Source organism: Vibrio sp. 10N.261.51.A4, from assembly GCF_041471945.1.
In the GTDB taxonomy this organism is placed as follows: Bacteria; Pseudomonadota; Gammaproteobacteria; order Enterobacterales; family Vibrionaceae; genus Vibrio; species Vibrio crassostreae_C.
In genome coordinates this window covers 1-56896 of the sequence record NZ_JBFRPJ010000007.1, presented here as the reverse complement: position 1 = coordinate 56896, position 56896 = coordinate 1, and the positions used below count along the sequence as shown (strand labels likewise).

The 56896-nt window shown below is 45.9% G+C and carries 37 protein-coding genes and 1 pseudogene; 16 read left to right on the top strand and 22 right to left on the bottom strand.

The window, feature by feature from the left end; genetic code table 11:
* Positions 1-504: 504 nt before the first annotated feature.
* Entirely contained in the window at positions 505-1413 is a 909-nt protein-coding gene (locus tag AB4384_RS02840; RefSeq protein WP_372128851.1) for a Tim44 domain-containing protein, read from the bottom strand.
* Positions 1414-1609: 196 nt separating this feature from the next.
* Here AB4384_RS02840 and AB4384_RS02835 point away from each other — a divergent pair, with 196 nt between their 5' ends.
* The 3 genes from AB4384_RS02835 to AB4384_RS02825 all read left to right on the top strand — a co-directional run bounded on the left by AB4384_RS02835 (position 1610) and on the right by AB4384_RS02825 (position 5159).
* A complete protein-coding gene (locus AB4384_RS02835) occupies positions 1610-2200 on the top strand; it encodes a TetR/AcrR family transcriptional regulator (protein WP_048613073.1) in 591 nt (196 codons plus the stop codon).
* A gap of 17 nt (positions 2201-2217) precedes the next feature.
* Positions 2218-4092: an MFS transporter gene (locus tag AB4384_RS02830; RefSeq protein WP_372128850.1), complete on the top strand. Its 1875-nt coding sequence runs from the start codon at positions 2218-2220 to the stop codon at positions 4090-4092.
* A 146-nt stretch (positions 4093-4238) separates the two neighbouring features.
* Complete coding sequence (locus AB4384_RS02825; protein WP_372128849.1) at positions 4239-5159, top strand: YeiH family protein; 921 nt, start codon at positions 4239-4241, stop codon at positions 5157-5159.
* Positions 5160-5292: 133 nt separating this feature from the next.
* Here the strand turns inward: AB4384_RS02825 and AB4384_RS02820 are convergent, their stop codons facing one another.
* Together AB4384_RS02820 and AB4384_RS02815 are read right to left on the bottom strand one after the other, a co-directional pair.
* On the bottom strand, positions 5293-5460 hold the full coding sequence (locus AB4384_RS02820) for a hypothetical protein (protein ID WP_017060175.1): 168 nt from the start codon (positions 5458-5460) through the stop codon (positions 5293-5295).
* Positions 5461-5566: 106 nt separating this feature from the next.
* Positions 5567-6445, bottom strand: a complete 879-nt coding sequence (locus AB4384_RS02815) for a LysR substrate-binding domain-containing protein (RefSeq protein WP_017064076.1) — start codon at positions 6443-6445, stop codon at positions 5567-5569.
* Positions 6446-6638: 193 nt separating this feature from the next.
* Here AB4384_RS02815 and nagE point away from each other — a divergent pair, with 193 nt between their 5' ends.
* Positions 6639-8084 carry an N-acetylglucosamine-specific PTS transporter subunit IIBC gene (gene nagE, locus AB4384_RS02810; RefSeq protein ID WP_017064077.1) on the top strand — a complete coding sequence of 482 codons (1446 nt, stop codon included), beginning with the start codon at positions 6639-6641 and terminating at the stop codon, positions 8082-8084.
* Between the two features lie 124 nt (positions 8085-8208).
* Here nagE and menE read toward each other — a convergent pair whose 3' ends face one another.
* The 6 genes from menE to AB4384_RS02780 all read right to left on the bottom strand — a co-directional run bounded on the left by menE (position 8209) and on the right by AB4384_RS02780 (position 15600).
* Positions 8209-9645, bottom strand: a complete 1437-nt coding sequence (menE, locus tag AB4384_RS02805; RefSeq protein WP_017060172.1) for an o-succinylbenzoate--CoA ligase — start codon at positions 9643-9645, stop codon at positions 8209-8211.
* Positions 9646-9709: 64 nt separating this feature from the next.
* Entirely contained in the window at positions 9710-10717 is a 1008-nt protein-coding gene (menC, locus tag AB4384_RS02800; RefSeq protein WP_017060171.1) for an o-succinylbenzoate synthase, read from the bottom strand.
* A gap of 75 nt (positions 10718-10792) precedes the next feature.
* Complete coding sequence (gene menB, locus AB4384_RS02795) at positions 10793-11659, bottom strand: 1,4-dihydroxy-2-naphthoyl-CoA synthase (RefSeq protein ID WP_017064079.1); 867 nt, start codon at positions 11657-11659, stop codon at positions 10793-10795.
* 105 nt (positions 11660-11764) lie between these two features.
* Positions 11765-12562: a 2-succinyl-6-hydroxy-2,4-cyclohexadiene-1-carboxylate synthase gene (menH, locus tag AB4384_RS02790; protein ID WP_017065885.1), complete on the bottom strand. Its 798-nt coding sequence runs from the start codon at positions 12560-12562 to the stop codon at positions 11765-11767.
* 9 nt (positions 12563-12571) lie between these two features.
* Positions 12572-14296 carry a 2-succinyl-5-enolpyruvyl-6-hydroxy-3-cyclohexene-1-carboxylic-acid synthase gene (gene menD, locus AB4384_RS02785; protein WP_102320181.1) on the bottom strand — a complete coding sequence of 575 codons (1725 nt, stop codon included), beginning with the start codon at positions 14294-14296 and terminating at the stop codon, positions 12572-12574.
* Entirely contained in the window at positions 14293-15600 is a 1308-nt protein-coding gene (locus AB4384_RS02780; protein WP_065583685.1) for an isochorismate synthase MenF, read from the bottom strand. Before AB4384_RS02780 ends, menD begins: the two co-directional genes overlap by 4 nt.
* 296 nt (positions 15601-15896) lie before the next feature.
* Between AB4384_RS02780 and AB4384_RS02775 the strand changes: the two genes are divergently transcribed.
* The 3 genes from AB4384_RS02775 (at position 15897) to AB4384_RS02765 (ending at position 19444) form a co-directional block, all read left to right on the top strand.
* Positions 15897-17129: a pyridoxal phosphate-dependent aminotransferase gene (locus AB4384_RS02775; RefSeq protein WP_017060166.1), complete on the top strand. Its 1233-nt coding sequence runs from the start codon at positions 15897-15899 to the stop codon at positions 17127-17129.
* 331 nt (positions 17130-17460) lie between these two features.
* On the top strand, positions 17461-18045 hold the full coding sequence (gene yfbR, locus AB4384_RS02770; protein ID WP_017060613.1) for a 5'-deoxynucleotidase: 585 nt from the start codon (positions 17461-17463) through the stop codon (positions 18043-18045).
* Positions 18046-18100: 55 nt separating this feature from the next.
* Positions 18101-19444, top strand: a complete 1344-nt coding sequence (locus tag AB4384_RS02765; protein ID WP_017060614.1) for an anti-phage deoxyguanosine triphosphatase — start codon at positions 18101-18103, stop codon at positions 19442-19444.
* A 26-nt stretch (positions 19445-19470) separates the two neighbouring features.
* On the opposite strand, the gene AB4384_RS02760 is transcribed toward AB4384_RS02765, so the two are convergent.
* Complete coding sequence (locus tag AB4384_RS02760; RefSeq protein ID WP_017060615.1) at positions 19471-20070, bottom strand: tRNA-uridine aminocarboxypropyltransferase; 600 nt, start codon at positions 20068-20070, stop codon at positions 19471-19473.
* A gap of 9 nt (positions 20071-20079) precedes the next feature.
* Here AB4384_RS02760 and rrtA point away from each other — a divergent pair, with 9 nt between their 5' ends.
* Positions 20080-20628, top strand: coding sequence for a rhombosortase (gene rrtA, locus AB4384_RS02755; RefSeq protein ID WP_372128847.1), 549 nt, complete (start codon positions 20080-20082; stop codon positions 20626-20628).
* Here the strand turns inward: rrtA and AB4384_RS02750 are convergent.
* From AB4384_RS02750 to AB4384_RS02715, 8 genes and pseudogenes are all read right to left on the bottom strand, one after another.
* Complete coding sequence (locus tag AB4384_RS02750) at positions 20619-20918, bottom strand: ComEA family DNA-binding protein (protein ID WP_372128846.1); 300 nt, start codon at positions 20916-20918, stop codon at positions 20619-20621. The genes rrtA and AB4384_RS02750 overlap by 10 nt on opposite strands.
* 224 nt (positions 20919-21142) lie before the next feature.
* A complete protein-coding gene (gene ppiD / locus AB4384_RS02745; protein ID WP_372128845.1) occupies positions 21143-23008 on the bottom strand; it encodes a peptidylprolyl isomerase in 1866 nt (621 codons plus the stop codon).
* 218 nt (positions 23009-23226) lie between these two features.
* The gene (locus tag AB4384_RS02740; protein WP_012604504.1) at positions 23227-23520 is read right to left on the bottom strand and encodes an HU family DNA-binding protein; all 294 of its coding nucleotides are present in this window, start codon (positions 23518-23520) and stop codon (positions 23227-23229) included.
* Positions 23521-23688: 168 nt separating this feature from the next.
* Entirely contained in the window at positions 23689-26040 is a 2352-nt protein-coding gene (lon, locus tag AB4384_RS02735; protein ID WP_017060619.1) for an endopeptidase La, read from the bottom strand.
* Positions 26041-26172: 132 nt separating this feature from the next.
* A complete protein-coding gene (clpX, locus tag AB4384_RS02730; RefSeq protein WP_009847283.1) occupies positions 26173-27453 on the bottom strand; it encodes an ATP-dependent protease ATP-binding subunit ClpX in 1281 nt (426 codons plus the stop codon).
* A gap of 81 nt (positions 27454-27534) precedes the next feature.
* Positions 27535-28161, bottom strand: coding sequence for an ATP-dependent Clp endopeptidase proteolytic subunit ClpP (gene clpP, locus AB4384_RS02725; protein ID WP_004736080.1), 627 nt, complete (start codon positions 28159-28161; stop codon positions 27535-27537).
* 105 nt (positions 28162-28266) lie between these two features.
* Positions 28267-29565: a trigger factor gene (gene tig / locus AB4384_RS02720; protein WP_017106221.1), complete on the bottom strand. Its 1299-nt coding sequence runs from the start codon at positions 29563-29565 to the stop codon at positions 28267-28269.
* 294 nt (positions 29566-29859) lie between these two features.
* A pseudogene (locus AB4384_RS02715) lies at positions 29860-30042 on the bottom strand (hypothetical protein); the annotation flags it as partial.
* A 163-nt stretch (positions 30043-30205) separates the two neighbouring features.
* Here AB4384_RS02715 and AB4384_RS02710 point away from each other — a divergent pair.
* The 3 genes from AB4384_RS02710 (at position 30206) to AB4384_RS02700 (ending at position 33657) form a co-directional block, all read left to right on the top strand.
* Positions 30206-32026, top strand: a complete 1821-nt coding sequence (locus tag AB4384_RS02710; RefSeq protein ID WP_017060622.1) for an ATP-binding protein — start codon at positions 30206-30208, stop codon at positions 32024-32026.
* Positions 32027-32055: 29 nt separating this feature from the next.
* The gene (locus tag AB4384_RS02705; RefSeq protein ID WP_102429104.1) at positions 32056-33405 is read left to right on the top strand and encodes a sigma-54 dependent transcriptional regulator; all 1350 of its coding nucleotides are present in this window, start codon (positions 32056-32058) and stop codon (positions 33403-33405) included.
* Between the two features lie 78 nt (positions 33406-33483).
* Positions 33484-33657, top strand: coding sequence for a hypothetical protein (locus AB4384_RS02700; protein WP_017060624.1), 174 nt, complete (start codon positions 33484-33486; stop codon positions 33655-33657).
* Positions 33658-33711: 54 nt separating this feature from the next.
* On the opposite strand, the gene AB4384_RS02695 is transcribed toward AB4384_RS02700, so the two are convergent.
* The 3 genes from AB4384_RS02695 to AB4384_RS02685 all read right to left on the bottom strand — a co-directional run bounded on the left by AB4384_RS02695 (position 33712) and on the right by AB4384_RS02685 (position 36891).
* Positions 33712-35073 carry a TRAP transporter large permease gene (locus AB4384_RS02695; protein ID WP_017060625.1) on the bottom strand — a complete coding sequence of 454 codons (1362 nt, stop codon included), beginning with the start codon at positions 35071-35073 and terminating at the stop codon, positions 33712-33714.
* A gap of 2 nt (positions 35074-35075) precedes the next feature.
* A complete protein-coding gene (locus AB4384_RS02690; RefSeq protein ID WP_029235189.1) occupies positions 35076-35831 on the bottom strand; it encodes a TRAP transporter small permease in 756 nt (251 codons plus the stop codon).
* A gap of 64 nt (positions 35832-35895) precedes the next feature.
* Positions 35896-36891: a TRAP transporter substrate-binding protein gene (locus AB4384_RS02685; protein ID WP_016788636.1), complete on the bottom strand. Its 996-nt coding sequence runs from the start codon at positions 36889-36891 to the stop codon at positions 35896-35898.
* A 346-nt stretch (positions 36892-37237) separates the two neighbouring features.
* Between AB4384_RS02685 and AB4384_RS02680 the strand changes: the two genes are divergently transcribed.
* On the top strand, positions 37238-37645 hold the full coding sequence (locus tag AB4384_RS02680) for a thioesterase family protein (RefSeq protein ID WP_004736070.1): 408 nt from the start codon (positions 37238-37240) through the stop codon (positions 37643-37645).
* 75 nt (positions 37646-37720) lie between these two features.
* Here the strand turns inward: AB4384_RS02680 and AB4384_RS02675 are convergent, their stop codons facing one another.
* Positions 37721-38533 carry a 4'-phosphopantetheinyl transferase superfamily protein gene (locus tag AB4384_RS02675; protein ID WP_017060627.1) on the bottom strand — a complete coding sequence of 271 codons (813 nt, stop codon included), beginning with the start codon at positions 38531-38533 and terminating at the stop codon, positions 37721-37723.
* 721 nt (positions 38534-39254) lie between these two features.
* On the opposite strand from AB4384_RS02675, the gene AB4384_RS02670 reads away from it, so the two are divergent.
* Genes AB4384_RS02670 through pfaD form a run of 4 tightly spaced genes read left to right on the top strand, consistent with a single transcriptional unit; the run spans position 39255 to position 56804 of the window.
* Positions 39255-47114 carry a phosphopantetheine-binding protein gene (locus tag AB4384_RS02670; protein WP_372128844.1) on the top strand — a complete coding sequence of 2620 codons (7860 nt, stop codon included), beginning with the start codon at positions 39255-39257 and terminating at the stop codon, positions 47112-47114.
* A complete protein-coding gene (locus AB4384_RS02665) occupies positions 47114-49171 on the top strand; it encodes a PfaB family protein (RefSeq protein WP_372128843.1) in 2058 nt (685 codons plus the stop codon). The genes AB4384_RS02670 and AB4384_RS02665 overlap by 1 nt, the downstream gene beginning before the upstream one ends.
* Positions 49168-55128 carry a beta-ketoacyl synthase N-terminal-like domain-containing protein gene (locus tag AB4384_RS02660; RefSeq protein WP_372128841.1) on the top strand — a complete coding sequence of 1987 codons (5961 nt, stop codon included), beginning with the start codon at positions 49168-49170 and terminating at the stop codon, positions 55126-55128. Before AB4384_RS02665 ends, AB4384_RS02660 begins: the two co-directional genes overlap by 4 nt.
* Before the next feature lie 38 nt (positions 55129-55166).
* Positions 55167-56804 (top strand): eicosapentaenoate synthase subunit PfaD, encoded by a 1638-nt coding sequence (pfaD, locus tag AB4384_RS02655; protein ID WP_372128839.1) that lies wholly within the window; start codon positions 55167-55169, stop codon positions 56802-56804.
* Positions 56805-56896: the final 92 nt, after the last annotated feature.

Sequence of the window (56896 nt, the reverse complement as noted above, 5' to 3'; positions counted from 1 at the left end):
GTCTCCCTCCACCATATTCTCCTTAATTGGAAAATCGAAAAGCCAACTCATTGAGTTGGCTTTTTTCGTTTCTGAGCTTTATCTCTTACTAAACGTGTCTTCTAAAACAACCCTCAACTTCCTAAACACTAACCCGCTCCTACAAATAACTAAGCGATCTAGCCCATTCAAACATCAGTGATCCCATACTTCTGCATGACGCTCACAAGCCAGATAAGCAGCGCAGCCTAAACAATGGGTCGATATATGTTCTTCGCATTCGTTCGCAATTATCTGTTTCTGCTGCAAAGTAACCTCAGGCTCCAATACGGGTTCAAAGAACTTTGTCATTACTCATTACATCCAAATAAAATCAGTTAGTTAGTCTCAGGTTAATCCAATCTTTAACTAAGATACATATCATTAGACGCAAAAAAGCCCCTGCTGATTCTCAGCAGGGGCTTTCTATTATTTGGTGTTATTCCGAATAACTACATCCTATTGATGTTGAGTTAAATCCTGGAATTAACCTTGAATACCAACAATTAACCAAGGTGCATTGTTAGTTGTTAGGTCACGCTCTAGATGCCAGATATCAGTGATATCTTCTTCAACGCCATCCGCTGTGTCACGGTAACGACCGCTAAACTGAAGGCTTAGCTGTGCTTTGCTACCATCGTGGTCTGCGCGAACGATTTCAGCATCAACGAACATTACGTCTGTGTGCTGATCACCGTCTAGCTTATTACGCTCAGCTTTTAGGTCTTCAAATAGGCTTGGAGATACGTATTCTTCAATCGTGTTTAGCTCGTTGTGATTCCATGCACCTTGCAGTGTACGGTAGTGCTCACGAGAACCATTGATGAATGCCGCTTGATCAAAGCCCGGTGGGTAGTTATGTGGAACATCGCTTTGTGCACCAAAACCGAAACCACCAGCAGCGCCTTGTGATTGAGGTTGTGTTTGCTCGAAGTTATGAACATTTGGTTGTTGCTTAGGTTGTTCAAACTTGTTCTGACCCATGCCGCCGAATGCTGGCTGTTGGCCACGTGCATTCTGCTGATTCATTGAGCCCTGCTTCGCGCCCAACATTCCGCGTAGGAATTTAAACGCTAGGAAAGCAATCAGACCCATAATCAGAATATCCATGAACTGGATACCTTCAAATGCGCCACCAAAGAATGCAGCTAAAAGACCGCCAGCAAGTAAGCCACCTAGCAGACCGCCCATAAGGCCTTTCTTGCTAGAGTTAGCTGCTGTGTTCTTACCTGTTTGATCTTGACGGATCGAATTCGTGTTTTGTTGTTTTGGTGCTGGAGCCGTTTTAAAGCTTTTGCCAAATGACTTACCACCACCAAACTTTTTCGCTTCCGCGATTGGCGTCACCGCGACTGTTACCAACAGGATCGCGACTAGTGAGAAAAATCGTTTCATTATTATCCTTTATAGGTTTTTTATCTTTCGACACCTTAATCATACTCGTTAACAAAGAACAATGAAATATTCACCGTGTTTACACATGTATCATAATATTGCGGCTATTAATTGATTACTAAACTAGCGAAGGGATTGACGGCACTCTGGGGCAGCATTAAAATATTGAACGATGTTCATTTAATAGAAAGTACCCATGGCAAGACGAAACGATCATACTCGCGAACAATTAGTGCAATTAACCTTAAAAACGGTGACCGACTTCTTAGAAGAGCACTCTTATCACGAGCTAAGTCTACGTAAAATCGCCAATATGATTGGTTACGTTCCAAGTACCTTAGTAAATGTATTTGGTAATTACAACCTACTGCTTTTGCATGTGGTCGCTCAAACATTAGATGAACTGGCGTCAGAATCCGCTGCAACTGTTGAACAATCGAGCAACCCTCAACAAGCTCTATTCAACCTTGCCTACTGCTACCACGATTTTGCACAGAGACACCCTCACCGTTGGCAGCTTATCTTTGAGCACAACATGAACGGTGAAAACCTTCCTGAATGGCAATCGAACCGCATCGATAGAATGACAGGCATGCTAGAACAGTTGCTAGTAGCGATTGCTCCTGAACATACGAAAAGCGAAGTTGTTAAAGCCAGCCGTGTATTATGGTCTGGAGTACACGGAATTACTCTACTTAGCGTTGATGATAAATTTTTCGCCTCTGAGCCTATTGATGGTAAAGAGCTGATCAATAACCTAGTCTCAAACTACTTAACCAACTGGTAATCATCCAAGGAAAGACAATGAACAACAGCAGCCAATCTTCGCTGTTAACGCAAAAAAGGTTCCTACCCTACTTTATTACCCAATTTCTAGGAGCCTTTAACGACAACATATTCAAAAATGTCCTGTTACTGTTTGTTGCTTTCGCAAGCGTAGACACGCTGCCTATTTCCAGCAATCTATTCATTAATTTGGCCGCAGGCCTTTTTATTCTGCCCTTCTTCCTATTTTCAGCTTTAGCAGGTGTACTGGCCGACAAATACGAAAAATCGTGGTTTATCCGTAAAGTTAAGCTCCTCGAAGTAGTGATCATGTCACTGGGTGCGATCGGATTCATCTACGAAAGCTACGGGATATTACTTCTGCTCCTGTTCCTTATGGGAACGCAGAGTGCTTTCTTTGGTCCGGTGAAATACGCCCTGCTTCCACAACAATTAGAAACAAAAGAACTGGTATCTGGTAACGCTCTCGTCGAGACAGGTACATTCTTAGCGATCCTGATTGGTACTCTCGGCGCAGGCATCATTGCATCTGAAGAAGGCGCGAAGCTCATTGCTGCGGTGTGTATTGTTTCGTTCGCCGTGCTTGGCTATGTATCAAGCTGGTTTATCCCACAAGCGCCAAGTAATGCACCAGACCTTAAAGTAAAGTGGCAACCTGTAAAACTGACCCGCGCGACACTGGCGATTGCAAAAAAAGATCGCCCGACCTTTCAAGCTCTGATGTCTATCAGCTGGTTCTGGTTCCTTGGTGCGGCTTACCTAACTCAGTTTCCCAACTTCACTAAACTGCATCTAAACGGCACTGAAAGCTCCGTCGCCTTTTTACTGGCACTATTCTCGGTAGGCATTGCAATCGGCTCTTTAGCTTGTGATAAGTTATCTAATCACCGAATTGAAATCGGCATCGTGCCAATGGGCAGCTTAGGTATCTCGATCTTCGGTCTTCTGATAGCGATATCCATCCCGGAGTCTTTGCCTGACTTTAGTTCTTTCCATCAATTCGTAACCTACTCAGAGCTGTGGCCACTGTTTGCTTACCTTCTGCTTCTGGGTATCTCTGGCGGTGTCTTTATTGTTCCTCTGTATTCACTGATGCAGTTACGTGCCAAGCCCGACGAGCGTGCCCAAGTGATTGCCGGGCTCAATATCTACAACTCACTGTTCATGGTGGGAAGTGCGGTATTAGGTATTGTTTGCCTTAGTGTTCTAGATCTTTCAATTCCGCAGCTGTTTATCTTGCTCGCAGTGGGCAACACTTTGGTGATGCTGTACCTGTTTTATCAGGTGCCTATCTACGCTTTCCGCTTCTTTACGTGGGTGGTCACTCACACCATGTACAGAGTTAAACATAAGAACTTACATCACCTGCCAGAAAAGGGCGGTGCGTTGATTGTCTGCAACCATGTGAGTTATATGGATGCACTGCTGCTGAGTGCGGTTTGCCCTCGCTTGATCCGTTTTGTGATGGAAGAGGATTACACCAAGTTGCCGCCAATTCGACGCTTCTTGAAAAGAGCTGGGGTGATTCCAATCTCCGCGACCAACCGCAACTCGATTCGAAACGCTTTCAAAGAAGTAGAGCGTGCCCTGCATGAAGATCACATCGTGTGTATTTTCCCAGAAGGAAAGCTCACCTCTGATGGCGAAATGGCTGAGTTCATGCGTGGTATGGAGCTGATCATCAAACGTTCCCCTGTCCCAGTGATTCCTATGGCTCTTAAAGGATTATGGGGTAGCTACTTTAGTCGTTACAAAGGCCGTGCCTGCAAAGGGTTACCCACTCGCTTCTGGACTAAGCTAGAGATAGAAGCTGGCGAGCCGATTTCACCTAAACAAGCCTCTTGTGAAACGCTTCGACAGTCAGTCTCTGACCTTCGCGGATCATTACGCTAGTTAACCAGCCCTTTATTCATATCAGTTGAACAAGCGTTAAGTTTTCCTTAACGTTTGTTCAATTCATTTAGACTTACTTATCATTTTATTGAACGTATAGTGGTCTCATCACAATAACGCCACAACAAAACAAGACTCTAAATACAATGAACCTAAAAAAGTCCGTTCCATTTTATCTTGCTGCACTGTTTTGCTTAACGCCTTGGGTTAGCTCACCGACAGCCCTGGTTATCGGTTTCCTGCTTGCTAGTTTAGGATTAGTCCCTGAACACTTGGAAGTCGGCAAACTTACCAAAAAGCTACTGGCCTACTCTATTGTTGGCTTGGGTTTTGGTATTCAGTTTGAAAAAGCATTAGCAGTAACAGGCGATGGTATTGGGCTCATTGTAACGACGATTATCGGTACATTAGTCATTGGTTGGTTCTTGGCGAAACAAATGGGGCTAGACCGCACTACGGGCTATCTTATATCTTCTGGTACCGCGATTTGTGGTGGTAGCGCGATAGCAGCAGTGGCACCCGCGATCAAAGCAGACGATGAACAGATTGGCTTGGCATTAGCCACCGTATTCGTGTTGAACTCGGTTGCTCTATTCTTATTCCCGATGATTGGTCACGCGCTTGAGGTCAGCCAACAAACATTTGGTACTTGGGCAGCGATAGCGATTCACGATACGTCTTCTGTAGTAGGTGCAGCTTCAGCGTATGGCGAAGAAGCACTGACGACAGCGACAACATTGAAGCTCGCTCGCGCACTTTGGATCATCCCAATCGCTTTAATTAGTGCGATGATCTTCAAGAACGATCAAAAGAAGATTACGGTTCCCTACTTCATTTTCTTCTATTGCGCCGCTATCGCGGTGAGTGACTTACTGCCACAATTTGAGATGGTCTATCAAGGAATCTTTGATGTGTCTAAGCGAGCACTGGTCGTGTGTTTGTTCTTAATTGGCTGTGGTATTTCAGTTGAGAAGTTAAAAGCGGCAGGGCCGAAACCACTGATGTTTGGTATTACAATGTGGGTCATGATCTCAACGGGTTCATTGGCGTGGTTAACTCTCGCTTAGCCTGCATAGAAACGCTTTAGATGACTGTCTGGTTACCTAGACACTCGGGTTAGCGAGCAGAAAAACAAAAAGGCAAAGCTCCAATGGGCTTTGCCTTTATCGTTTGTGGTAAGGGTATTCTTTGTTGTAACAATCACGAATCAAACAGGGGCTTATCACTCTTCTTGCTCTCTCTTTTCATTAAAACAAGTACCACAACCAACACAAATGCGGTGAGCTCAGCCAACGAACGAGTCAACCCTGACGAGATGATTGCTTGGCCTATCTGCAGTAAAACCGCAATGGTGAGGGCAATTTTCATAATAAGACCTTATTCTATAATCCGTTATTTATATGGCTTATTATGATGGATGGTTATAAAGATAATAAATTCTGTTTTGAACTATCTAATTGCTAAATTAACTAACCTAGCGCAACTGCCCTTCTAACCACTTAATAAAGGTTCTTACCTTAGGGCGTTTTTCCGTGCCTAGCGGGCAGATTAAGTCATACCCTTGGTCTGTATCCATGCTCGGATAAGGTGTTATCAGCTCACCAGTCTGAACATACTGCTTAACAAAATGATAGCGCCCCATCGCGACACCGATATTGCTGAGGGCACTTCTTACGCCCATATCCCGGTGGCTCACACAGTAAAATTGCTCAAACAAGTTCACATCTAAGCCGTGGTGTTTAATCCAACGCTGCCATACATCTGACCCTAGTGCATGAATGAAATTAATCCGGTGCAGCGATTCTAAGCCATCATCAAAGATGTCGTGTTCAGCCGCGTAACTCGGTGTACATACCGGAATATACTTTTCACCAAACAGGCGCTGTCGATGCATGTCTTTGAGATTTTCAGCACCATAGTAAATAGCGACATCGAGATGATTTTGATGAAAATCCTGCTCTTCTTGCGAGAAAATATTGAGATTAAACTTTGGGTATCGCTGTTTAAAATCAGCCAACCTCGGCAGTAACCAACTGTTGGCAAATGCAGGACTGGTACCGATATTGATCTGTCCATACAAGTCTGTGTTGGTAATGTCTTCGATCTCACCAAAAATAGAGCTTAACGACTTGGATAACGTTCGTTGAAAGCGCTGACCTTCTTCCGTTAGTTCCAATTTACGAGTCCCTCGCACAAACAAGTTAAATCCGAGTTCACCTTCTAACACTTTGATTCGATGGCTAACGGCTCCCTGAGTCAAATGCAACTTTCTAGCCGCTAGCGTAAAGCTCATTTTCTCTGCAGCAACATTAAAAGTATGAAGATTTCTAAGTAAAGATTGATGGTTAGCCATACGAACTCATGCATTAAAAATTTTAATTCATACTACTACCCGTTTCGTTTGTTTGCATCAAGAAATAAGTTTTTAATAACCGCAGTTACTTAAAATCCTGCCTCGATCAATATTTGACTCCATACGTTGACGAGCAGAAACATTAAAAAAATTAATTACAAACTTAGGGGCACATATGAATATACTCGGGTATATGCAAAAAGTAGGTAAGGCATTGATGGTTCCCGTAGCCACACTGCCAGCTGCAGCAATCCTTATGGGGATCGGCTATTGGTTGGATCCTGTTGGTTGGGGTTCTGAAAGTATCTTAGCCGCATTCTTGATCAAATCTGGTGGCGCGATCATCGACAACATGGCGGTTCTATTCGCGGTGGGTGTCGCATTTGGTTTGAGCCGTGATAAGAATGGTTCTGCGGCACTGTCTGGCTTTGTGATGTTCCTCGTCGTCACCACGCTACTTGCTCCGGGCTCTGTTGCTCAGTTAATGGATGTTGAACTCAGTGAAGTGCCTGCGGCATTTGGCAAAATCAGCAACCAATTCGTAGGTATCATTGTGGGTATCATCTCTGCTGAGATCTACAACCGCTACTCAACGGTTGAACTTCCTCAAGCTCTAGCGTTCTTCAGCGGTAAGCGTTTGGTTCCTATCCTGACCTCAATCGCAGGTATGGCTCTCTCTTTTGCTCTACTTTACATCTGGCCAGCTGTTTACGACGCTCTGATCGTTCTGGGTATTAAACTAGAAAGCATGGGTGCGGTGGGTGCTGGTCTGTTTGGTTTCTTCAACCGTTTGTTCCTATCAGTAGGTATGCACCACGCTCTTTACCCTGTGTTCTGGTTCGACGTTGTTGGTATTAACGACATTCCAAACTTCTTAGGCGGCGCGCAATCTATCGCTAACGGTACGGGTATTCCAGGTAAAACTGGCATGTACCAAGCGGGCTTCTTCCCTATCATGATGTTTGGCCTACCAGCAGCAGCATTGGCGATGTATCACTGTTCTGATGCGAAAAACAAAAACCAAGTATTCGCAATCATGCTTGCGGCAGCTATGGCTTCATTCTTCACGGGTATCACAGAGCCACTAGAATTCAGCTTCATGTTCCTAGCACCCGTGTTGTTCCTACTGCACGCAGTATTAACAGGCCTATCGCTTTACATTGCAGCAAGCATGGAATGGATGGCAGGCTTCGGCTTCTCTGCTGGTTTCGTTGACCTAGTACTATCAAGCCAAAACCCACTCGCGGTTAACTGGTACATGCTACTGGTTCAAGGTGTGGTGTTCTTCGCGCTTTACTACGGTATTTTCCGCTTCGCTATCATCAAGTTCAACCTACGTACTCCAGGTCGTGGTGAAGAGATGGAAGCAGAAAAAGAAACTGAAACGCCAGAAGCATTGGCTAACCTAACCAACAGCTACATTGAAGCGGTTGGCGGTGCAGACAACATTCTAGAAGTCGATAACTGTATTACTCGTCTACGCTTAACTGTGAAAGACTCAGGTGCAGCAGACAGCGAGAAACTGAAGAAACTCGGTGCGGCAGGTGTGGTACCGGTTGGGAAAGGTGGTCTACAAGTTATCATTGGTCTAGGTAAGGTAGATAAAGTCGCTGAACAAATGAAGAAGGCACTCGCTTAACGCCAAATCTTGAATGACACGATAAATAATTAGAATTTGTGACGGCTTCACCACCGTCACAACCCCCTGAAGCGCAATTACGACTAGTCACCGTGTATTGCGCTTCATTTTATTGCTCTTCGCTCTATTTAGAACGGGTCTGCTGTAACCACTGCGCCAATCCAGCGCGCGAAACCTTAATACCATGTTGTTCCTGCTGAGGCATTCGATAATACTCAATAGGAAATTTGAACCGTTCAAGACGACCAGTTAACTGCTCGATAAACCACTCTTTGGTTGGCAACTCAGCACAATCGACAATCGCTGCAGGTCGAAATCCGAACTCATCATCTTCAATGGGAACAATAAAAGCCTGATTAACCTCAGACAATTGATTGAGTACTCGCTCAATTTCTTCGCAATGAATGTTCTCACCACCAGAAATAAACTGGTTGTCGGCACGGCCAATAATCGACACTTGTTCGCCAAGCCACTCACCAAGATCTTTGCTATCAAACCAACCGCTCTTATCAACTAATGGCGTTAAGTTACCTTGATAGTAATACCCGGACGCGAGCGTCTCGCCACCAATAAAGATACGTTGTTCTTCAATTTTTAGCTGGCGATGGTTAAGGACAAAACCGGCGGTGCTGCCGGCATCAACGGGCTTCGCGGTCACGGTTGAAGCCGCTTCAGTCATGCCGTATCCAAGCCATGTTTCGATGCCCATTTGTTGAGCTTCGAGCCCAAGTGCTTCTGGTATATGACTACCACCCAAAAGTACATGCGTTAAAGTAAGTGCTTGCTTACTCTTTAACAATCGATGTAGTTGAGTAGCGACCAATGAAGCATGACTGCATTCTTCTATATCGGTTTCAAGCTGACCTGTGCCTATTTTGATGCAACCACCAGCCGCCAACCAACGATGAACTATCGCCAGCCCCGACACATGGTACATAGGTAAACTCAGTAACCACGTGTCACCTTGTTGATAACGAAACACCTCAAGCAGCCCTGACGCAGAGCATAGGTGCTGCTCAAGTGTATGAGCGACCGCTTTTGGGTTTCCGGTAGAACCTGAAGTGAATACGATGCTCGCTAGATTTTGCGGATTGAAATTGGATTCTTGAGGTGTCGTTATCTGCTCATCATCACCATCAAACTTCAGTTCACTTAGGCAAGGCAAGGTCACCAACTGAGTATTCAAATCGGCAGTCTCTGATTGCTCTATTCCGCTATTGCCCAAGAGCCAAAGGTAGCTCTGTTGATCTGCTTGATATAAGGAATCGAGCTTTTGCTTCAGGCGTAAACTAGGCTGAGGCATCGTAAACGCACAAACCACACCCAAATTGAGTGCGGCAAGATAAACAGGGATCACTTCAGCTTGATTCTTACCAACAATCGTCAGTACATCACCTTCAGATAGGCCTTGATGAGATAGCTGTTGTTGGTACTCACTAACCAACACAAACACTTGCTGCCAAGTATAAGTGCGGTGAGTGGTCACTAACGCTGGTTGAAGTGGGTTTTGCTGCGCCCACTTTACCCAGAGCGGGGGATGATTAGATTGTGGGCGCATCATATGATAACCAAAAATAGATTAAGAACTTGTTAAGCTAACTAAATAGCCATTCAAATAGCTCGGTCTAAGAAGACCAAATCAATTGTTGCTTTTCAAGCGTAGAGACAGGCAACTGACAGCCCGGCCAAGAAACCTCTAGCTGCTGCTTGAACAAGCCAATCGTATCCAACCCCGGCACTTCATTTGGCAAATATTGCTGCGCCAGACGAGCAATCTGAGTCAGACCTAGGCTCGACTCAATGCTTGAGCTCAATACAGGTTTCATTCCAAGCTTCTGTGCTCGCTCAATGATTGCCACGCAACGCTCGACAGAACCAATAAGAGTTGGCTTGATCACGACTGCTTTAACACCAGTAAGGTCGCTAAGATCAAATTCCGGGCTGCGCACCGCTTCTTGCAGTGTCTCGTCCCACGCAATCGCCACACCATGGTCAATGGCAAAGGCCAAACTGTCTTCTGGCTTTTGGCAAGGCTCTTCGATAAAGCTTATACGCTGGCGCATTGACGGCGAAATGTATTTAATGAATTGCTTCGCTTTCTCTGGCTTCCACGCACGGTTGGCATCAAGTCTTAGAGTCAAATCAGGGATCGACTCAAGGAATAAGCTAACCAACATGCCATCGCGAATCGCTTCGTAGAGGCCGACTTTCACTTTCGCGACCTTCTCGCCTACCATCTCATTCAATACAGGAATCAGTTCATCTGGATCGCCTGTACACAAAGGCGCCGCTTGGTAGTTACCTTGAGCGTTAAGATCGCCTCGCAATTCCATCATCGCCATTGAAAAGCCAAACGCGACAGAAGGATACAGCTCGTCGAAAGGCGTTTGAGGCTTATTGTGGCTCCAAAGCTCTAATTCGTGTTGAAGCTGAATGCCAGCTTGTTCGGCATCTTCTTGGCTAAAACCGGGCAAAGGCGCAACTTCGCCAAAACCAGTTTTACCATCACACTCAAGTTGGATGATATAGCCAACACGTTCGTTCAACTTATTGTCACGAAGAACCACACCACTATCCATAGGTAATTGATAACGGTAAAGTTTAGCGTGACGCTGAGAATTCACTGAGTTCATAAAGTTTCCTAAAAAACGGGGAACATCAAAACAAAACGAGCCGCTATTAGCGACTCATTTTGAAGAGGAGAAAGACTATGGATTACGCGGGAACTTGTCGAAGTCCGGTCGACGTTTCTCGTTGAATGCGTTGCGGCCTTCTTGGCCTTCCTCTGTCATGTAGAACATCATGGTTGCGTTACCAGCCAACTCTTGTAAGCCTGCTTGACCATCACAGTCAGCGTTCAGTGCCGCTTTCAAGCAACGCAGTGCCATTGGGCTGTGTTGAAGCACTTCACGACACCAACGAACTGTCTCTTTTTCTAGGTCAGCAACAGGAACAACGGTGTTTACAAGGCCCATGTCCAGTGCTTCTTGTGCATCGTAGAAGCGGCACAAGAACCAGATTTCACGTGCTTTCTTTTGACCAACGATACGAGCCATGTAAGAAGCACCCCAACCGCCATCGAAAGAACCCACTTTAGGACCCGTCTGACCGAACTGCGCGTTTTCAGCTGCAATAGTAAGGTCTGCCATCATGTGAAGTACATGACCGCCACCGACTGCCCAACCCGATACCGCTGCGATAACTGGTTTTGGACAAGTACGAATTTGACGTTGGAAATCAAGTACATTCAAGTGGTGCGTACCTGAGTCATCTTGGTAACCGCCGTAGTCACCACGGATACTTTGGTCACCACCAGAACAGAACGCCTTCTCACCAAGACCAGTCAAAATGATTACGCCAACTTTCTCGTCATAACGAGCATCAGCCAGTGCATTGATCATCTCTTTTACGGTTTGTGGACGGAACGCATTGTGCACTTGAGGGCGAGCAATCGTGATTTTCGCAATACCGTCATCAGACTTGTGGTATTGAATATCTTCATATTGACTGCTTTCATCGCGCCAGTTAACGGCTGCGTAAAGTTCTTCTTCTGTGATGCCTACTGTTTTAGCCATGATGATTCCCATTGTTCTATTAGAGAGCGCGACTAGCGTAGAGTCGCGACGGTGTTGCTCTGCTTTCTATAGCGCTTGATACGAGAGGTTCGCTCAGTCAGTTCATCAACGACTGGCGATACATTGGATGATCAGATTTGAAAACATCTCTGGTTGCTCAAAATGAACATTATGACCCGCGTAATCCACCTGACTATATTCAAAGCCACTATTCTCAGCTAGCTCCATGAATTTACGATCTTTTTCTCCACATACATAATGCAATAAATGCTCATGAGATTTCAATGTGGCACGTAAATCCGGTTGCTTAGCTAACGAAGTAGATAACAACATATTTGCTACGGATACTCCAAGGTTACCACTACGCTTTATGACCAAAGTTTGTCTTTGCTCATGATTTAGTGAAGAAAAGACGCTTTGTTGATACCAATCGTCTAAAACATCTTCAATCGACTGCTGTGCAAAGCGAACAGCCCATTGCGTATCGTGTACTAACCTTTGTGCTCTTTCTTCATCACATTCCAAGCCAAAGTTGCCACCTTCAATGATGACTTTCTCTAAGTTAAGAGTTTCGAAGCAAGGGCTTGTTACCCCATACATGGCAAGCCTTCCCCCCATAGAATACCCAATCACCACGATAGGATAATCGACAGGAAGATCGTTGAGAGCCAGCTGAGATGTGATGCACTGAACTATCTTGGTACAGCAATGATCAAAGCCTACAGGGTCGATAAACCGGCTTTGTCCGTGTCCGGGCAAATCTATGCAAAGACGAGGAAAGTCTTCGAGGAAGGGGTGGCATGCACTCCAATCATCCCCGCTTCCGAGTAAACCATGTAAAAAAACAAGCAAAGGTTTGTCAGAAGATTCTTGTACTGCTGGGTAATAATTGGAGTAAAGCATGTAAAGTCCTTAGGCTAATGCCTCGGTGAGCATTGAGCTGAATTGCTTCAGCAAAGTAGACGCTTGTTCGGGAGGCGTCTTAACTTCTACGAGCAAGGTACCCTGACCCTGTTCGAAATGTTGTTCGATAATGTTTTGATAGCAATTCAAAGTTTCTGGCGCCGCATAACCAAGTTGGAACTGCGCAGCAGCGTGTTCAAAACTGAAACCATGAGGCATTTGATAAAGTGACTGTTTCTGCTGCTCTGGTACCGGCAACAAGTCAAAGATTGCCCCACCATCGTTATTGGTAACCACAATAACCATTGGTGTTGTGCTGTGAGTAAGTAGCGCCAGCGAATTTAGGTCGTACAACAAAGAGGTGTCACCAATCAGCATCATCAAAGGATTCTGGTTGGCTTTTATCACTCCCGCAGCCGTCGCCACCAAGCCATCAATGCCCGATGCACCGCGGTTGCTGTAGACTTGAGTCGCAGAGATTGATGACAGCATATCCACCAGCCTTACCATCAAGCTATTTCCCACAAAAAGCTCTCTGCCCTTAAGTCTAGACGACAAGTCAACGGCAACGCTCAACTCTGTCAGTTGGTCGTTATTAGAGATTTGCGCCAACGCTAACTGCTGAACCGTATTCGCGACTTCCGCCAAAGATGCCGCCCAGCCAGCATGTTCTCCCAACAGCGTTGGTAGATGTTGCTCTGATAACCAATGTTCGATATCAGCGACAATATGAGTTTGAGGCAGATGATCTTGATTAATACGATGTGCATCTGGTGAAACAACGATGTACTGCGATGAACAAAATGTGGCAGCTTGTTCTTTTACCCATTGGTTAAGACGCTTAGATACGATGCGCTCACCAAACTGGATAATAAAATCACACTGACTAAGCTGTGCTTTGGCTGCGTCACTTTGCATCCATAAATCATAGTGTTTCCAGTCACTACTGACACCCGATTGAGGGTCACAGAATACTGGCCAGCCCAAAGCTGTCGCAAACTGCTTGGCTTTAATTGCGGCTTCATTCTCGATAGAACCAATAATCACTGCGCCTTTACGAGCGACATAATCACTTGCTGAGACAGGCTGAGCGATTAAATGACTGGGCAAATAAGTGTTCGAGTAAAGGCAGGTTGAAGCTCTCCAAGCTGCCACGCTCTTTGTATAATCCGCATACATCTCGGCGCTATTAGCGGAATAAAGCGGTTCTGGGAACGGACAGTTGATATGAATAGCCCCACCGACGCTGCGCTGTTTCGCCAGTGCGTTATCAACCGACGTCAAAAGCCAATTCAAAGAAACTTGTGTCGTTGGACTTGGAAGGTTTAGTGCCGTTTCAACGTGAGACGAAAAGATACCCTGCTGCTGAATCGCTTGATTGGCACCACAGTCGACTAAATCAATCGGTCGATCGGAGGTCAACAAGATTAGCTTTTCTCGCGTTAATCCAGATTCAGCGGTCGCTGGTAGAAGGTTAGCTACGGCAGTTCCAGAAGTAACAACCACCGCAACGGGTTTGTTGCTCGCTTTAGCTAAACCTAAAGCCAAGAAGCCAAGCCCGCGCTCATCAAAGTGCGTATGTAAGGTTAGCTTAGAGTTAGCTTCGGCTTCGAGTGTTAATGGTGTTGAACGAGAGCCTGGCGCGATGCAAACATGTTCAACACCGCTGCGGGCAAGCTCTTCAAGTAACGTGTGACACCAAACTCTATTTAATACGGCTTGGTCGTGATTCATGACGCGACACCCAATGGAGGGTGATCTGAAATTAAGCTAAGCAGAGTAGACATCTTCTTGTTCAGCTCTTGCCATTCATGTTCGGCAACCGATCCCGGCACGATCCCCGCGCCAGCAAACAGTTGTACTTGATCGTTTACAATCAAGGCGCTTCGAATCGCCACGCAGAATTCCGCTCGCTGATGACTGATATAGCCTACAGAGCCTGCATACCAACCTCGTGCAAACGGTTCGTGTTCAAGAATGAAATCCATCGCCTCTTTACGAGGTAAACCCGCCACCGCAGCAGTTGGCTGTAAGGCAGCAAGCAACTGCACACCATTAACGCCATTGTTGAGCTGAGCATGGATATTGCGCTTCAAATGCTGCACCTTACGCAAGCGCACTAGACGCGCATCCTTTTCAACATGGACCGTTTGAGAATGAGGAGTGAGACGCTCAATGATGTCGTCGACCACATACTGGTTCTCATTGAGGTTTTTGCTGTCTTGAGAAAGCCAGTTGGCCAGTTCCATATCCTCAGTAGCGTTCTCTCCGCGACCAATGGTTCCAGCAAGCGCCTCGGTATCAAGCTCCGTACCATGTCGGCTATATAAGCGCTCTGGTGTCGAGCCAATGAAACTGTGTTTAGAATCCAGCACCAACATAAAGTGGAAACTGTGGTGATTTTGCAGATAGCTGGCTTTAAGTAATTGAGCTGCGCAGATAGGCGCATCGAGTTGCAGTGTGGTTTTACGTGCTAAAACGACTTTTTTGTACTCTTCATCGCTAATGCCTTGCAGCACTTTATCGACAAGGTTGCCCCACTGCTCTCTTTCTGGAACGTGATTGATCTGTTCAATATGGGCAGACAAAGGCGCCAATATCGCGGCTTCTACAGAAAGCTTATTCAAAGCATTAATAGAAGAAACGCGATCAGGGGACAAATTAACCGCCAGCGACCAAGTATTGTCAAAGCGGATCAATTCAACCTGAGGAAGGAAGAAAAACGACTCCATGCAGCGACGGTTCTTTGCGGTGTGCCCATCAAACGAGCGTCCACCCCAGATTCGTTGGTCTTCACCAAGAATAGCGTACGCGGGTGCAGGATCTGAAAACGTATGTAACTGTCCGAGCGCAACAACCTCTTCACGAGTGTCGCGTGACTGCCAGTAGAACTTTGGAAAGAGCGGTTGAGCATGAAGCCATTCTATAAATGCAAACGATGGTTTTTGCGTTAGAACTTCAACACAACGAACTTCGCTTGCTTGGGCATTTTGTACTCGCTCAATCAAAGCGGAGATAGTTTGCTGGAAATGTGACAAATCGACCTCGTTCACATCTAAATTATTATTATATTAGTTTGATACTTTATGGGCAGTACCCACTTAGATCAAGAATGTACTATATCTTTTCAACATTCCTGTGATTTTAAGCGATCCCGCCCCTTTATTCATCTTAGCCAATAACCAAGAAAGCGATTAATTAAAATTTAGAAAAGAGTGACAACAAAAAGGCTAAACGTGATACTGAAATGCGACATTCATCAGATTTTTATTCTATCAAACGCCATTTTGCGGTACGTTAATAAAGTATTTAAATTAATTTCAGGAAATCGGCAATGCAAAATATCGGGATGTCGTCAAAACTCAACAGCGTATGCTACGAAATCAGGGGGCCTGTACTCAAACATGCTAAGCGCATGGAAGAAGAAGGGCATAAAATACTGAAGCTTAATATTGGTAACCCCGCCCCATTTGGTTTTGACGCCCCTGATGAAATCCTTGTTGACGTAATCCGTAACCTACCGACATCTCAAGGTTACTGCGACTCAAAAGGCATCTATTCAGCCCGCAAAGCGGTTGTTCAGCACTACCAGAAAAAAGGCCTACGTAACCTTGATGTAGAAGACGTTTACATTGGTAACGGCGCATCAGAGCTTATCGTTATGTCTATGCAAGCGCTACTGGATAATGGTGATGAAATCTTAGTTCCCGCTCCGGATTACCCACTATGGACAGCGTCTGTTGCGCTTTCTGGTGGTACACCGGTTCACTACATGTGTGATGAAGATGCTGATTGGTATCCAGATTTAGACGACATGCGCGCGAAGATCTCACCAAAGACGCGCGGCATCGTTCTTATCAACCCGAACAACCCAACAGGCGCGGTATACAGCCGTGATTTCCTATTACAAGTGGTTGAGATTGCTCGTGAGCACGGTTTGATCATCTTCGCCGATGAAATCTACGACAAAGTACTTTACGACGGTGCGGTACACACTTCAGTGGCAACGCTTGCTGAAGACGTATTAATGGTCACGTTCAACGGCCTATCTAAAGCTTACCGTGTATGTGGTTTCCGTGGTGGTTGGATGTTCTTAACAGGCCCTAAACACCTAGCGAAAGGCTATGTAGAAGGGCTAGAAATGCTGGCCTCAATGCGTTTGTGTGCCAACGTTCCGATGCAACACGCTATCCAAACCGCACTCGGTGGCTATCAGAGTATCAATGAGCTGATTCTTCCAGGCGGTCGACTGCTTGAACAGCGTGACCGTGCATGGGAACTGATCAACAAGATCCCTGGCGTTTCTTGTGTGAAACCGAAAGGTGCAATGTACCTGTTCCCTAAAATCGACACCAACATGTACAACATCAAAGACGATCAGAAGTTTGTACTCGACTTCCTTAAGCAAGAGAAGGTGCTATTGGTTCAAGGTACGGGCTTCAATTGGCCGAAACCGGATCACTTCCGTATCGTGACTCTGCCGCACATCGAAGATCTAGAAATCGCAATTGGTCGTTTAGAGCGCTTCTTACAGACTTACAGCCAAGACGACCTCATCGAAGGTTAATGAGCACAAAGAAAGATGGCTACAATTTGCTGTTTTAAAAGACTTTAACTTGTATTCATTCACTTCTATGCTTAAAAGGCTCCTGTTTAGGAGCCTTTTTTGTATCCGCTGTCTCGTATCCCTGTGCAAACACAAGATACGAGTGGAGTATTGTTTATACCAATCACAGTAAGTAAGTGTTCAGAAATAGCGTAGGGAAAAAGCTTGAGAACAAGGCAGAATTTTTCGATAAGTAGTTATTCTACAATCAAAAATTCTAACATAATTATCGAGTTTTTTAACAAGCTAGGATGACCAGTTATTTACTACGATTGGTACTATAAGGACATTTATGAAACAGAGCCATTTCTTTGCCCATCTCGCACGCATGAAGCTAATTCAACGCTGGCCCCTGATGCGTTCGGTATCAAGCGAGAACATTTCAGAACATAGCCTACAGGTTGCTTTCGTGGCACACGCCTTGGCACTGATCAAAAACAAGAAGTTTGATGGTCAGCTTAACCCCGAGCACATTGCTCTGCTTGGCATGTACCACGACACCAGTGAGGTACTGACGGGTGATTTGCCAACGCCAGTTAAATACTACAACCCGGATATTGCACAAGAGTATAAGAAAATAGAAGCCGCGGCAGAACAAAGACTGCTTTCGATGTTGCCAGAAGAGTTCAGAGACGACTTCGCCCCCTTCTTAATATCTGGTACTGCGAGTAAAGAAGAGCAAAGCATCGTCAAGCAGGCAGATACTATCTGTGCGTACCTGAAATGCTTGGAAGAGCTCAGTGCGGGCAATCATGAATACGAGCAAGCCAAGCGCCGATTGGAAGAGACACTCGAACAACGCAAAAGCCCAGAAATGGACTACTTTCTCACCACATTCGCACCGAGCTTTGAATTATCACTAGACGAGATAAGCTAGCTGGGTATAAGTTGTTTTTAATTAGCTAAATAAAATCAATTTGATAGGTGCTATTTTGAATTCTCAACTCGAACCACCCTTTGTACTCGAACAAGAATGGCAGCATCGAAATGACGATGAACATAAAATAAGACGGGATGACCACCGCAGCCCGTATCAGCGTGACCGTGCGCGCGTGCTTCACTCTGCTGCTTTCCGTCGCTTACAAGCGAAAACCCAGATCCATGGCACCACGGTCAACGACTTTCACCGAACGCGCCTTACCCACTCTCTTGAGGCCGCTCAGCTTGGCACCGGTATCGTCGCTCAACTGAAGAAAAAGCAGCCCGAATTTCGAGACCTATTACCCTCAGACAGTTTGATTGATTCACTGTGTTTGGCTCACGACATCGGTCATCCACCCTATGGACATGGCGGCGAAGTCGCACTCAACTACATGATGCGCGACCACGGCGGCTTTGAGGGCAACGCTCAAACGTTTCGCATAGTCACACAGCTAGAACCTTACACTGAACATCACGGGATGAACCTATCTCGACGCACTTTGTTAGGTCTAATTAAGTACCCTTCTCTGCTGAGTGAGGTTCAAGCTAAATTGCAGTCTGAACCCGTTAAGCATCAACGACAACTCCGAGCTAAAGATTGGATGCCAGCAAAAGGCATCTACGATCATGATGAAGAGTTGTTTAACTGGGTGCTTGAACCGCTTTCAAGCAGCGACCAACAGCTCCTAAAACAGAAAAGAAAAACGCATACCGAGCCACTTGAGCACAACAAGACCAAATATAAGTCACTGGATTGTTCGATCATGGAACTTGCTGACGACATCGCGTATGGCGTGCACGATTTAGAAGATGCGATTGTGCTTGGCTCTGTGACCAAAGCTCAGTGGGTCGAATCGGCTTACCCTCAACTGAAAGAGATGGCTGACCCATGGATTTGTGAACACCTAGATTCAATTACAGAGATGCTTTTCTCTGGTGAACAGTATCGTCGAAAGGATGCGATTGGTGGGATAGTCAACGCACTGTTGACCAGTATCTCGATTAAGCGAGTGGAGGCTAACTTTGAGAATGTACTGTTGGCTTACAATGCGGTGCTCGAGCCGAGCATGGACGGCACACTCGATAAGCTGAAACACTTTGTCAGCGAGTTCGTTATTCAAGTGCCACAGGTTCAGGTCATCGAATACAAAGGTCAACAGATCATCATGGATATGTTTGAAGCATTCAGCGCAGATCCTGAACGCTTGCTGCCACTGCCCATCAAGAAGCAATGGCTACAACATCAAGATGAGTCTCGAAAAATGCGCGTGATAGCCGATTACATTTCATCGATGACTGATGATCTTGCGCAGAAAATGCATCAGCAATTGTTCTCAGCTCATACCGAGTTTTAATTCCTGACTCACTTTACTAAAACGGCTTAATCTAAGTAGTTTTTCTCAAACACGCCCGGCGGCATTTGATTGATTTGAAACTGAATCATTTGGTCAAATGCCGTTAGCAAAGGGCTAAAGTCGCCATCACGCTCTAACAAGCTAAGTAAATGATAGCCAGCTTCAACGGTTGAAAGGCTATTTTCACTGGGTGCTTTGCGAATTCGGTAATTACCCTTGAGATCTTTCGGTAAATGAACCGTGTTCAACGCATGCAAGTTACTCGATACTTGCCACATCTTGAATGCTTTCTTCCACGTGCCATCCAATAAAATCACACGCAGCTTCTTATTGGGAGATGTCGCCGACTCAACTGAAACAGAGTTTTCGCTTGGGTATAAAATCACATGTTGATACTGTTCATCGCACAACAATGCGTTGAGTTGTTCGTTGTCTGAAAAGTCTTCGCCAACAAACGTCACGCTGTTATTAAGAGATAACGAGAGAATACGCGCTGTTCCCATCGGACGATGCTCTTCTGATGGGTGCTGAAGAATGATAAGCTCAACATTCGATTCGAGTGGTGTAACCCACTGACAAATACAAGCTTTCAAAGCCTTGCTGCATTGGGGGCAATAACGAGACATGGATTTAATGTGTACCCTGTTTTAATTTTCATTTCACTTTTATGCGTCTTATTCCAATTTGAGCCAATACAAGCTTGGGTCGTTTGGGATAGCAATGCGATTGCCGATGGGCAATGGTGGCGAATCCTAACAGGAAACTTTTCACATACCAACTACTCGCATCTTCTGATGAATCTAGCAGGCTTGTGGATCATCAGCTACCTGTTTCAACCGAGTAAAAAACAGCTTGTTGTTGCTTTGCTTATGATCAGTTTAGTGACTGGCGTCGCTCTGTTGTTTTCAAGTATTCAGATCTACGTTGGCCTATCGGGCACTTTGCATGGGTTGTTTGGCTTATTCGCGCTCAGAGAGGCTTTAAACGGCAGGAAGTCTAGTTGGCTGTTAGTATTCGGATTAGTCGCTAAAATCGCTTGGGAGCAGCTTATTGGCCCTTCTAGCACGACTGGTGAACTGATTAATGCTCGTATCGCGATTGAAGCCCACCTAGCAGGTGCATTGGCCGGAGGCTTCATATCTATCGCTTCATTTCTAACAAGTAGAAAAACGGGTCAAAGTTGAATTCTTTCGCGGTTCTTTTCAACCGTCGCTTCACCTATCCCTTTGACACTCACCAACTCATCAGCAGTAGTAAATGCCCCGTTCTGATCTCTGTAATCGACGATTTCTTTGGCTTTCTTGTCACCCACGCCAACCAATAGTGCTGAAAGTTCTTCTGCCGTCGCGGTATTGATGTTGACCGTAATCTCAATGCCTTCGTAAAGCTCAGCCTTGGTTGGGCTGTCTGCAAACACGGCAGGGCTTAAGAGCATCAGAAATGAAAGAATTAGTGTTGAATATATCGTGCGCATAAATAGTTCCTTTGTTCAAAAAACGTAACTTATGCATTTGCCGCGCTAGATAACACAATCACCAGATAAAAATAAAGCGGATCACCTAAGTGACCCGCTTCGTTATACATCTTATTTTCATCAGCTTGTTTGTTGGCTCACAAATCTGAATTAAAGCCTAACAATCACGTATTGATTTCAGTAGTAAGCTCTAACTTGAGCTTGCTACTGAGGTAATCAAACGCTTACTGACCTTGACCCACTACGTAGTATTCAACGTCTGCGTTTTTACGAAGTACGTTTAATACGTTAGTCAGGTCTTGCTGGTTACCAACTCGCTCCAACTGTGCACCAATTTGAGTGCTGTAGGCTGGGTTGATCTCAGCCGTTACTTTAGAAAGCTCAACAACAACGATATTACCGTCTTGGTCTTTAGATTGACCGAACACAGCTTGACCTGCTTCTGGTTTCGCTAGAGCGAATACAGATGCCGCTAATGGCGAGTTACGGTCAATCGTTTCAAGTTCAGTGAACTCAAGGTTGTTGTCCGCTAGTACTGCTTCATTGCCTTGCTCAAGTTCGTTCACTAGAGAAACACCTAGCTCAACCGCTTGCTGCTCTGCTTGTACAGCAGACAGTGCAGCGACAACTTGATCTTTCACTTCAGCTAGAGGAAGAACTGTCTCATCACGAGTCTCTTCTACACGAACAACAATTACGTGCTCAGGTGCAACTTCGATAACTTCCGAGTTTAGACCGTCTTCTTTCACTTCAGGGCTCAAGATAGCTTGCATAACTGCAGGCGTCATCAGAACTTCTGGAGCGTCAACTTGAGAGATGAAATCTGTCGTTGTGATCTTCGCGTTGATAGCTTCTGCAGAATCATCTAGAGAATCTGGGAATTCAAACGCTACTTTTTCTAGCTCAGTTTGTTGCTCGTAGAACTGATCAACTGCGTGTTGGTCTAGAAGCTCTGTCTTAATCTCTGCCGCTACTTCAGTGTAAGGCTGAGCTTGAGACGCTTTTACTTCGTCTAGCTTGATGATGTGGTAGCCAAAATCAGATTTAACTAGGCCAGTAGTATCGCCAATATTCTCAAGAGCGAAAGCCGCGTCTTCGAATGCTGGGTCCATAACATCGCGTTCAATCCAACCTAAGTCACCGCCAACATCTGCACTACCGAAGTCGTCAGATTTCTCTTCCGCTAGCGTAGCAAAATCAGCGCCTGCATTTAGCTCGTCTAGGATTGACTGAGCTTTCGCTTCGTCATCGCCTTGAACTAGGATGTGGCTAACTTTACGTTGCTCTTCAGTCGAGTACTTGTCTAGGTGCTCTTGGTAGTATTTCTGTGCTTCTTCATCGCTTACTTCAAGCTGAGACTTAAGTGCTTCAGCTGAAAGCTCGATGTAAGACACCTTAGCTTGCTCTGGACGAGTGTAAGCTTGAGGGTTCTCAGAATAGTACTGTTCGATTTGCTCGTCAGTTAGTTCGATGCCTTTCGCTAGATCAGCAACAGACAAGGTCACTGTGCGAATGTCACGAGTTTGAGCAATAAGTTTGCTTTGCGTATCGATTTCGCCTTGAAGAACAAATTCACTGCCTTGAAGCGCAGTCACAAGCTGGTTACGCATTAGGTCACGACGCATGTATTCAGCGAAGCTTTCTGCGCTGAAACCTGCACGACGCAGTGCTGATTGGTAAACTTCTTGATCAAATTGACCAGCAGTTTGGAACTGAGGCATTTCTAGAATCATTGTACGGATTTGAGAATCACTGATTCGTAGGCCTAGTGACTCAGCTTGCTGCTCAAGTAGAACATCATTGATCATGCGATCAAGTACTGATTTACGGAAAGACTCTACGTATGCAGGGTCTGCAAGCATTTGAGCGAAGTAATCGCCAAGTTGAGACTGCATACGATTACGTTCGTTTTGGTAAGCTTGTTCGAACTCACCACGAGCAATTTCTGTGTTGCCAACTTTAGCTGCTGCGTTGTTACCGCCACCGGTGATGTAGCTGCCTACACCTGCGAATACGAATGACAGGATAATCAACCCAAGGATAATTTTTACCGCGATGCTATTCACGCCTTCGCGTAATCGATCCATCATAATTTAAGTGCTCTCCGGATATGAAGCATTGGCTTCAAAATAAAAATCTATTCACGCGATATTATCAGAAAAAGAAATGCGCATCAGTAGGATGCGCATAATTTAAATAAGTTCAATGTGCTTTGTACACATACTGTTTAAGAATGAAACATCATTTTTCAAACAGTAAACGCATTTTACTGCCTTCCCCTCTTAAATGGAGGTTTCAGCAGTGAAAATTAGTTACATGCGTCTTTAAGTGCTTTACCCGCTTTGAAGCCAGGTACTTTAGCTTCTGCGATTTGGATCTCTTCACCAGTCTTTGGGTTACGACCTGTACGAGCAGCACGAGTACGAACACTGAAAGTACCAAAGCCAACAAGTGCAACTTGGTCGCCTGATTGTAGCGTTGTGCCAACTGCTTCGATGAATGCGTCTAGAGCGCGGCCAGCTGAAGCTTTAGAGATGTCTGCGTTTTCTGCGATTGATTCTACTAGTTGTGTTTTATTCACTGTTTTTCCCCTATGTGTCATCTGTGACTACTTCTGATGACTGTACGTTCCATTTTGGTTTTAATTTAGCCGCAAGCCTTATTGCAAAAGGGCTGCCGCTTTGATCAATAACTTAGCGTCCAAAAAAAAAGCTGACAAGCCTTTTCGGGCCTATCAGCGTAATTCTTTACTTATTTTTGCTATGCATCACTATTTTTTCACGTCAAACTCGACCCCTGACGGATCTCGTTCTAGCGCGACTTTGAGTACTTCATCAATCCACTGAACCGGGATCACCTTCAAGTCAGCGATTACGTTGTCTGGAATCTCTTCCAAATCACGCTCATTGTCTTTAGGGATCAGTACAGTTTTGATGCCGCCACGGTGTGCAGCAAGCAGTTTTTCTTTCAAGCCACCGATAGGTAAAACTTCACCACGAAGGGTAATTTCACCTGTCATACCGACCTCTGCTTTAACCGGGTTACCCGTCAAGCTAGAGACAAGTGCAGTACACATTGCGATACCCGCACTCGGGCCATCTTTCGGTGTAGCACCTTCTGGTACGTGAACGTGAATGTCACGTTTTTCGTAGAAATCTGAGTTGATACCCAGTTTTTCAGCACGAGAACGAACCACTGTCATTGCCGCTTGAATCGACTCTTTCATCACGTCGCCAAGTGAGCCAGTTTGCGTTAGCTTACCTTTGCCCGGCATTGCTTCGGTCTCGATAGTCAGTAGATCACCACCCACTTGAGTCCACGCTAGGCCTGTTACTTGACCGATACGGTTGCTTTCATCCGCTTTACCGAAGTCGTGGCGTTGAACACCTAAGTACTCTTTCAGGTTATCAATGTTAACCGTTACAGACTTAAGATCGCTGTCTAGCAAGATGTTCTTCACTGCTTTACGACAGATCTTTGAGATTTCACGCTCTAGGCTACGTACACCCGCTTCACGCGTGTAGTAACGAATGATGCCGATGATTGCAGAGTCTTCAATCTCAATTTCATGAGGCTTAAGACCGTTGCGTTGAACTTGCTTGTCCAGTAAATGGCTCTTAGCAATGTTCAGCTTCTCATCTTCTGTGTAACCAGATAGACGAATCACTTCCATACGGTCCAGTAGAGGCCCAGGAATGTCCATCGAGTTCGATGTTGCCACGAACATAACATCTGACAGATCGTAATCTACTTCTAGGTAGTGATCGTTAAATGCGTTGTTTTGTTCTGGATCTAGAACTTCTAGAAGTGCTGAAGATGGGTCGCCACGCATATCAGAAGACATCTTATCGATCTCATCTAATAGGAACAGTGGGTTCTTAACACCAACTTTAGACATCTTCTGGATCAGTTTACCCGGAAGTGAACCGATGTACGTACGACGGTGACCACGAATCTCAGCTTCATCACGAACGCCACCAAGTGCCATACGCGTGTACTTACGACCCGTTGCCGCAGCAATCGAACGACCTAGCGAGGTTTTACCTACACCAGGAGGACCAACAAGACAAAGGATTGGGCCTTTTAGCTTGTTGATACGGTTTTGTACTGCCAAGTATTCAAGAATACGTTCTTTAACACGCTCTAAGCCGTAGTGGTCTTCGTTTAAGATCTCTTCCGCTTTCGCTAGATTCTTTTTCACTTTTGAACGCTTAGCCCAAGGAACGCCCACCATCCAATCAATGTAACTACGTACTACTGTTGCTTCAGCAGACATTGGCGACATCATTTTCAGTTTTTGCAGTTCTTGCTCGGTTTTTTCACGAGCTTCTTGAGGCATCTTAGAGTCTTCGATCTTCTTCTTCAGAGTCTCGAATTCATCAGGAGCGTCGTCCATCTCGCCAAGTTCTTTCTGAATCGCTTTCATTTGCTCATTCAGGTAGTACTCACGCTGAGATTTTTCCATTTGCTTCTTAACGCGGCCACGAATGCGTTTTTCAACTTGCAAGATGTCAATTTCTGACTCCATTTGGCCCATCAAGAATTCCAGACGTTCAGTCACATCTAAGATTTCTAGAACGTGCTGCTTGTCTACCAGTTTAAGTGGCATGTGTGCAGCAATCGTATCAGCAAGGCGAGCTGCCTCATCAATACCGTTCAGAGATGTTAGAACTTCTGGTGGAATCTTTTTGTTCAGCTTAATAAAGCCTTCGAATTGATTGATCGCGCTGCGAACAACCACTTCTTGTTCTTTTTCGTCAAGTTCTGAGGTTACAACGTATTCTGCGTCCGCTAAGAAAAACTCACTTTCTTTGAATTGGTGAATTTTTGCACGCTGCTGACCTTCGACAAGCACTTTAACAGTACCATCAGGGAGCTTTAGTAACTGAAGAATGGTAGCGACAGTACCTACTTTAAATAGGTCGTCAATTGAAGGCTCATCAGTGTCCGCTTCTTTCTGCGCTACAAGTAGTACTTGTTTGTTAGCTTCCATTGCCGATTCAAGGCAAGTAATCGATTTTTCACGACCAACAAACAATGGAATAACCATGTGTGGGTAAACCACTACATCACGTAGAGGTAGCACGGGGATTTCGATACGCTCGGAACGTTCCAAGTTCATATATTTCTCTCTTCCGCTTTAACTTATAAAGCAGTATATGGGGCTTAAACGACTGGATTCAATGGAAGAATAAAAAAAAGGAGGTAATTGCTTACCTCCTTTTTCAATTTGAGTGACTTGTCTAAAAAAGACCTACTCTGCAACAGCTGCTTGGTTATCTGAGTTGCTGTAAATCAATAGTGGTTCTGACTCACCATTAATTACCGACTCATCAATCACAACCTTGCTTACATCAGTTGAAGATGGCAGTTCGTACATAGTTTCTAGTAGAACACCCTCCAAGATAGAACGTAGACCACGAGCGCCTGTTTTACGGTTCATTGCTTTCTTAGCAATTGCACGTAGGGCGTCTTCACGGAATTCTAATTCTGTATCCTCAAGCTCAAATAATGCTGCGTACTGTTTTGTCAGTGCATTCTTTGGCTCACATAGGATTTGGATTAGCGCTTCTTCATCAAGCTCTGTCAGTGTTGTTGTCACAGGTAGACGACCAATGAATTCTGGAATCAGACCATACTTCACTAGATCTTCAGGTTCTACTTGAGTGAACAATTCACCGATAGTTTTGGTTTCGTCTTTTGAACGCACTTCTGCGCCAAAGCCGATACCTGAACCTGTTTCTACACGTTGTTCAATCACTTTATCTAGGCCTGCAAACGCACCACCACAGATAAATAGGATCTTAGACGTGTCCACTTGCAAGAACTCTTGCTGTGGATGCTTACGACCACCTTGAGGTGGAACTGAAGCAACTGTACCTTCAACAAGTTTTAGTAGAGCTTGCTGTACACCTTCACCAGACACGTCACGCGTGATTGATGGGTTTTCAGCTTTACGAGAAATCTTGTCGATTTCATCGATGTAAACAATGCCGCGTTCCGCTTTCGCTACGTCGTAATCACATTTCTGAAGCAACTTCTGGATGATGTTTTCAACATCTTCGCCCACGTAACCCGCTTCGGTTAGTGTTGTTGCATCAGCCATAGTGAAAGGAACGTCTAGGAAACGAGCCAATGTTTCAGCAAGTAGTGTTTTACCACTACCAGTAGGACCGATAAGAAGAATGTTACTCTTACCTAGCTCTACGCCTTCAGCTGTCGTGTCACCATTACGTAAACGCTTGTAGTGGTTATAAACTGCAACTGCTAGCACTTTCTTCGCGTATTCTTGACCGATTACATAGTCGTCAAGATGCTCACGAATCTCACGCGGCGTTGGCAGCGATTCCGATTCTTTCTTAGGAAGAACATCTTTAATTTCTTCACGAATAATGTCGTTACAAAGATCGACACATTCATCACAAATGTAAACAGAAGGACCTGCGATTAACTTGCGAACTTCGTGTTGGCTTTTGCCACAGAAAGAGCAGTAAAGCAGTTTACCGCTACCACCCTCTTTGCTTTTATCTGTCATTCGCTAACCTCTTAGCCTTAACTCTCTATGCTTGAGTGTATATCAATTTGAATCACTTTGCGTTAAACAATTGCCCTGCAATTATTGACCGCGGTGATTAAGAACTGAATCCACTAAGCCGTATTCTACTGCTTGATCAGCAGACATGAAGTTATCACGATCTGTATCGCGCTCAACAACTTCTAGAGGCTGCCCCGTGTGCTCTGCCAATAGTTTGTTTAGCTTTTGTTTGATCGTTAGGATCTCTTGCGCGTGAATTTGAATATCAGACGCTTGGCCTTGGAAGCCGCCAAGTGGCTGGTGAATCATTACACGTGAGTTTGGAAGCACGTGACGCTTACCAGGAGTACCACCCGCTAGTAAGAATGCACCCATAGAGCAAGCTTGACCCATACATACTGTGCTCACGTTTGGCTTGATGAACTGCATTGTGTCGTAGATAGACATGCCTGCTGTTACGCTACCGCCAGGTGAGTTGATGTAAAGATAGATATCTTTGTCTGGGTTTTCTGATTCCAAGAAAAGCAGTTGAGCCACGACAAGATTTGCCATGTGGTCTTCCACTTGACCTGTTAAGAAAATGATACGTTCTTTTAATAGACGAGAATAAATATCGTAAGAACGTTCACCACGGGAAGTCTGTTCAACCACCATAGGAACTAGTGCGTCCATAATCGATGGCATTGTATTTTTTTCTTGGTAGCTCATATTCTTATGTCCCTAAAATAAATGGCCCGAATGATTAAATCATACGGACCATTGTTAGCAGAATTGTTGACCGTACGTCAACCTTCTACGTCAGATATTACTATATTAAGCAGGTTGCTGATTCATTAGCTCGTTGAAGCTAACTTCTTTATCAGAAACTTGAGCTTTAGCGATGATTGCATCAATAGCTTGCTCTTCTAGAGCAACATTGCGCATGTTGTTCATCATTTGCTCGTTTTGCTCGTAGTAAGCAATAACTTCTGTTGGATCTTCGTATGCTGTAGCCATCTCTTCGATGATAGCTTTAACTTTCTCGTCGTCAGCTTTTAGCTCTTCAGTCTTGATTACTTCACCAAGAAGAAGACCTACAACTACGCGACGTTTAGCTTGCTCTTCGAACAGCTCACGTGGAAGTTGGTCAGCAGCTTCAGTGTTGCCACCGAAACGTTGAGCAGCTTGTTGACGTAGAACACCGATTTCTTGATCGATAAGAGCAGAAGGTACGTCGATGTTGTTTTCGTTAACTAGACCGTCGATAGCTTGCTCTTTGATGCGGTTCTTAACAGCTTGCTTAAGCTCACGCTCCATGTTCTTACGAACTTCAGCTTTAAGACCTTCAACGCCGTCAGCAGCACCGAACTTAGAAACGAATTCTTCGTTTAGTTCTGGAAGTTCACGAGCTTCAACTTTGTTCAGCTTGATAGAGAACTTAGCTGCTTTACCTTTTAGGTTTTCAGCGTGGTAATCTTCTGGGAAGTTTACGTCGATTTCGAATTCCATACCTGCTGTTTTACCAACGATACCGTCTTCGAAGCCAGGGATCATGCGACCAGCGCCCATCTCTAGTGGGAAGTTCTCAGCTTTGCCGCCTTCAAACTCTTCACCGTCGATAGAACCAACGAAGTCGATAGTTGCACGAGAACCAGCGTCAGCAGCAGCTTCAACTTCAGTCCAAGTAGCTTGTTGCTTACGTAGAGTTTCGATCATCTCTTCAACGTCAGCTTCTTTAACTTCTACTGCTGGTTTCTCAACAGTGATGTTTTCTAGACCTTTCAGCTCAACTTCTGGGTAAACTTCAAAAGTTGCGTTGAATACTAGGTCAGCGCCTTCGTTGTTTTCAACTGGTGCGAAAGTTGGAGCGCCAGCTGGGTTGATTTTCTCTTTAACGATCGCTTCGATGAAGTGACGTTGCATTACTTCGCCCATCACGTCTTGACGTACTGCTTTGCCGTACATTTTAGCAACCATCTTCATTGGCACTTTGCCTTTACGGAAACCATCGAAACGACGGTTTTTCGCGATGTTGCGTAGTTCAGCTGTAACTGCATCTTCGATGTTAGCAGCAGGAACAGTAATATTAAGACGGCGCTCTAGGCCTTCTAGCGTTTCAACAGTAACTTGCATTATATAAACCTCAAAACTGGCTCAGTAATCTGAGCATATGAGCCGTAACTTAGCTTTAATTCAAAAGCCGACGTTGTTGGCTGCATCCTTGTGTAGTGCTCTATCCGAACACCTAATTTAAAATCGAGCATTGATGTCTGAATTGATTATTCAACCAAACACCAGACTAATCAGCGATATCTTCGTTCTTCACACGTCGATTAAAACGCAATAAAGCTTGTTTTCAGAAACAAGAAAGGTATCTCCGATTAGCCTCAGGACAGAAATTTTAGACGCGACATTCTAGCGATCTGTTTAATCTCTGTCGAGCCGTTCACCTCTGCATGATGATGAATGCTCTAAATTCGTCCAACTAAGTGATACAAAAACGATCAAATCATCACTTAGCACAACAGAAATGGGGACAATAGCGACTTTTTCAAGGGAATCGAGGGCTTTTTTTGCTAAAAACCTTAAAAAGAGATCTTGCTCTTGTTTTACCCCTCAGAGTCGATAACTTTTTCAACAATCCCCGTTACAAACCCTTAACCTACATCCATCTGTTCACTCTCTGCTTTCAGCAAAAACTACCGCTATTTGCTACCATAAACGAGAGAAGACAGGCTTGATTGTTTACCAAAGAAATCAGCGGAGAGCCTTCATGTTTCAAGCTTTTAAAATCCCAATACTGTTAATGGTCACATACAGTTTACTGATGGTGTTTGGCGGTCATTGGGTGTGGAGCACGAGCCATGAAAGTTTGTTAAATGATCATCAATCTAAGCTGGACCGCTTTTCTGTTCATATTTCAAGCCAATTGGATAAGTTCGCGCACATTCCCGAGCTGCTTTCAAAAGACAAAGAGCTGGTCGATGCCCTGCACTCTCCAAGTAACTCTGCGCAAATCGAACTCACTAATCGTTATCTAGAGCACGTAAACTCGGTGATTCAAGCATCCGACACCTACCTACTAGACAGTATCGGCACCACCATTGCAGCCAGTAACTGGAATCAACCGCGTTCTTTTATTCGTCGTAACTTTGCTTTCCGCCCCTACTTTCAAGAAGCGATTATTGGCAATGAAAATCAATATTTTGCGCTAGGTTCAACCTCTGGAAAGCGAGGCTATTATTATTCTTACCCCGTCTCCTATGCCGCCGAGATTATTGGCGTCATTGTCGTAAAGATGGATTTATCGCTGATTGAAGCAAGTTGGAAAGGCAAACAGAGTTTTTTTGTTGCTGACGATAAAGATCAAATTGTATTTATGTCGAGTAACCCTGAGTGGCTGTTCAAAAGCCTTCAGCCGCTAAGCGAAGTACAACACACTCGAATTCAAGAAAGCAGGCAGTATCTCGATACAAAAATAGAAAGCCTGCACTTCTCCGGCGATTTAGACAGTGCCACCAGTCGTATTGAGTCGCCACACAAACTCGTCCAAGAGCAGTTCTTTAGTTCTTCGCGTTTCCTAGCCGAACCAAGACTCACCATACGGGTATTTTCTCCAACCCACTTAGTTTGGTGGGACTTGGTTGCATACCTTGTGGTTTTGAGCCTAATCTTTGCGATTATTTATCTAACAATGCAGCTCAACCACCATAGACAACAAAGACGAGCACAGATAGACAGGCTGCAATCCGAAGCCAAGCAAAAACTCGAATTTCAAGTGCTTGAACGTACATCGGAGTTACATGTTGAGATCAAACACCGTATCGAAACCGAGCATGTTCTGAGGCAAACCCAAGACGAGCTCATCCAAGCCGCCAAACTAGCAGTGCTAGGGCAGATGTCAGCGAGCATCAGTCACGAACTGAATAACCCGCTTGCCGCGATTCGCAGTTATGCCGACAACGGCCGATTGTTTCTTGCCAAAGAAAAAACCGATCGTGTCGATGACAATCTATCGCGAATCTCGGCACTCACTGATCGTATGGCGAAAATCAGCCACCAGCTTCGCTCGTTCGCCAAAAAATCTACTGCAGAAGAGCTACACACCTTACAAATACTCCCAGTTTTACATTCATCGAAAGAGCTGATGAAGCCACAACTCAAGAGCGAGCGAGTTAAGGTCAACGAACTCCCTGAGACCTTTGATGCTTGCGTGCTCGCCAACGCCATTCAACTGGAACAGGTGATCATTAACCTGCTGACCAACGCGATTCAGGCGGTGGAACAACAAGATGACAAACAATTAGCTATTCTGTTAGAGATTAGAGAGTCCGACCATCAACAAGCCAATACCTTGCTAATTCATGTCGATGATAACGGCCCCGGCTTCACCTCCCCTTCTAGCGGAAACTTTTTTGAACCCTTCCATACCACCAAGAAAAACGGACTTGGACTTGGGCTATCGATTTCTCAACAAATAATCAACGGAATAAATGGCAAGCTCGTTACCGGTAGTAGCCCTCAAGGCGGTGCTCGAATCAGCATAGAGTTGCCCCTTGTTGGACATGAACAGCAAACAAAAACTCAGCAATAACCAGAATACAAAGAAGTAAAGGAATCACTATGTGTCACGTCTATTTCATTGATGATGAATCCGATCTAAGAATGGCGATTGAACAGAGCTTCGAGCTCGCCAACATTGATGCCGAATTCTTTCCCGACGCGGAGTCTGCTCTGCTCGCGATTCAAGAAAACGGCTTACCTCACGTGATCATCACTGATATCTGTTTACCGGGTCTATCCGGGCATGATCTGCTCAACACCGTAATGCACAAAGACAAAGAGATCCCTGTGATCATGATTACTGGTCACGGCGATATTTCAATGGCCGTTCAAGCCATCCAATACGGCGCCTATGACTTCATTGAAAAACCTTTCGCTAATGAACGCCTAGTCGAAACCACTAAGCGAGCGATAGAAAAACGTCAGCTCACCCTCGAGAACCTTGAGTTAAAACGTTCACTTAAAGCCAGCCAAGCACTTGGCCCAAGGATCATTGGTGACACGCAATCAATGACGGAGCTGCGGTCTATCATCACTCACGTTGCCGATACCAATGCCGACATATTGCTATTTGGCGAAACAGGCACTGGCAAAGAATTAGTTGCACGCTCTCTGCATGAACAAAGCAGCAGGCGAGAACAAAACTTCGTCGCAGTCAACTGCGGCGCAGTACCTGAAAATCTGATTGAGAGTGAACTGTATGGCCATGAGAAAGGGGCATTCACTGGCGCAGAAAGCAAACGTGTCGGTAAATTTGAATTTGCTCAGGGCGGAACTCTATTCTTAGATGAAATTGAGTCCATGCCAATGCAGGCACAAATTCGCCTGTTGCGCGTCTTGCAAGAACGCGTCATCGAAAGGGTTGGGTCTAATGGTTTAGTCCCTCTAGACATTCGAGTGATTGCGGCAACTAAAGTCGACCTAAAGAAAGCCGCTGAAGAAGGCACTTTCCGCCAAGACCTCTATTATCGACTCAATGTTGTGACCTTAGATTTACCGCCGTTAAGAAGCCGACAAGAAGATATCCCAGCACTCTTCCACCACTTCCTACTGGTCGCTGCGGCGCGTTATGGCAAGACTGCCCCTGCCCTTCCACAAAAGGAGCTGCACGCACTTTTGGCTCATGATTGGCCGGGAAATGTTCGAGAATTACGTAATACTGCAGAGCGTTTTGTACTTTTAGGTAAGCTTTCTCACTTATCAGACAGCGCCACTGAAACTACTCAAGAACTGTCTTTGGCAGAATTGGTATCTGACTTTGAAAAAAATACGTTGAAGCAGGCACTTATTGAATGCAATGGCAGTATAAAAGAGACCATGGAGAGGCTGCAATTACCGAGGAAAACCCTCTACGATAAGATGCAAAAGCACCAGCTAACGAAAGAATCTTATAAGGTAGAACCAAACTAAATTAGATTTGGGAGCAAGATCACCTATACTTATTTCGACAACAGGATGTTATGCAATAAATATAATAAGGAAGTGGTTATGGGTGAGAAAACAAAAGTGCCATCGATTACCGATACTTTCGAGATAGATGGTATTTTTTATGCTGACAATCATGTCGATCTACACACGCCAGAATTAGAGGCAAAACGCGCTTTGTATGAGCAGATAAAGCCTCATTCAAATCGTGGCAGAAATATAGATGAGGAGGTCTAGCGACCTCCTCATTTTTTATGGATTAAATTCCATGTCAGTGAATGACTCAAATAGCTACTTGGTTATGATCTCTGGTCCCATCAAGGTGGTTGGTAACCATGTTGATACCCAAGGTACGTAAGTGACGATAATCAGGAATAAGAACATCACCCCAACCCACGGCAATGCGGCTTTTACCACGTTCATCATCGACATCTTCGCGACACCTGCGGTCACAAACAAATTGAGCCCGACAGGCGGCGTTATCATCCCTATCTCCATGTTCACCACCATCATGATACCTAGGTGAATTGGGTCGATACCGAGCGCAATTGCAATTGGGAATACCAAAGGAGCAACGATGATCAGCAAGCCTGATGGCTCCATGAACTGCCCACCAATCAAGAGTAAAACGTTTACTACAATCAAAAAGGTGATCGGACCCAAGCCCGCAGATAGCATAGACTCAGTGATCATTTGAGGAATGCGTTCTTCGGTCAGTACATGCTTAAGAATCAGAGCATTGGCAATGATAAACAGCAGCATGATCGTCAGCTTGCCTGCATCGTAAAGTGTGTCTTTGGTGTCTTTATGGAAAAACGTTTGGAACACCTTAACCAAAGCAGGCTTTGTATTGTTCTTGTCAGCGAAAGGCCCCATATCTTTATAGATAAAGTTGGCAATGAAGAAGGCATACACCGCAGCCACTGCCGCCGCTTCTGTCGGAGTAAAGATGCCGCCGTAGATACCACCTAGAATGATGACAATCAGCAGCAAGCCCCAGCTCGCATCTTTCGCAGCTGCGAACATCTCGCCCCAGCCCACAAATGGCTGTGCCGGAATCTTCTTAATACGTGCTGCGATGTAGATAGCAATCATCAACATCACACCCGCCAGCAAACCAGGAATAACGCCACCTAAGAACATACGACCTACCGATACATCGGTCGCAGCCGCGTAAACCACCATCACGATGGACGGCGGAATCAAGATACCCAAAGTACCCGCGTTACAGATAACCCCTGCCGCGAACTCTTTTGAGTAACCGTTTTTGATCATACCTGCGATAACGATACTACCGATCGCCACTACCGTTGCAGGAGATGAACCAGAAAGGGCTGCGAACATCATACATGCCACAACCGACGCCATCGCCAAGCCGCCGCGGAACCAACCTACCATCGCGATAGCAAAACGGATAATACGTTTCGCCACGCCACCAGTAGACATGAAGCTAGAGGCCAAAATAAAGAAAGGAATCGCTAAGAGTGTGTAGTGGCCTGCAAATGCATTAAACAGCGTTTGTGCGACTGAAGCTAATGACGCATCTGAGTGCATCAATAAGAATATTACGCTCGATAAACCGAGGGAAATTGCAATTGGTACACCGACCAACATGAAAGCAATTACCATTAAAAATAGAAATAACATTGCCATGATTAGTCTTCCTTACCGTTAGATTTTGTACTCGACTCATTCGCTTTGTTCTGCGGAGTCGAATTCAATACCGCTGTTGCATCTTCGTCAGGGCCCGCTAGCACGTCTGCTTTCAACGCATCCAGCTCTTCTTCGGCTTCGTGTCCTGCAATCATGCGGTCAAGCTTGCCTGTGACGACTTGGTAAGCAACTTGAGCAAAACGGAACGTTAGCATTGCCATACCAATCGGCAGCGCCATATAAGGAATAAAACGTGGCAGTTTCTCGTATCGCTCGCCTTCATTCAGCCAGTCAGCAAGAAACTGAAGCATCTCTGGCATTGGAATATCGTCGGTCTCGTACCATGCGCGATCGGTCGCGAATGGGTACCAATAATTCCAAGAACCGATAAGAAGTAAGATTGAAAATGCTAGGCAGCTTGTCACGGCGATGAGCGCATACACTTTGCGTAGCTTTTCTGGGGCAAGGTTGATGATCACATCAACACCAATGTGGAAGTGTTTTTTAACGCCATAAGATGCGCCCACTAACACCATCCAAGCAAACATGAACACGGTCAGTTCCAGTGCCCATAAGATGTTGTCATTGAATGCGTATCGAAATACCACGTTGGCAAAAGTAAGTAGCGTCATTGCGCCAAGGAAAAATGCGATTAGTGACTCTTCAATCACATCCGTAACTCTTCCGACTTTGGAAAAAAGAGAGGTTTCCAGTGCTGATTCGCTAGAATTTGGTTGTTCCATTTGAGGCTTTTCCATAATTGACTCCGCTTATAATTGTTTTAATAAGGAGTGACGAATACTCGCCACTCCCTTAGCGGTGTTATTGGTTTGAAGCTAACGCTGCATCGATAAGGTCTGAACCGATGTCTTTTTCAAACTTCTTCCATACTGGTTGAAGTGCAGCTACCCATGCTTCACGCTGTTCAGGCGTAAGTGTACGAACCTCACCACCCGCTTCGATGATGTTGTTTTTGTTCGCTAGGTTAACTTTTGAAGATTCTGCGTTACGCGTCTCAGACACTTCTTGAACGATAGTGCCAAGCTGTGTGCGTACATCTTCAGGTAGGTCTTTCCAGAAGTCGTTTGACGTTACAACTAGGTAATCCAAGATACCGTGATTAGTTTCGGTCACGCCGTCTTGTACTTCAAAGAACTTCTTACCGTAGATGTTTGACCATGTGTTCTCTTGACCATCGATAACTTTAGTTTGCAAGCCACCGTACACTTCTTTGAAAGACATCTTCTGTGGGTTAGCACCCAGTTGTTCAAACTGAGCCACCAATACATCCGATGCTTGAACACGGAATTTCAAACCTTTTGCATCTTCAGGGCTGATAAGAGGTTTGTTCGCCGACATCTGTTTCATGCCATTGTGCCAAAACGCAAGACCTTGCAGGCCACGACGCTTCATCGCGTTCTTCAGCTTTTCACCAGATTCTGAGTTTTGGAAACGGTCAACGGCTTCTACGTCTTCAAATAGGAAAGGAAGGTCAAAAATGCGGTATTTCTTAGTGAACTTCTCAAATTTTGACAGCGATGGCGCCGCCATTTGAACATCACCATTTAACAGGGCTTCCAGTACCTTATTATCATCGTAAAGTGTTGAGTTAGGGAAAACTTGCATACAAGCTTTTCCATTCATTTCTGTGTTTACTCGCTCTTCCAGTAAAGAAGCGGCGATGCCTTTCGGGTGCTTATCGGTATTGGTTACATGACTGAATTTAATCACGATTTCACCAGGGTCACAGTTTGCAGCAGCATTAAAACTTGTGAGCGCCAGAGCAGATACAGACAGCAGGGTAAGAGGCTTAAACATTATTATTCTCCTTAGTAAACAAAGCAGCCCTTCAATGGGAACTGCGTGCTTTCACTAAGGCAATTAGCGCGCCATATTGACACAATTCATTAACAAGCCTTTAACCGCAAGGCTTCATCAGATCTGCCTGCAGTTGTCGCTAACTCGCTACAAAAATTAATGGGTGGAAAATGACACATAGAATATTTGTAAATGGGTGGGAGTTGACCAAAGCATCAGTGATAAATGAGGTCTGACCAAAAGCCCCTTTCACGATGATGCCTTGAAGTAATTTCAACCTATCCTGTAGAGTGCTGCACAACTTAGTCAGATTTACTGATCCACTACTTACCAAGAGTTGCTACCCATGAGTCAGATCTACCATCACCCAGTACAGATTTACTACGAAGATACCGATCACTCAGGTGTGGTTTATCACCCTAACTTTCTTAAATACTTTGAGCGTGCGCGCGAGCATGTGTTGGGCAGCGATAAACTGGCAGAGTTGTGGAATGAACATGGACTGGGGTTTGCGGTGTATAAAGCCAATATGACCTTTCAAGACGGCGTTGAGTTCGCAGAGATCTGCGATATCCGAACCTCTTTTGAGCTCGATGGCAAATACAAAACCTTATGGCGACAAGAGGTATGGCGTAAAGATGCAACCAAACCTGCCGTGATTGGTGATATCGAGATGGTTTGCCTAGATAAAGACAAACAACTTCAGCCTGTACCCGCAGAAGTATTAAAAGCGATGCTTGGCGAAACGAGTTAGCCAATATTACGAATGGCTGAGAGCGAGCCGTGTTCAAGATTAGAAGCTAAAGGTTCTAGTGTAACGAACGTAAACTCAGCCAAGTAGCTTCGATTTGGGGAAGCACTTAATCTCTAATTGCATAGGAAGCGTTGCACCACCAAGCGTCACGGCAAATCGAAACTGGTTATCCAGCCTTCCTAAACTGCATTGCCAATCTGTTGAAGTATTGTCATTTTCAGCAGCATCCAACCCTACACCGTTATGGACAATGATTCCTCCATGTAACTCTGGTCGTAAACCCGACGAATGAACTGGCAGCGTTTGTTGAGTTAGATTGGAAAAATCGAACGAAAAACTTTTCAATGATGTGGCCAACCCCTTACCTGTCGCTTTGATGTACGACTCTTTCAGTGCCCACAAATCAAAAAAACGTTCTCTTTGAGATACCTCATCCAGCTCGAGTAAATCGTTAATCTCAAATTCCGAAAAGTAATGCTTCATGATCGCCGCGATGTTGGTCGAGCTTCTTGCATGTTCTATATCCACCCCAAGCTGTAGTGGTTGCCCTTTCGTTCGGCAGACAGCAATCAGTAAATGATCTTGACTGTGGCTAATATTGAAATTCAGTCCGGTTTTGTGTTGCTGCTCTGCAATCAAGCTTGGTTTGCCTTTTTCACCATACTCAAATCGCCACTCTTCAGCCGTCAAATCAGAGTAGATCGACAGAACCTCTCGTAAGTAGTTACGAACATAGAGCGCTTGGATCTGAGATGAAGGCATTCGATAACGCTCAACCTTAGCGACTTCATCGTCGGTCAGTTTCTGTTTAAGGCACGACACATGATCAGTACCTTCATCCAAATTGCTTAGAGAACAAAGCCACAAATCAACGACTGGTGTTTCCATCTTTTGAGTACTCACTTCTTAAAAATCACTATTCATAAAGCCATCAATAAAACATCAAAACGAACAAATTTAACTCACCTATGTTTTGAGAGAAACATAGAGAATTTGGGCAGGAAACACCCTTCATATGCGGACTTAAAACTAATTTTTCAAATAATAACAAATTAAAACACAGATCACACTTAGCCTTACGTAACAGTCATCTATTAAATGTTACTTACAAAAATCTGACATAGATCTCACCAAGTCAAAAAATAGAGCATAAACACTAAAAAACTACTCATATCCATTAATTATCAATAATTTAATTTCATTAAAAATACAAAAAACAAAAGTTCAGTAAAATCATCTGGTCTGAACAGATCATAGTGGCCTCTGGGAGCATTGTATCGGCCACTCACCTCGGGTAGCCTGCTCAACCATTAAACAAATTCACACGTTTTTATTGCGGATACCTGCTTTGCATAAAGCAGTACTTTGGACAGGATTTAAATGGACATTAACCTCACATTCGAATACCCCCTTCACGCATGAAACACGTTCTCAACGTCTGCAAGTCAATGAACTTCGCACCCCCTATTTCAGTCAGGTGGCCAACTTTCGGCAGCCTTACTCTTCAGCTGCGTTTGCCCAAATCTGTTTCAGATTTATTTTCGATTCAATTAAAAGCGCAGCCTCAAAACACGACATCGCCCTCAGTGATTTCAAGTGGAGACTCATAATGAGCCAACCCGAAAAAAATACACCGGAATCAGTCGACGACACTCGACTTAATAAACGTCTTAAAGACATGCCTATTGCTATCGTTGGTATGGCAAGCATGTTTGCGAACTCTCGCTACCTAAACAAATTCTGGGATTTGATCAGCGAAAAGATCGATGCAATTACCGAAGTGCCTGATACACACTGGCGCCCAGAAGATTACTACGATTCAGATCGTACTACGCCAGACAAATCTTACTGTAAGCGCGGTGGCTTCATCCCAGAAGTTGACTTCAACCCTATGGAATTCGGCCTTCCGCCAAATATCCTAGAACTGACTGATACGTCACAGCTGCTATCTCTGATCGTGGCAAAAGAAGTACTTGAAGATGCGAAACTTCCTGAAGGTTACGATCGCGATAAGATCGGTATTACACTCGGTGTAGGCGGTGGTCAGAAGATCGCTCAAAGCTTGAATGCTCGTCTTCAATACCCTGTTTTGAAAAAAGTCTTCAAGAGCAGTGGCATCAACGACGAAGACAGCGAAATGCTGATCAAAAAATTCCAAGACCAATACATCCACTGGGAAGAGAACTCATTCCCTGGTTCATTAGGTAACGTAATTTCAGGTCGTATTGCTAACCGCTTTGACCTTGGTGGCATCAACTGTGTAGTAGATGCTGCGTGTGCAGGTTCTCTAGCCGCAATGCGCATGGCACTGAGCGAGCTGGTTGAAGGCCGCAGTGAAATGATGATCACTGGTGGTGTGTGTACTGATAACTCACCAACCATGTACATGAGCTTCTCTAAAACCCCAGCATTCACTACAAACGAAACCATTCAACCTTTCGACATCGATTCAAAAGGTATGATGATTGGTGAAGGCATCGGCATGGTTGCTCTTAAGCGCCTTGAAGATGCTGAACGTGACGGCGACAGAATCTACTCAGTGATTAAAGGTGTCGGTTCTTCTTCGGATGGTAAGTTCAAGAGTATTTACGCGCCTCGCCCTGAAGGACAAGCAAAAGCACTCAAACGTGCTTATGATGATGCAGGTTTCGCACCGCACACGCTTGGCCTACTAGAAGCGCACGGCACAGGTACTGCAGCAGGCGATGTTGCTGAATTTGGTGGCTTAAACTCGGTATTCAGTGAGAACAATGAAGAGAAGCAACACATTGCGTTAGGCTCTGTGAAATCTCAAATTGGTCACACTAAATCAACCGCGGGTACTGCAGGTTTAATCAAAGCTGCCTTAGCACTGCACCACAAAGTACTGCCGCCAACGATTAACGTATCGGCTCCGAATCCTAAACTGGATATCGGAAACTCGCCGTTCTACCTAAACACACAAACGCGCCCTTGGATGAAACGTGTCGACGGCACACCACGCCGTGCAGGTATCAGCTCATTCGGTTTTGGTGGCACTAACTTCCACGTGGTATTGGAAGAGTACACACCAGAGCACACTCGCGGTGACAAATACCGTCAACGCCAAGTGCCGCAAACTCTGTTATTCAGCGCAGAATCTCGTCAAGCACTGATCAATGAACTTAAACAGGTTTCAACTCAAACTGCAGATGCAGCGTTCAAACTGGAAGCGCTTGCTGAGCAACACGCTCTACGCGAAGTTGACGCTAAGCATGCTCGTCTTGGTTTAGTTGTAACTGACCAAGCAGACCTTCAAGCGCAACTGACTCAAGCGATTCCTATGCTTGAGAGCCAAACCAAAGCACATTGGCAGATGCCAAACGGTACTAGCTACCGTGAGTCAGCACTGATTGCTGAAAACGGCACTAGTAAAGTAGCAGCGCTATTTGCAGGTCAAGGTTCGCAATATCTCAACATGGGTCGCGAGCTTGCTTGTCATTACCCAGAGATGCGCCAACAGCTTGCTCAAGCGGACCAAGTATTTGGTCAGCACAAGAAGACGGCTCTGTCCCAAATTCTATTCCCCATTCCAACCTTCACACCAGAAGCAACCAAAGCTCAAGAAGCGGTGTTAACCAACACGGCCAATGCGCAAAGTGCAATTGGTACTGTGTCTATGGGTCAGTTCGACATCATGACTCAAGCTGGCTTCAAAGCAGACATGGTTGCAGGCCACAGCTTTGGTGAACTAAGCGCACTATGTGCTTCGGGTGTTATCTCGCAAGACGATTACTACCAACTAGCTTTCGCTCGTGGCGATGCGATGGCGGCGACACCTGAACAAGGCGACAGCGGTACTATGTTTGCGGTCATTCTAGACGCAGACAAACTTCCAGCCGTTGAAAGCTGCATCAGCCAATTCGAAGGCGTGAGCATTGCCAACTACAACGCTCCGACTCAATTGGTTATTGCTGGTCCAACAGCAACCGTTCAGCAGGCAGCCCAAGCGCTAACTGAGCAAGGCTTCAAAGCAATTGCTCTGCCAGTATCTGGTGCTTTCCACACCCCGCTTGTTGCTCATGCTCAAAAGCCATTTGCAGCTGCAATTGATAAAGCTTCATTTAGCGCTCCAACGCTGCCGCTTTACTCAAACGCAACGGGCAAACTGCACAGCAAAGACGCTAAAGCGATTAAGAAAGCATTCAAACAACACATGCTGCAATCGGTTCGTTTCAGCGAGCAAATTGAAGCGATGTATGAAGCAGGCGCGCGCGTATTCGTTGAGTTCGGTCCGAAAAACATTCTTCAAAAGCTGGTTGAGAAAACACTGGCTGATAAAAACGAAGAACTTTACGCAATCAGCATCAACCCAAGCCCTAAAGGAGACAGTGACCAACAGCTTCGTTTAGCTGCGGTTCAACTGTGCGTGACAGGTGTTTCATTAGACAACATTGACCCTTACCAAGCTGACATTGCTGAACCTGCAAAGGCATCACCAATGAACATCAAGCTGAATGCAACCAACTACATCAGCCCTGCTACTCGTAAGAAAATGGATCAATCATTGGCTTCGGGCAACGTCACCGAAAAGACTGAGATTGTTCAAGTGAAAGTTGAAGTCGAGAAAATCGTGGAAAAAGAAGTGATTAAAACAGAAATCGTTGAAGTACCTGTGGCTGCTCCTCAAGCTTCAAATGTACAACAGTCAGTTGCAGCAGCGCCAAGTGCACAAGCAGCTCAGCAACCTCAAGTGGCACAACCTGCATCGGCGACTATTCAACCAACAGCTTCAGTAACGGTTGATGAGTCTTCACTGCAATCATTCTTCAATGCTCAACAACAAGCAGCAGAAGTACATCAGCAGTTCCTTGCAATTCCTCAGCAATACGGTGACACGTTCAACACCCTAATGTCTGAGCAAGCGAAAATGGCAACAGCAGGCGTAGCAATTCCTGAGAACCTACAGCGTTCTATGGAGATGTTCCACCAGCACCAAGCTGAAACGCTAAAAGCTCACGCTCATTACCTAGAAATGCAAGCGCACAGCAACAACTCAGCACTTAATATGCTGACACAAGGTTCAGTACAAACGGTACAACCAACCTTCGTTGCGCCAGTAAATGCTCAGCCAGTGATTCAAGCTCCAGCTACTCAAACTACTCCAGCAGCTATCGTTCAACAGCCTGTAGCTCAAGTGCAAACAGCTCCTGTACAAGCTGCGCCGGTTCAAAATACAACAGTTCAGAAAGCTCCAGTACAGAAAGCAGCTCCTGCACCACAAGTAGCGGCTCAAGCGGCAGCACAGGTTGCAGCTCAGCCTGTGCCAGTTAAAGCACAACCGGCTCCTGTGGCTGCACCAGTAGCAGTACAATCAGCCGATGCTGAAAAAGTGATGCTAGAAGTGGTCGCTGAGAAAACGGGTTACCCAACGGAAATGCTTGATCTAGAAATGGACATGGAAGCAGACCTTGGTATCGACTCAATCAAGCGCGTAGAAATCCTTGGTACCGTTCAAGACGAAATGCCAAACCTACCTGAGCTGAACCCTGAAGATTTAGCTGAGTGTCGTACTCTTGGCGAAATCGTCGAGTACATGAACAGTAAAAGCATGAACAGCAAGATGCCAGCATCAGCGCCTGTGGCAGCACAGCCAAGCGCAGCCGTTCCTGTTCAAGCCGCTAACGGTCTTGATGCGAAAGTCGTTCAACAAACCATGCTAGAAGTGGTTGCTGAGAAGACAGGTTACCCAACGGAAATGCTTGATCTAGAAATGGATATGGAAGCTGACCTTGGTATCGATTCAATCAAGCGTGTTGAGATTCTTGGTACGGTTCGAGATGAACTGCCTACTCTTCCAGAGCTAAACCCTGAAGACTTAGCTGAGTGTCGCACTCTTGGCGAAATCGTTAACTACATGAACAGCAAGCTTCCAGCTTCGGCTCCTGTAGTCGCTCAAACTGCAACAACTTCAGTGCAAGCAACTAGCGGACTAGATGCAGCTGTTGTTCAGAAGACGATGTTAGAAGTGGTAGCAGAGAAGACGGGCTACCCGACTGAAATGCTAGATCTAGCAATGGATATGGAAGCCGACCTTGGTATCGATTCAATCAAGCGTGTTGAGATTCTTGGTACGGTTCAAGATGAATTACCGACTCTTCCAGAACTAAACCCTGAAGACTTAGCTGAATGTCGCACTCTAGGCGAAATCGTAGCCTACATGAACAGCAAGCTTCCAGCTTCTGCTCCAGTAGCAGCTCAAGCATCTGCGCCAGCAGTATCAAACGGTTTAAACGCAGAACAAGTTCAAAGCACAATGTTGAGCGTAGTAGCGGATAAAACGGGCTACCCAACAGAAATGCTCGACCTAGCAATGGACATGGAAGCTGACCTTGGCATCGACTCAATCAAACGTGTTGAGATCCTTGGTACGGTTCAAGACCAACTACCAACCTTGCCAGAGCTAAACCCTGAAGACCTAGCTGAGTGTCGTACTCTGGGTGAAATCGTTGCTTACATGAATACTAAAAGCATGAACAGCAAGCTAGGCGCTAATGAAGATCCTAACGCAACACCGGCTCCAGAAGTCGCTGCAGCAACTGTAGAAAGCACGAGCAACGACCTAAACCCTGCTCACGTTCAATCAACTATGATGGAAGTGGTTGCCGACAAAACAGGCTACCCAGCAGAAATGCTCGACCTAGCGATGGACATGGAAGCTGACCTTGGTATCGATTCGATTAAACGCGTTGAGATCTTGGGTACGGTTCAAGACCAGCTACCAACGCTGCCAGAGCTAAACCCTGAAGACTTAGCTGAGTGTCGTACTCTTGGTGAAATCGTTACCTACATGCAAAGCAAGCTATCCGTTGCTGCACCTGTAGCGACTGCTAAAGCTGAATCAGTAACGCCTATCGCAGAAACAGCGACAGCGGAACTTCCTCCACACAATGAGGTAGCGCTAAAAAAGCTACCAGCGGCAGATAAACTCGTCGATTGTTTCTCAAAAGACGCTTGTGTCGTGATCACAGATGATGGTCACAACGCCGGTGTTCTAGCAGAAAAGTTGACCGCTAACGGCATTCAAGTTGCTGTAGTGCGTAGTGCTCTTTCTGCCGCGTCACCTTTAAACAGTGAAATCGCAAGCTACACACTCAACAGCGTCGATGATGCTGGTGTGACTGCAGTTATTAACGACATCGAAGCAGACCTTAAAACGTCGAACAAAGTGATTGCTGGCTTCATTCACCTACAAGCTATCGTTGATGCTAAACAAAGCAACGAGCAAGCGGTTAACTTGAATGCAGACTCAAGAGCTTCACTGACGACAGCGTTCTTATTCGCCAAGCACCTAAATGGCCAACTGAATGCCGTTTCTGGTCGTAGCGTGTTCTTCACACTAAGCCGTATCGATGGTGGCTTTGGTTACCTAGATACTAAGCAATTAGCGAATGCAGAACTTAACCAAGCGGCTCTATCTGGTCTAACTAAGACACTGAGCCATGAATGGTCAAACGTATTCTGCCGTGCATTGGATGCTGACGCTTCTATTGATGCTCGTCACCTAGCTGAAGCTATCACAGGTGAACTGTTCGATATCGATACCAACACGGTTGAAATCGGCCTTAGCCATACGGAAAACGGTGAATCTGGTCGTGCAACACTGATTGCGACAACACCAGGCGCTGCACAAACTAAAAACACAGGCGCTCAACTCACCAAGAGCGACAAAGTTCTCGTAACTGGTGGCGCTAAAGGCGTGACGTTTGAATGTGCACTGACGCTTGCTAAGCAATGTAAATCTCATTTCGTTCTTGCAGGTCGTAGTAAGCATATTACTTCAGTTGAGCTACCTCAGTGGGCACAAGGTAAGCAAGAGAAAGAGCTAAAACCAGCGGCTATCGCTCACCTACAAGCAACAGGTGACAAACCAACGCCGAAGAAAGTAGATGCCTTGCTAAAACCTGTATTGAGCAGCCTTGAAATCAACGCAGCACTTGCCGCTTTCAATGAGATCGGCGCGAGCGCTGAATACCTAAGCCTAGATGTATCGAACCATGAGTCAGTAGCAAAAACACTGGCAAACTTCGAAGGCATCACAGGTCTTATCCACGGTGCAGGTGTACTGGCTGACAAGCATATTCAAGACAAAACGCTTGATGAACTGAACATGGTTTACGGCACCAAAGTGGGCGGACTAGAAGCGGTTCTTGGTGGTCTTGATAGCAGCAAGCTAAAACTGATTGCGATGTTCTCTTCGGCGGCGGGTTTCTACGGAAACACAGGCCAAAGCGATTACTCAATGTCCAACGAGATCCTGAACAAAGCGGCTCTACAGCTGTCTGCTCGTAACCCTCAAGCGAAAGTGATGAGCTTCAACTGGGGACCGTGGGACGGTGGCATGGTCAACGCAGCACTAAAACGTATGTTTACAGAGCGCGGTGTGTACGTAATTCCTCTTCAGGCGGGTGCAGAGCTATTTAGTTCTCAACTACTGAACGAAACTGGCATTCAACTGCTGGTTGGTACGAGCATGCAAGGTTCTGACAACAAGGAAGCTGCTGTAAAAAAGCTTAATGCGGAGTCTGTGCACCTTGCAGAGAGTCCGCTGAATACAAGCATTACTGTGACACGTCATCTTGATCCAAAGGCATTGCCTTTCATTCAAGATCACTGCATTACCGGTAACCCAGTGTTACCGACAGTGTGTGCCATCCAATGGATGCGTGAAGTCGCAGAGCAACTGTTAGGGGTGAACGTTAGCGTTCACAACTACAAACTGCTGAAAGGTGTGATTTTTGATACTGATGAAGTGAAAGAGCTGAAACTGGTTCTTTCCTCTGATGCTAAATCAAAAGATCAGCTAAAAGCAGTAATCAGCTGCCAAGGACGACCACAGTATCAAGCTCAGTTGCAAGTTGCCTCTGTGCAAATGTCTGAAGATGTTCAACAAGCGTCGACAAAACGCTTTGAAGCCAGCACTTCAGTACCTGTAACAACGGCACAAGCTCTATACAGTGACGGCACTCTGTTTCATGGACCAAGATTGCAAGGTATTACCTCAGTTGAGCGCTTTGACGACTTAGGCTTATTGGCTCAGTGCCAGTTGCCTCAGATTGAAAACAGCGACTGCGGATCATTTATTCCTAAGCAAGGCTTTGGCGATAGCCAACCATTTGCTGAAGATTATCTGTTGCAAGCCATGTTGGTATGGGCTCGATTGAAATACGACGCGGCAAGCCTACCGTCTGCAATCGGTGAGTTTGTGTGTTACGCACCGATGCACAATGGTGACCAAGGTTGGCTAGAACTGAGCGTGATAAAAAGCACGACTCGTTCACTGCAAGCTGATATCTCGCTTTACCACCAAGATGGTCGTTTAAGCGCAGTAATGAAAGGTGCCAAAGTCACCATCAGCAAGAGCTTAAATGACGCATTTTTGCCAAAATCTAGCTCAGCAGTGCCGAAGAAAGAAGCGACTAAGAACCCAGAAAAGGAGCAATTGTCATAGTGACTGTTCCTTCTAATAAAGCTATGCCATTGCGCATCGCTCTTTTAGCTCAGCCAGCAAACGCGGCTGAGCTTTCTGCCGACTTATTCCTCTCGTTCCCAGACATGATAACTGTTGTGGTTGATGGCAATTTTAATCAAGCACTTAGCCGTGCGATTGAGACTGTAAATCTAGGCACTGCTGCTAAACTCTGTTTGGGTTCTCACTCACCATCATTGTTGATGTTAAGTGCGCTGAATGCTGCTCAGAATAAGATTCACCCACACGCGAATTTAGCGGGCTTTGCCGAAACTCTCGATCTAGATAATGGAGATAGCGTTCAGCTTGCTCTAGAGATGTCACGCCGCCCCGCTTCAGATTTAAGCCATCAACAACAATACTCAACCCTATCTGCTTCGCAGCAGTTTAATGAGTTGTTGAATATGGTTAATGCGATATCGAGCCGTTCATTACCGAGCCATTCATTACCTAACCATTACTGGTTCACTGAGCCGAACAAAGCACGTGTTGCTGCGTTAACTTTCAGTGACGATAGCCAAAAAGCCACCAGCCTGATATTGACTCAAGCGACCGGTTTGCACGAGCCAAAGCCATTGCTATCCAGCGAGAGTTTGATGTTTGTGGTTTCTGGCTGCGAGCAAACTGAATTGGTTTCTCAGTTGGCCTCACTAAGAGCTGAGCTTAAATGCGTTAGTGATTCGGCAGACAGAGAACTTGCTATCGCCAGCTTGATGTATTCAAACCTAAGTCATTTCCAAAGCGCTCAACACAATGCTGACTGTGGTGCGAATATCGTGATTCAGGCGGCTTCAATCGATGCTGCACTGCAAGAGATCACAGCGCTAGAAAATGCGTTGCCAAAAATAATGGCTGACAATAGCCAATACAAGACTCCAGCAGGCAGTTGTTTCTCACCAAAGCCTCAAAGCAAAGGTGGCGTTGCATTTGTTTACCCTGGTGTTGGCACGGTTTATTCCGGTATGTTGCGCGATTTTCACCACCATTTCCCACAGTTATTTGCCCGCTTAGAGCGAGAAGGTGACTTGAAAGAAATGCTGCAGGCTGAAAAAACCTACGCTGAAGACTCGCAAGAAATGTCGCTCAGTGAATTAGCCATTGCAGGTGTGGGCAGTAGTTATCTGTTAACACAACTGCTGTGTGATGAATTCAAAGTGCAGCCAGATTTCGCCTTGGGTTACTCCAAGGGTGAAGCTTCCATGTGGGCTAGCTTGAATGTTTGGAAAAACCCACATGCGCTGATTGAGATGACTCAAACCAGTCCTATCTTCACTACGGCTATTTCTGGCGAACTCACCGCAGTACGTCAAGATTGGCAGCTGAACGGCGACGAAAGCATCCAATGGAATAGCTTTGTGGTTCGCAGTGATGCGCAAGCGATTGAAGCTCTGTTACCAGAGTTCCCACGCGCTTATCTCGCTATCATCCAAGGTGATACTTGCGTGCTAGCAGGTTGTGAAAGCACATGTCGTGCACTACTCAAGAAACTGGGTAAACGTGGTATTGCCGCTAACCGTGTTACTGCGATGCACACCACACCAGCGCTGAGTCAGCATAGCCAAGTGCGTGAGTTTTACACTCAACCACTGTTCGACGAGTTGCCAAAGCATATCCGCTTTATCAGCGCAGCAGGTCTACCGACTGGCGCACCAATCAATATAGACAGCGACAGCATCGCCCTTTCGATTGCCGACACTTTCTGTTCGACGCTGGATTTCACCGCGTTGATCCAAAGTGCACGTCAACAAGGTGCGCGTCTGTTTGTCGAAGTGGGTGCCGATCGTCAAACCAGCACATTGATCGACAAGATCAATCGTAGCGACAACGTAGCAGACCAATACTGCACAATCGCTTCCAATGCCAAAGGCGGTGACGATGTTGTCACGCTCATCAAATGCATTGGTCAGCTCATTACTCATCAAATCCCATTGTCTGTCGAGCCTCTTATCCAAGGGCTAGAACAACAGATCACCGCAGCTAAGCAATTAAGTGGTGTGTCTCAAGGCAGCGCAGTGAATCATCAAGGAGAGCTAGTATGAGTTCTCAATCGAAACCATCTCAATATAAATATCAGGCTCAGAATAAGCAGCAAGTGAAGTGCAATAAGATCGCGATTGTCGGTATTGCTAACCAATACCCAGAAGCTGATACGCCAAAAGACTTTTGGCAAAACTTGCTGGATAAAAAAGATTCTCGAACCACATTAAGCGCTGAAAAATTAGGTGCTGAACCTGAAAGCTATCAGGGCGTGCAAGGTGAGTCAGACCGCTTTTACTGTGATAAAGGCGGCTACATCGAAAACTTCAATTTCGACAGCAATGGCTACCGCTTTACAGCTGAGTCATTCAACGGTGTTGACCAAAGTTTCCTATGGGCTTTGGACACCAGTCGTAAGGCTTTAGTCGACGCTGGCATTGATCTGAATGCCGATGTTTTAGAGCGCACAGGCGTGATCATGGGTGCCCTTTCGTTCCCAACCACACGCTCGAACGACCTGTTTCTGCCGATGTATCACTCGGTCGTCGAAAAGGCACTACAAGCTAAATTGGCTAATGACCAGTTTTCACTGCTACCAACCAATGAAACCGCGCAAGACCTTAATCCGATCAATGGTGCTGCAGCACACAACGCCTCGAAGTTAGTGGCTGATGCGCTAGGTTTAGGCAACGTGCAACTTAGCCTAGATGCGGCATGTGCAAGCTCAGTGTATTCATTGAAGTTAGCGTGTGATTACTTGAACACGGGCAAAGCCGACATGATGTTGGCAGGCGCGGTATCCGGTGCTGACCCATTCTTTATCAACATGGGTTTCTCCATCTTCCACGCTTACCCTGACCACAGTGTGTCGGTTCCGTTTGATAGCAACAGTAAAGGTCTATTTGCTGGCGAAGGTGCCGGTGTTTTAGTCCTAAAACGTTTGGCTGATGCAGAGCGTGATGGCGACAACATCTACGCAGTCGTCAGTGGAATCGGCTTGTCGAACGATGGCCGTGGTCAGTTCGTATTAAGCCCAAATAGCAAAGGACAAGTCCAAGCCTTTGAACGCGCTTACGAAGCTTCTAACCTAACCCCAGACAGCATCGAAGTGATTGAGTGTCACGCAACCGGCACACCATTAGGTGACAAGGTTGAGTTAACCTCAATGGAGCGTTTCTTTGCTGACAAATTGAATGGTTCTAACCCGCCATTAATTGGCTCTGCGAAGTCCAACCTCGGTCACTTGCTGACTGCGGCGGGTATGCCGGGGATCATGAAGATGATCTTTGCGATGAAAGAAGGCGTGCTTCCGCCAAGTATTAACTTAGACAAGCCACTATCGTCGCCAGAAGGTTTATTTGGCTCACAGACTCTGCCAACACAGGTTCAACCTTGGCCAAGTAAAGCGGGCAACCCAGAGCGCTGTGCGGGCGTTTCTGTATTTGGTTTCGGTGGTTGTAACGCTCACTTACTGCTTGAAGCATATTCTGACACCAGTCATGTAAACCAGACTTTAGAGTCAGCGTCTCCAAGCCTACAGCCGTCTAATTTAAGCATTACTGGCCTCGCGTCTCACTTCGGTTCTCTGCAAAGTATCAACGCGCTGAGCACTGCGATTGAAACCAACAACGATGCTTTCATTGCTTTGCCTAAGAAACGCTGGAAAGGCTTAGACCAACATCCAGAACTACTGAATCAGTTTGGTTTACACGGTATTCCAAATGGAGCGTACATCGATCAATTCGATCTCGACTTCCTGCGCTTCAAAGTGCCGCCAAACGAAGATGACCGTTTGATCTCTCAGCAGTTGCTACTGATGAAAGTTGCAGACGAAGCCATCAAAGATGCCAAGCTTGTAGCAGGCCAAAAGGTTGCAGTACTCGTTGCGATGGAAACAGAGCTTGAGATGCACCAATTCCGTGGACGCGTAAACCTGCATAGCCAATTGGCTGACAGCTTTGCCAACATGGGTATTGAGCTAACACAAGACGAATACCAATCGCTAGAAACCATCGCGATGGACAGTGTGATGGACGCAGCCAAACTGAACCAATACACCAGTTTCATCGGCAATATCATGGCTTCGCGCATCTCTTCATTATGGGACTTTAATGGCCCTGCCTTTACGATTTCAGCCGCTGAACAGTCAGTTGCTCGTTGTGTCGATGTCGCGCAAAACCTGATGTCGCAAGAATCCATGGATGCAGTCGTGATTGCAGCCGTCGACCTAAGCGGCAGTGCGGAACATGTGATTCTGAAGAACAGCGTGAGCCCAGTGTCGCTTGATCCAAAATTCGGACAACCGCAAGACGGCAGTTGGAATGTGGGCGAAGGCGCAGGTGCAATTGTTCTTGTGGAAGAAGGTCGAGTAGCGAGCAACCAAGATACGGCTTACGGCAGCATCAACGCATTGGCCTTTGGCTCAAGCGAGAATAACAACGCCGTTGCTGATGAGTTACTGACTCAAGTCGGTCTGAGCTCGAACGATGTTTCTCTGCTTGAGCTTAACCATGCACCAGAGTCTTCATCATATCAGTCTTCGTCTCTAAGTTTAGCGAGCACAAAGACGACTCAAGCGAGTCAACGTGTTGGTCATTGTTCCGCTGCTTCTGGCATGGCAAGCCTGCTACACGGTCTCCTCAACCTGAACCTTGAGTCTCTGAATCCAAATATCAGATCTAAGAGCGCGATTGTTGCCAACATCAGCGAAGGACAATGTTCACAGCTGCTAATAAGCCAGTCGAGTGTTGAATCTCAATCACTATCGGTTCGTTTAAGCAGTGAACTGGCGAGTGATGCTAAACGTCAATTGGTTAAGCAAGTGACTCTCGGTGGTCGCGATATCTATCAACATATTGCCCAAACCCCAGTGACTAACTTAGCAACGATTCAACAGAAAGCTTCTGGCAAACAAGCAGCAAAAGTGGCGTCGATTCCAACGACAGCAAACATCAAAGCAGCCCTTGCGCAAAAAGAGTTAGAGAAGAAGGCATTAGCGCAGAACGCGGTAGAGCCAGTCATCGAAACTCCTACATCAGTATCCCCTACTCTGGCGCCAACTCGCCACAGTCAGCTAACAGGTAACCACAGCAATATGACTCATGTCCTATCCGCTAAAAATGGCGTATCAAATATCGACGCTAATACGGATGCAGCATCACAGCCGTCTGTAACACCACACAACCAAGCTTTTGCTCAAAATCAGCAAGCAGCTCAACAGGTACACAAAGCATTCCTGCACACTCGAGCCCAAGGCATGCAGATGGCTGATGCGCTATTAAAAGCACAGTTAAACGCAATTACGTCTGGTTTAGATAGCTCAGCCGAAACATCAACTCAGCCTGTGCAAGCTCAACCAGCTCAGGTTCAGTCAGCGCCAGTAAACGCACTTGCGACACCAGCACCAGTAAAACCTATCCGTAAACCATGTATCTGGGATTACGATGATCTGGTTGAATACGCTGAAGGCGACATCGCCAATGTATTTGGCCCTGACTACGCGATCATCGATAGCTACTCGCGCCGCGTTCGCCTACCAACCACAGACTACCTATTGGTATCTCGTGTAACCAAGCTCAACGCGACAGTGAACGAATACAAGCCAAGCACCATGACCACAGAGTACGACATCCCAGTTGATGCGCCGTATCTTGTTGATGGTCAAATCCCTTGGGCTGTAGCGGTAGAATCTGGTCAGTGTGACCTAATGCTGATCAGCTACTTAGGCATTGATTTCGAAAACAAAGGCGAGCGTGTTTATCGCCTGCTTGATTGTACACTGACCTTCCTTGGCGACTTGCCTCGTGGTGGCGATACGCTGCGTTACGACATCTCAATCAACAGCTTTGCTCGCAATGGCGACACGCTACTGTTCTTCTTCTCGTACGAATGTTTCGTTGGCGACAAGATGATCCTGAAAATGGATAACGGCTGTGCGGGCTTCTTCACTGATGAAGAGCTAGCCGATGGCAAGGGCGTGATTCACACTGAAGATGAAATCAAGGCTCGTAAACTTGCCACTAAGCAACGTTTCGACCCTATGTTGCACTGCCCTAAAACCCAGTTTAACCACCAAGAACTGCGCCACCTACTGACTGCAAACATTGCAGAGTGTTTTGGCCCGACTCACCAATCTGATCGCCACCAGCCTTCTTTGTGCTTCAGCGCAGAGAAGTTCATGATGATCGAAAAGGTTAGCCGTGTTGAACCGCAAGGTGGCACATGGGGACTTGGTCTGATTGAAGGTCACAAACAGCTAGAGCCTGAGCACTGGTACTTCCCTTGTCACTTCAAAGATGACTCAGTAATGGCTGGCTCTTTGATGGCAGAAGGTTGTGGTCAACTGCTGCAATTCTTCATGATGCACCTTGGCATGCACACGCTTGTTCAAAATGGTCGTTTCCAACCGCTTGAAAATGCCCCTCAACAAGTACGCTGTCGTGGTCAAGTTCTACCACAATCGGCAGAACTGACTTACCGCATGGAAGTGACCGAGATTGGTCTAAGCCCTCGCCCATACGCGAAAGCTAACATCGATATTTTACTGAATGGCAAAGTGATTGTTGATTTCCAAAACTTGGGTGTGATGATCAAAGAAGATGACGAATGTACTCGTTACCTGCCTTCTTTAGAAACAGCTGTCGCGACCCCTGTTATCGAAAACTTGGACCATAAAAGCTTGGGCCATACACCAGCAGTGAATCAACAAGCTTCAGCAAATGCGCCACTTATGGCTCAAATTGAAGACCTAGAAACGGCGCCAAACAAGGGTGTCGTTCCTCTTCAACATGTTGAAGCTCCGGTAACGCCTGATTACCCGAACCGCACACCCGATACGGTTCCATTCACGCCATACCACATGTTCGAATTCGCGACTGGCGACATCGAAAAATGTTTCGGCCCTGATTTCTCTATCTACCGTGGGATGATTCCACCACGTACTCCGTGTGGCGACTTGCAGTTAACCACTCGTGTCGTTGAGATCGACGGCAAGCGTGGCGACTTCAAGAAACCTTCATCGTGTATCGCTGAATACGAAGTGCCAGAAAATGCATGGTACTTTGATGAAAACAGCCACCATACCTTGATGCCTTACTCGGTGTTGATGGAGATTTCACTGCAGCCAAACGGCTTCATCTCTGGCTACATGGGCACCACACTAGGCTTCCCAGGTGAAGAACTGTTTTTCCGTAACCTAGACGGCAGCGGCAAAATGCTGCGTAACGTCGACTTGCGTGGCAAAACGATCACCAACGATTCTCGCCTGCTTTCAACCGTAATGATGGGTACAAACATCGTACAGAGCTTTAGCTTCGAACTGAGCACTGGCGGCGTGCCATTCTACGAAGGTACAGCGGTATTTGGTTACTTCAAAGGCGCAGCACTGAAAGACCAACTGGGTTTGGACAACGGTAAGGTGACTCATCCTTGGCACGTTGATAACAACCGCACGCCGGATGTAAACATCAACCTGCTAGACAAAACGACGCGTTACTTCAATGCACCTGTCTCGTCTACTGGTGAAGTACAAGAGCACTACAAATTGGCCGGCGGTCGTTTGAACTTTATCGATACCGTGCAGATCACTAGCGATGGTGGTAAAGACGGTCTTGGTTACCTATACGCTGAGCGTACGATTGACCCAAGTGATTGGTTCTTCCAATTCCACTTCCATCAAGATCCTGTAATGCCAGGTTCTCTAGGTGTCGAAGCGATCATCGAGCTGATGCAAACCTATGCGCTAAACAAAGATCTTGGCGCTGACTTCCGCAATCCAAAGTTCGGTCAAATCCAATCTGAAGTGAAATGGAAATACCGTGGTCAGATTAACCCTCTGAACAAACAGATGTCTCTCGATGTACATATCACAGCGGTTAAAGACGAAGACGGCAAACGCATCATCGTTGGTGACGCAAACCTGAGCAAAGATGGTCTGCGTATTTACGAAGTGAAAGACATCGCAATTTGTATCGAAGAAGCCCCTGCTACCGATAAAGCTTCTGGTATCAATAAAGCTTAAGCCGCCATTAGAGACAGAGAATTAGGAAAGAATTTAGTATGACAACTCAAACTACTATCAATAACGAAAAGCTATCTCCGTGGCCTTGGCAGATCGAAGAGAGCACAACTCGCTTTGATAACGCAGCAATGTCGACAATATTGAAAGACTTAAGCCTTGCTTGTTACGTCGTGAACCACCCAGAAAAAGGTTTAGGCGTCAGCCAACAAGCTGAAATTACATCGGGTGATTCAGCAAGTGCAGCGAACAGCCAACCTGTTAGCGCATTTGCTCCTGCACTCGGTACACAAAGCTTGGGCGACGAAGAGTTTCGTCGCTGTCATGGCGTAAAATACGCGTACTACGCAGGCGCAATGGCCAACGGCATCTCATCTGAAGAGCTTGTAATTGCGCTTGGTCAGGCAGGCATTCTTTGTTCATTTGGCGCGGCAGGCTTAATCCCGTCTCGCGTTGAGCAAGCGATCAACCGTATTCAAGCAGCGCTACCAAACGGCCCTTACGCGTTTAACCTGATTCACAGCCCAAGTGAACCTGCACTAGAGCGCGGCAGTGTAGAGCTGTTTTTGAAGCACAAAGTGAAAACGGTTGAGGCTTCAGCCTTCTTAGGTTTAACACCGCAAATTGTTCACTATCGTGCTGCTGGTCTAAGCCGTGATGCAAAAGGCGAAATCCAGATTGGCAACAAAGTCATCGCAAAAGTGAGCCGTACTGAAGTCGCAAGCAAGTTCATGCAGCCTGCTCCTGTGAAAATGCTGCAAGCTTTGGTTGATGAAGGTCGAATCACAGCAGAACAGATGGAGCTAGCACAGTTGGTTCCAATGGCGGATGACATTACTGCAGAAGCGGATTCTGGTGGTCACACCGATAACCGCCCTCTAGTTACCCTGTTACCAACGATTCTTGCGTTGAAAGAACAGATCCAAGCTCAGTACCAATTCAAAACACCGCTGCGTGTTGGTTGTGGTGGTGGCGTCGGCACGCCTGACGCAGCTCTAGCAACGTTTAACATGGGCGCGGCATACATTGTTACTGGTTCTATTAACCAAGCCTGTGTTGAAGCTGGCGCGAGCGAACACACACGTAAGCTGCTTTCGACAACTGAAATGGCTGACGTGACTATGGCTCCGGCAGCAGACATGTTCGAAATGGGCGTGAAGCTGCAAGTGGTTAAGCGCGGTACCTTGTTCCCAATGCGTGCAAACAAGCTTTACGAGATCTACACACGCTACGACTCCATTGAAGCGATTCCAGTAGAAGAGCGCCTGAAACTTGAGAAGCAAGTATTCCGTTCAACACTGGATGATATTTGGGCGGGGACTGTGGCGCACTTTAACGAGCGCGATCCTAAACAGATAGAACGCGCTGAAGGCAACCCAAAGCGTAAAATGGCGTTGATCTTCCGTTGGTACTTGGGTCTTTCTAGCCGTTGGTCAAACACCGGCGAACAAGGTCGTGAGATGGATTACCAAGTATGGGCTGGCCCTGCACTTGGCGCATTCAACGCGTGGGCAAAAGACAGCTACCTAGATGATTACCAGCAGCGTAATGCGGTCGACCTTGCTAAGCACCTGATGCACGGTGCGGCTTACTTAGCACGTGTTAACCTGCTGACTTCGCAAGGCATCAAGCTTGATCCAGAACTAGCACGATGGAAGCCAACTCAAAGAATGGCGTAAATGACCTAAATGGACTGGTTGACGAGTAACTAATTACTCAGCGACAGGAAACAAAAAAGCGACCTTATCGGGTCAATGCCGTTCGGATAAGC

Coding starts and splice junctions, on each gene's coding strand:
- AB4384_RS02705 (WP_102429104.1), top strand. CDS start 32,056: ATGTGTCACGTCTATTTCATTGATGATGAATCCGATCTAAGAATGGCG.
- menE (WP_017060172.1), bottom strand. CDS start 9,645: ATGATGCGCCCACAATCTAATCATCCCCCGCTCTGGGTAAAGTGGGCG.
- menD (WP_102320181.1), bottom strand. CDS start 14,296: ATGAATCACGACCAAGCCGTATTAAATAGAGTTTGGTGTCACACGTTA.
- AB4384_RS02830 (WP_372128850.1), top strand. CDS start 2,218: ATGAACAACAGCAGCCAATCTTCGCTGTTAACGCAAAAAAGGTTCCTA.
- AB4384_RS02825 (WP_372128849.1), top strand. CDS start 4,239: ATGAACCTAAAAAAGTCCGTTCCATTTTATCTTGCTGCACTGTTTTGC.
- AB4384_RS02740 (WP_012604504.1), bottom strand. CDS start 23,520: ATGACACATAGGGGAAAAACAGTGAATAAAACACAACTAGTAGAATCA.
- menC (WP_017060171.1), bottom strand. CDS start 10,717: ATGAACTCAGTGAATTCTCAGCGTCACGCTAAACTTTACCGTTATCAA.
- clpP (WP_004736080.1), bottom strand. CDS start 28,161: ATGAGCTACCAAGAAAAAAATACAATGCCATCGATTATGGACGCACTA.
- AB4384_RS02835 (WP_048613073.1), top strand. CDS start 1,610: ATGGCAAGACGAAACGATCATACTCGCGAACAATTAGTGCAATTAACC.
- AB4384_RS02710 (WP_017060622.1), top strand. CDS start 30,206: ATGTTTCAAGCTTTTAAAATCCCAATACTGTTAATGGTCACATACAGT.
- lon (WP_017060619.1), bottom strand. CDS start 26,040: ATGAACTTGGAACGTTCCGAGCGTATCGAAATCCCCGTGCTACCTCTA.
- AB4384_RS02815 (WP_017064076.1), bottom strand. CDS start 6,445: ATGGCTAACCATCAATCTTTACTTAGAAATCTTCATACTTTTAATGTT.
- menH (WP_017065885.1), bottom strand. CDS start 12,562: ATGCTTTACTCCAATTATTACCCAGCAGTACAAGAATCTTCTGACAAA.
- nagE (WP_017064077.1), top strand. CDS start 6,639: ATGCAAAAAGTAGGTAAGGCATTGATGGTTCCCGTAGCCACACTGCCA.
- AB4384_RS02820 (WP_017060175.1), bottom strand. CDS start 5,460: ATGAAAATTGCCCTCACCATTGCGGTTTTACTGCAGATAGGCCAAGCA.
- AB4384_RS02685 (WP_016788636.1), bottom strand. CDS start 36,891: ATGTTTAAGCCTCTTACCCTGCTGTCTGTATCTGCTCTGGCGCTCACA.
- yfbR (WP_017060613.1), top strand. CDS start 17,461: ATGAAACAGAGCCATTTCTTTGCCCATCTCGCACGCATGAAGCTAATT.
- AB4384_RS02775 (WP_017060166.1), top strand. CDS start 15,897: ATGCAAAATATCGGGATGTCGTCAAAACTCAACAGCGTATGCTACGAA.
- AB4384_RS02695 (WP_017060625.1), bottom strand. CDS start 35,073: ATGGCAATGTTATTTCTATTTTTAATGGTAATTGCTTTCATGTTGGTC.
- ppiD (WP_372128845.1), bottom strand. CDS start 23,008: ATGATGGATCGATTACGCGAAGGCGTGAATAGCATCGCGGTAAAAATT.
- clpX (WP_009847283.1), bottom strand. CDS start 27,453: ATGACAGATAAAAGCAAAGAGGGTGGTAGCGGTAAACTGCTTTACTGC.
- tig (WP_017106221.1), bottom strand. CDS start 29,565: ATGCAAGTTACTGTTGAAACGCTAGAAGGCCTAGAGCGCCGTCTTAAT.
- AB4384_RS02670 (WP_372128844.1), top strand. CDS start 39,255: ATGAGCCAACCCGAAAAAAATACACCGGAATCAGTCGACGACACTCGA.
- AB4384_RS02750 (WP_372128846.1), bottom strand. CDS start 20,918: ATGCGCACGATATATTCAACACTAATTCTTTCATTTCTGATGCTCTTA.
- menB (WP_017064079.1), bottom strand. CDS start 11,659: ATGGCTAAAACAGTAGGCATCACAGAAGAAGAACTTTACGCAGCCGTT.
- AB4384_RS02700 (WP_017060624.1), top strand. CDS start 33,484: ATGGGTGAGAAAACAAAAGTGCCATCGATTACCGATACTTTCGAGATA.
- pfaD (WP_372128839.1), top strand. CDS start 55,167: ATGACAACTCAAACTACTATCAATAACGAAAAGCTATCTCCGTGGCCT.
- AB4384_RS02690 (WP_029235189.1), bottom strand. CDS start 35,831: ATGGAAAAGCCTCAAATGGAACAACCAAATTCTAGCGAATCAGCACTG.
- AB4384_RS02660 (WP_372128841.1), top strand. CDS start 49,168: ATGAGTTCTCAATCGAAACCATCTCAATATAAATATCAGGCTCAGAAT.
- AB4384_RS02675 (WP_017060627.1), bottom strand. CDS start 38,533: ATGGAAACACCAGTCGTTGATTTGTGGCTTTGTTCTCTAAGCAATTTG.
- AB4384_RS02840 (WP_372128851.1), bottom strand. CDS start 1,413: ATGAAACGATTTTTCTCACTAGTCGCGATCCTGTTGGTAACAGTCGCG.
- AB4384_RS02680 (WP_004736070.1), top strand. CDS start 37,238: ATGAGTCAGATCTACCATCACCCAGTACAGATTTACTACGAAGATACC.
- AB4384_RS02760 (WP_017060615.1), bottom strand. CDS start 20,070: ATGTCTCGTTATTGCCCCCAATGCAGCAAGGCTTTGAAAGCTTGTATT.